The organism is Micromonospora sp. NPDC049101 (assembly GCF_040648675.1).
Classification (GTDB): Bacteria; Actinomycetota; Actinomycetes; order Mycobacteriales; family Micromonosporaceae; genus Micromonospora.
The window spans coordinates 346,029-403,699 of sequence record NZ_JBEZED010000002.1 but is presented as its reverse complement, the minus strand read 5'-3'; the positions used below and the strand labels follow the sequence as shown (position 1 = coordinate 403,699).

The 57,671-nt window shown below is 73.3% G+C and carries 26 protein-coding genes and 1 pseudogene (2 of these 27 cut by a window edge); 9 read left to right on the top strand and 18 right to left on the bottom strand.

The window, feature by feature from the left end; all coding sequences use genetic code 11:
• A protein-coding gene (locus AB0B57_RS04105) for an MMPL family transporter (RefSeq protein ID WP_357064942.1) crosses the window boundary here: on the bottom strand, positions 1-1,265 show its 5' portion. Its footprint begins 952 nt before the window's first position; only the first 1,265 of its 2,217 coding nucleotides appear in the window; the start codon lies at positions 1,263-1,265; the stop codon falls past the left edge of the window.
• 368 nt (positions 1,266-1,633) lie between these two features.
• On the opposite strand from AB0B57_RS04105, the gene AB0B57_RS04100 reads away from it, so the two are divergent.
• The 3 genes from AB0B57_RS04100 to AB0B57_RS04090 all read left to right on the top strand — a co-directional run bounded on the left by AB0B57_RS04100 (position 1,634) and on the right by AB0B57_RS04090 (position 5,402).
• Entirely contained in the window at positions 1,634-2,266 is a 633-nt protein-coding gene (locus AB0B57_RS04100; RefSeq protein WP_357064939.1) for a TetR family transcriptional regulator, read from the top strand.
• Positions 2,267-2,349: 83 nt separating this feature from the next.
• The gene (locus AB0B57_RS04095; RefSeq protein WP_357064938.1) at positions 2,350-2,538 is read left to right on the top strand and encodes a hypothetical protein; all 189 of its coding nucleotides are present in this window, start codon (positions 2,350-2,352) and stop codon (positions 2,536-2,538) included.
• A gap of 32 nt (positions 2,539-2,570) precedes the next feature.
• A complete protein-coding gene (locus AB0B57_RS04090) occupies positions 2,571-5,402 on the top strand; it encodes a M48 family metalloprotease (protein WP_357064936.1) in 2,832 nt (943 codons plus the stop codon).
• Between the two features lie 89 nt (positions 5,403-5,491).
• On the opposite strand, the gene AB0B57_RS04085 is transcribed toward AB0B57_RS04090, so the two are convergent.
• Positions 5,492-6,172, bottom strand: coding sequence for a lytic polysaccharide monooxygenase (locus tag AB0B57_RS04085; RefSeq protein WP_357064934.1), 681 nt, complete (start codon positions 6,170-6,172; stop codon positions 5,492-5,494).
• 248 nt (positions 6,173-6,420) lie between these two features.
• A complete protein-coding gene (locus AB0B57_RS04080; RefSeq protein ID WP_357064932.1) occupies positions 6,421-7,002 on the bottom strand; it encodes a hypothetical protein in 582 nt (193 codons plus the stop codon).
• Positions 7,003-7,570: 568 nt separating this feature from the next.
• Between AB0B57_RS04080 and AB0B57_RS04075 the strand changes: the two genes are divergently transcribed.
• Both AB0B57_RS04075 and AB0B57_RS04070 read left to right on the top strand, forming a co-directional pair.
• Complete coding sequence (locus tag AB0B57_RS04075) at positions 7,571-8,815, top strand: PQQ-dependent sugar dehydrogenase (protein WP_357064930.1); 1,245 nt, start codon at positions 7,571-7,573, stop codon at positions 8,813-8,815.
• A 226-nt stretch (positions 8,816-9,041) separates the two neighbouring features.
• Positions 9,042-9,278 (top strand): hypothetical protein, encoded by a 237-nt coding sequence (locus AB0B57_RS04070; protein WP_357064929.1) that lies wholly within the window; start codon positions 9,042-9,044, stop codon positions 9,276-9,278.
• 75 nt (positions 9,279-9,353) lie between these two features.
• On the opposite strand, the gene AB0B57_RS04065 is transcribed toward AB0B57_RS04070, so the two are convergent.
• The gene (locus AB0B57_RS04065; RefSeq protein WP_357064927.1) at positions 9,354-10,769 is read right to left on the bottom strand and encodes an FGGY-family carbohydrate kinase; all 1,416 of its coding nucleotides are present in this window, start codon (positions 10,767-10,769) and stop codon (positions 9,354-9,356) included.
• 208 nt (positions 10,770-10,977) lie between these two features.
• The gene (gene fxsT / locus AB0B57_RS04060; RefSeq protein WP_357064925.1) at positions 10,978-16,899 is read right to left on the bottom strand and encodes an FxSxx-COOH system tetratricopeptide repeat protein; all 5,922 of its coding nucleotides are present in this window, start codon (positions 16,897-16,899) and stop codon (positions 10,978-10,980) included.
• A 217-nt stretch (positions 16,900-17,116) separates the two neighbouring features.
• On the opposite strand from fxsT, the gene AB0B57_RS04055 reads away from it, so the two are divergent.
• Together AB0B57_RS04055 and AB0B57_RS04050 are read left to right on the top strand one after the other, a co-directional pair.
• Positions 17,117-17,410 (top strand): DUF1330 domain-containing protein, encoded by a 294-nt coding sequence (locus AB0B57_RS04055; protein WP_357064924.1) that lies wholly within the window; start codon positions 17,117-17,119, stop codon positions 17,408-17,410.
• 146 nt (positions 17,411-17,556) lie between these two features.
• Complete coding sequence (locus tag AB0B57_RS04050) at positions 17,557-18,759, top strand: DUF418 domain-containing protein (protein ID WP_357064922.1); 1,203 nt, start codon at positions 17,557-17,559, stop codon at positions 18,757-18,759.
• 105 nt (positions 18,760-18,864) lie between these two features.
• On the opposite strand, the gene AB0B57_RS04045 is transcribed toward AB0B57_RS04050, so the two are convergent.
• Positions 18,865-20,250: a hypothetical protein gene (locus AB0B57_RS04045; RefSeq protein WP_357064920.1), complete on the bottom strand. Its 1,386-nt coding sequence runs from the start codon at positions 20,248-20,250 to the stop codon at positions 18,865-18,867.
• A complete protein-coding gene (locus AB0B57_RS04040; protein WP_357064919.1) occupies positions 20,247-20,753 on the bottom strand; it encodes a SigE family RNA polymerase sigma factor in 507 nt (168 codons plus the stop codon). The genes AB0B57_RS04045 and AB0B57_RS04040 overlap by 4 nt, the downstream gene beginning before the upstream one ends.
• Before the next feature lie 176 nt (positions 20,754-20,929).
• Here AB0B57_RS04040 and AB0B57_RS04035 point away from each other — a divergent pair, with 176 nt between their 5' ends.
• Positions 20,930-21,769, top strand: a complete 840-nt coding sequence (locus tag AB0B57_RS04035) for a metallophosphoesterase (RefSeq protein ID WP_357064917.1) — start codon at positions 20,930-20,932, stop codon at positions 21,767-21,769.
• Between the two features lie 4 nt (positions 21,770-21,773).
• Here the strand turns inward: AB0B57_RS04035 and AB0B57_RS04030 are convergent, their stop codons facing one another.
• The 8 genes and pseudogenes from AB0B57_RS04030 to AB0B57_RS03995 form a co-directional block, all read right to left on the bottom strand.
• The gene (locus AB0B57_RS04030; protein ID WP_357064916.1) at positions 21,774-24,536 is read right to left on the bottom strand and encodes an AAA family ATPase; all 2,763 of its coding nucleotides are present in this window, start codon (positions 24,534-24,536) and stop codon (positions 21,774-21,776) included.
• A 261-nt stretch (positions 24,537-24,797) separates the two neighbouring features.
• Positions 24,798-25,244: a methylmalonyl-CoA epimerase gene (gene mce, locus AB0B57_RS04025; RefSeq protein ID WP_357064979.1), complete on the bottom strand. Its 447-nt coding sequence runs from the start codon at positions 25,242-25,244 to the stop codon at positions 24,798-24,800.
• Positions 25,245-25,304: 60 nt separating this feature from the next.
• Positions 25,305-26,252, bottom strand: a pseudogene (gene meaB, locus AB0B57_RS04020) (methylmalonyl Co-A mutase-associated GTPase MeaB); the annotation flags it as partial.
• A gap of 11 nt (positions 26,253-26,263) precedes the next feature.
• Positions 26,264-28,402 carry a methylmalonyl-CoA mutase gene (scpA, locus tag AB0B57_RS04015; protein WP_357064977.1) on the bottom strand — a complete coding sequence of 713 codons (2,139 nt, stop codon included), beginning with the start codon at positions 28,400-28,402 and terminating at the stop codon, positions 26,264-26,266.
• Between the two features lie 50 nt (positions 28,403-28,452).
• Positions 28,453-30,258 carry a methylmalonyl-CoA mutase family protein gene (locus tag AB0B57_RS04010; protein WP_357064914.1) on the bottom strand — a complete coding sequence of 602 codons (1,806 nt, stop codon included), beginning with the start codon at positions 30,256-30,258 and terminating at the stop codon, positions 28,453-28,455.
• Complete coding sequence (locus tag AB0B57_RS04005; RefSeq protein ID WP_357064912.1) at positions 30,255-30,524, bottom strand: DUF5988 family protein; 270 nt, start codon at positions 30,522-30,524, stop codon at positions 30,255-30,257. The genes AB0B57_RS04010 and AB0B57_RS04005 overlap by 4 nt, the downstream gene beginning before the upstream one ends.
• A gap of 26 nt (positions 30,525-30,550) precedes the next feature.
• On the bottom strand, positions 30,551-39,820 hold the full coding sequence (locus AB0B57_RS04000) for an SDR family NAD(P)-dependent oxidoreductase (RefSeq protein ID WP_357064911.1): 9,270 nt from the start codon (positions 39,818-39,820) through the stop codon (positions 30,551-30,553).
• A gap of 307 nt (positions 39,821-40,127) precedes the next feature.
• Positions 40,128-40,769, bottom strand: a complete 642-nt coding sequence (locus AB0B57_RS03995; protein ID WP_357064909.1) for a TetR family transcriptional regulator — start codon at positions 40,767-40,769, stop codon at positions 40,128-40,130.
• A gap of 82 nt (positions 40,770-40,851) precedes the next feature.
• On the opposite strand from AB0B57_RS03995, the gene AB0B57_RS03990 reads away from it, so the two are divergent.
• Positions 40,852-43,047: an MMPL family transporter gene (locus AB0B57_RS03990; protein ID WP_357064907.1), complete on the top strand. Its 2,196-nt coding sequence runs from the start codon at positions 40,852-40,854 to the stop codon at positions 43,045-43,047.
• Positions 43,048-43,257: 210 nt separating this feature from the next.
• Here AB0B57_RS03990 and AB0B57_RS03985 read toward each other — a convergent pair whose 3' ends face one another.
• The 3 genes in view from AB0B57_RS03985 to AB0B57_RS03975 are tightly spaced (at most 29 nt apart) and all read right to left on the bottom strand, a layout consistent with a single transcriptional unit that may run on beyond the window.
• Positions 43,258-44,025 (bottom strand): alpha/beta fold hydrolase, encoded by a 768-nt coding sequence (locus AB0B57_RS03985; protein ID WP_357064906.1) that lies wholly within the window; start codon positions 44,023-44,025, stop codon positions 43,258-43,260.
• A gap of 29 nt (positions 44,026-44,054) precedes the next feature.
• Positions 44,055-50,996 (bottom strand): type I polyketide synthase, encoded by a 6,942-nt coding sequence (locus AB0B57_RS03980; protein ID WP_357064905.1) that lies wholly within the window; start codon positions 50,994-50,996, stop codon positions 44,055-44,057.
• A gap of 27 nt (positions 50,997-51,023) precedes the next feature.
• A protein-coding gene (locus AB0B57_RS03975; RefSeq protein ID WP_357064903.1) for a type I polyketide synthase crosses the window boundary here: on the bottom strand, positions 51,024-57,671 show its 3' portion. Its footprint extends 4,236 nt past the window's final position; 6,648 of the gene's 10,884 nt are visible here — the last part of the coding sequence; its start codon lies beyond the right edge, outside the window; its stop codon occupies positions 51,024-51,026.

Genomic DNA, 57,671 nt, shown 5'->3' with positions numbered 1-57,671 from the left:
CCGGCGCCGAAGTTGTCGGCGATCAGGTCGTACGCCTTGCGCTGGGTGCTGTGCTCGGCGGCCGTGCTGTCGTCGGGGATGCCCAGCCGGAGATCCGTGGCGGGCACCGCGATCACCACGAGCGCGGCCACGGCGACCAGCACCATCGCCACCGGTCGACGGGTCACCAACTCGGCCCGCCGCTGGCCGAGCGTCCGGGTGGATCCACTGCCGGCACCGGGTCCGCGGAAGATCCCGAGGAACCGGCCGCCACGTCCCTGAACTCGCCGGCCGGCGAAGCCGAGGAGCGCGGGCATCAGCGTCAGCGCCACGAGCACCACGACCGCGATGGCGCCCGCCGCGGCGAGACCGTCCTCCGTCAGCAGCGGAATGCCGAGCACCGCCAGCCCGCCCAGGGCGATGATCACCGTCAGGCCGGCGAAGACCACCGCCGATCCGGCCGTGCTCGTCGCGCGCCCTGCCGCGTCCGCCGGCACACGGCCGGCGACCAGCTCGTTGCGGTAACGCATGACGATGAAGAGCGCGTAGTCGATGGAGACCGCCAGGCCGAGCATCAGGGCCAGGACGGCCGCGTCGCGGTTCAGGTTGATGACGCCACCCACGGCGGTGATGGTCAGCAGGCTGATCCCGACCCCCACGAAGGCCGTCAGCAGCGGCAGCGTCGCCGCGACCAGCGAGCCCAGCGCGACGATCAGCACGAGGCCGGCGAAGGCGACACCGACGATCTCCAGGAGGCCCGTCTCGGGCTGCGGCTCCAGGGCGTCGCCGCCGACCTCGACCCGCAGCCCGCCCTCGCGGCCCAGGTCGGCCGCCTCGGTCAGCGCGGTCCGCGCCTCGTCGGTCACCTTGTCACCGGACACGCGGTAGGTGACTTCGGAGTAGGCCACTCGACGATCCTCCGACAGGACGCCGGCCTCGACCGGCTCGACGACGTGCGCCACCTGCGGCGCGGCCCGTAGCGCCTCGATCACCTTCTGGAGCGTGGCGCCAGGCCCCGGGTCCCGCAGCGTCCCGCCTTCGGGAGCGACGAAGACGACCCGAGCGCTGGCGCCGTCGACGGGCTGCTCGGGGAAGCGCTCCTTGAGCAGGTCGAGCGCCTGCTGCGACTCGGTGCCCGGAAGGATGGCGGAACCCACCGCGGTGGACTCCTGCGACAGTGCGGCGGCGGCCGCGCCGGACGCGACCAGCACGGCGAGCCACAGTGACAGCACGAGCCCTCGCCGTCGGAACGACAGGCGGCCCACCCGGTAGAGCAGTGCTCCCATGACGACCCTCCGATCAGACAGACGTGGCTCACCCAGGCGAGAGTCTACTAACTTTAGTTAGCCCATATCAATTGGTAGTCGATAACGTTTCTAGTCGCCGGAGGGGCGACCACGGCAGCGGAGCAGCCCCGACAGCCGCCCGGGGTGCGGCGCCTGCCGCGGCGATGGGCACCGGGCCACGCCCGCCTCGGTTGCCGCACACCCTCGCCGGACGAGGCAACCGGCTCGAATTGACACAGCGCCAGCGGGGTAACGTGATCTGACCAGATCAGCCCTGTCGGACCAGCACCACGACGGCCCACGTGGCGTGCCCGAACCCCACCCCAGCGGACGTCCCCGATACGGTGCCGAGGAAGGGATCGTCCGTCATGACCTCACCGGGGACCCCGTCCAAACCGGGTTTGCGCGAGCGGAAGAAGTTGAAGACCCGCGCCACGATCCGGGAGCACGCGATTCGCCTGTTCCTAAAGCAGGGCTACCACGCGACGACCGTCGGTCAGATCTCCGAGGCCGCGGAGATCTCACACACCACCTTCTTCAGATACTTCCCCACCAAGGAAGACGTCGTCCTGCACGACGATCTGGCGCCGCTGTTCATTGACGCTCTGCGCAGTCAGCCGGAGACGGTCAACTCGATCAGCGCGCTTCGCGCGGCGATCCGGACCCTGTACGAGAACGACCAGAACGAGGCGTACCAGCAGGACCAGTCAGGAATGATGGTGCTGGCACGAGAGCGGCACGCGTTGATCCTCTCCGTTCCCGAGCTTCGGGCACGGATCCTCGACGACTTCGCGGAGGCGTTCGGCGCGATCACCGAGGTCCTCGCGGAGCGCGTCGGACGCGACAGGGACGACATCACCGTGCGGACCCTGGTGGGCGCGGTCATGGGTCTGGTCACCAGTTCCTATCTGACCGTGACCGACGATCCAGGCAGGGACCTCCCCACCATGCTGGACTCCACCCTGGCCGAGTTGGAGGCCCGCAGCAGCTTCGGTCTGTAGGCAGCCGAACCGACAGTCCACTGTCGTCACCGACGGGTTGGCGGACGTTGCGTATCCTGATGCCTACTCTCTGGAGGGGTGGCATGGTCGACACGTACACGCGGATGCCCGACCTCGTCGAGGCCGCCGCCCGTGCTGGGGTGCCCCGGCTCGCTCCGCAGGCCGTCAGGTCGGGTCTGGGCGACGTTCTCCCGGCCGAGGCGAGCGCGGCCGGTGCCGGTTGGTGGCGCGGCGGGCGCCGCCCGCACGACCGCGTTTCCACAGCGGAGTGACCCGCGCCGACGGGCAGCCGCCCGCTGATCCGGTGACCCGGGGGCCTGCCGGGCCGCCAACCCCCCTGCTCTGGCTCTATCTGCAGGTCGTCGGGTTGGTGGGTGCCGTCGGTGTCGTGGTGGGCAGCATGTTCTTCCACGGCAACCGTCCCCTGGCGCAGCCCTACCGGGAGGCGGCGCTTCGCTGCATCAGGGCCTACGACGTCGACCTGAGCAAACCCGCCGAGTTCGATGCCACCCGGACGATGCAGTTCCTGACCTGCATGTCCGACCCGGCCCGGGTGCAGGGGTTGGTGATGCTCACCGGTGGCGTCCTGGTGCTGGTCGGGCTGGCCCTGATCGTCGCACTGACCCCGGTGGTGGATCGGTGGCGGCTGCGCCGCCACCGACTCGCGAGCCCCGTCGCCGGTGCCGAGCAGCGGTTTGCCGAGCTCTGCGATCGGCAGGGCCTGCACGGCCGGCACCGGCCCGCACTGTTCGTGGCAGGGCCGTCGGTGCGGCAGGCGTTCACCACCGTCCGGCCCGGCGGCCGACCACTCGTGGTGCTGCCGGCCGCGGTGGCGGTGGCCTACCGGGATCCGGCGCGCTTCGACCCGGTCGTGCAGCACGAGTTGGCGCACGTGCAAGGTCGGGACGTCCGGTGGGTCTCCGCCGTGCGTGGTCTGCTGTGGCTGGTCGTGCCGGCGGTGGCGGTGGCCAGTGTCTCCGAGATCCGCGCGGTGGGGCTGCCCGATATCACGGTCGTCACGGCCATCCGGGCGCTGGTGCTGGTGCTGGTGAGCGCCCTCCTGCGGGCACTGGTGCTGCGACTGCGCGAACACGAGGCGGATCAGCAGGTCAGCCGGAGCGGTGACGCCACCGCGCTGGTCCGGCTGCTGGAGGCCGCCGCCGCGACCCGACCGCAGCACCCCGGGTGGCTGCGCCGACTGTTCGCCCGGCACCCGACGCCGCAGCGGCGGGCCGCCGCGCTGCGTGCCGGGCAGCGGGTGTCGGTGGATGGCCCGCTGCAGGCCGCGGTGACCGGGGCGGTGTCGGCGATCGTCGCGGGGGCGGCTGCCCCGGCGGCACTCACGTTGGCCTTCGACCGGGACCTCTCCGTGCTGTCGGCCGCTCTGGTCGGTGTGCTGCTCGGGTTCGGGCTGACCCCCGCGCTGCACCGCCGGGCGCTCACCGGTGCGCCGTCGCGGCGTTGGCTCCCGATCGTCGCGGCCGCCGCCGGCCTCGCCGTGGGCGGATTCGTCTTCCCCACCGGAACGGCCAGCGCCGGCACGTCGTTCCCCACCGGCACCAACAGCCTGGGCGTCAGCCTGTGGGGCGCGATCCTGTCCGCACTCGCCGGCATGGTCGCCGGCACCGCCTGCACCGTGCTGGCCGGGTTGGCGGCCCGCCGGGGCCCGGACCGGTTCACCCGCCTCCGGCGAGGGCTCACCTACCTGGCGGCCGCCGCGACCGTCACGGCGATCTGCTGGCCGTTGCCGAGGCTCGCCCCCGGCCTGGAATGGCCGGTTTCGATACACACCTGGCTGGTCTACGCGCTGCCCGACGCGCCGTGGCCGTGGTTGGGCCTGGCCCTGCCGACGGCGGTCGTGGCCCTGATCGGCTGGCGTCGCCTCGCCACCCGCGCCGTCCTGTCCGTCGTGGCGGTGACCGGGCTGATCGGTGCGAGCCTCGCGTCGGCACAGGCGCTCACGCATCCACCGGCCACGCTGGACGCCGCGGTCGCCCTCCTCCAGCAACGAGGATGGATCTGCACCCTGGCCGGGTGGGCGGCACTCGTGGTGCTCGCCGTCGGACGCGGTGACCCCGGTGTGGGGAGGGCCCTCGTCGCCGGGGCGGGCGTCGCGGCACTGACCGGCACCGCGCAGTTCGTGCACCAGGTCGTCTCCGGTCGTACCGTGGACGCGACACTGCTCCGGCTCTATGTCGGTGTGCCGGTGATCTGGTGGTTCTACCTCGCGGTGCTCACGACGCCCATCCTGATCGGGCTCTCCGCTCTCGCCGGACGGTTCGGCCAACGACCCGGCCCGATCGGACAGCCGGCCCGCCGGGATGGCACGCGAGCACGGGTGTGGCAGGTGCTCGCTCCGGTCACGGCGGCGCTCCTGGTCGGGGCCGCGGCGCTCGTCGGCCTGCCCGGTGGGCCGGTGCTGCTGCCCACCGCGGCGCCGGCGACCACCGCCCCGGCGGTCGTGGGGGTGCCGTCACCGACCACCGTCGCTCCGAGCGCCAACGCCTCGCCGGGTACGCCGGCCGGTGCGGATCCGGGCCGGGTGCTCACCGTCGCGGAGGCGGGCGCCGCCGCCAGCGCGGTCCGGGCGAAACTGCCGGCGTTCTGGAAGCCGGAGCCGCAGCAGCAGGACACCGGTGAATCCCGAAGCGTCGTCAAGCCGGCGGCCTGCCGGCAGTTGGCCACTGACGACTTTCTGCGCCGGATCAAGCCGGACAAACGGGTCGACGAGATTCGCGGCTTCGCCACCAGGAAGTCGCCGAGCAGCATCAGCGGGTCGACAGTCATCGTGATCGTCACCTCGTACGCCCACCCCGTGCCCGACACTCTTATCGACGAGGCCGAGGCCGCCCGCGCCGCCTGCACCCGGTTCACCGCCACCACCCCCGGTGGCTCACCTGTGCGGTTCACCGTGAGCGCCCAGCCGACGCCCCAGGTGGGAGAGGAGTCCTGGCGGGTACGGTACGACCTCGCGAGCGGCAGCGGCTCGAGCAAGATCACCGGTACGACCCTGTACAGCCTGGTCCGGCTCGGTCACAACCTCGTGGTGGTGCAACTGACCGCCATCGCGGAGCCGCCGGACGAGGCGGTGTTCGAAGCGGCGGTCTCTTCGACGGTGGCCGCCCTCAGCCGGTAGCGCCCCAATGGTGCGGGAGACGGCCGCAGTCCGGCCCAGGGCGCCAACGCCCTGGGCCGGATTGGTGTCACAGCTCGCGGTCTTGCCGATCAGGTGACGTTGATGTCGCTGCACCACATGTAGGTCTGGTCCAGGTGCGACGCCCTCCAGATCACGAAGAGGATGTGGTTCCCACTGCGTGACGGGAGCGAGACGTTGAACGAGATGTTCTGCGCCGGCGCGTAGCGCCCGGTCGTCGTGAGCAGGTCGAGGTTGCCCCACCCGAGTTGCTGGGTGGCGGGGTTGAACCCCTGCTTGGTGACGTAGACCTGGAAGTAGTCAGCGCCGTGGCTGGCCTGGTCGTACAGCTGAACCGTGAGGTTGCGGCTGACGTTCGTCCGCTTCCACGCACCGGGCTGGTTCACGCTGTTGTTCCTGGTCAGGCCGTTGCTGCACAGTTGCCCGTCCGGGGTGCGAGCCTGGAACTGACCGGCGAGGCCGTCCCGCAGCTGACTCATCCAGTTCCACATGGTGTCGGGGTTGGCCTGGAACGCCTGCCAGCACATGGGGTCCTGCTGCTGCATGGCCGGGTTCATGTGCTGACTGCCCCAGGTCTTCCAACACTGATAGGCACGACTCGCCGGGTTGATGATGGTGCCGTGGGCCTGGGCCGCCCCGGTGAAGGGCAGCGTGCCGATCACCATGGCGACCAGCAGGACGACCACCTGGAGGGGTCGGCGGACGGTTGACCGGGTTCGCCCGCCGGATAGATCGGACGTGTGTGAACGCACTGTTCATCCTCCGCTCTTCGGTACTAGAGATCACAATGGGAACGCTCCCAAACCAACTGTTACATCTATGAGCTTAGATATCAATACTGATCTATTTACGGTCTGATGTGGATCGAGGTGACCGGATCGCCGCAACGGCGTCCACCGCGGCACGCGGACGGTCCACACCTACCGCAGGGTCCGGTGCGCGAGCTGTCCAGCCTCTGGCTTCACCGGACACGACGGCGACGCCCGGCGGCCCGGCGTGGTCACATCCCGGCTGCGGCGTCGTACCGACGGCGCTGGTCGGCCATCTCCGACTCGGTCAGCGCCTCCCTGAGCGCCAACTCCTCGTACTTGTCCGGGAACATCTCCCGCAGCCGGTCGACGAACCTGACGTCGGCGGTCGCCTCGACCACCTGGATGCCTGGGGGGTCGGTGGACATGTCCATGATCACCGGGCCGGCCAGCTTGACCGCCACGTCCCAGGGGCGCTTCTGCTCGGCGACCCCGCAGAGGTGGAAGCCGTACACCGTCCGCACATCGGCGAGCGCGGTCACCTCGGCCGGCTCGTAGCCGTAGACGCGGACCCCACAGATCACCTGCGGCTTCACCTCCGCGGCGGCCGCCTGCTGGGCACCGTGTCCGGCATGGTTGTGCTGCCCGGGGTCCGCCTGTTCGAGCGTGGTACGCATCCGGGCCGTGATCTGCCCCTGCAGATCCGCCGGCTCCGACGCCGGGTCGGCCCGGTTGAGCAGTACGACCGCTCCGACCGACACCACCAGCAGAATCACCGCCACCCACACGAAGCGGTTTCGGTACCAACCCGCGAAACTCTCTCGGGAAATCATGACTGCTTCTCACCTCGTCGCCGGTACTGGTGGTTGGCAGACCGGATCGGACGTCCCCGGCAGGTCAGACGTCGAGCGCGTGGCCGCCGGCCGAGGGGTGCGTACGGCGGCCAGGGCTGCCTACCCGGGACATGCCCGCGGCCATGGAGATGGCCCGGCGATGCGGCAGGCGAGCGCCTGCCAAGGCGGCGCGCTGCCGACACTGCGATGCTCCCGTGCTGGCCGTTCTCAGCGCGGTTGCCCCCGCGCTGCGGCGATGTGAGCCATTCCAACACGTTTGGATCCGTTCTGGCAACATCGACGAGCATCAGCGCGGGCCGCTCTCGACGCCAGCAGGGGTAACTCCACCAATTGATCATCGACCGAGCGTGGCCGGCCGCGAGACGGTCAGGGACAGACCGCCGGGAGCCGTGCTGTCGGTGCCGCAAGCAGCACGACCACCCAGACGAGCAGCTCCCCCGCCGACCGGAGGCAGCGACGCGGCAGGTTTGCCATTCGTGGGAGTCGATGTATCTTGGGAACGCTCCCAGATTGCCACCACCATTCCACCTGCTTGAGGAGCCCACACATGTCGCGACGGCGTTATCGCCCGGCCTCCGTTCTGGCCGGGCTGCTCGCTCTGGCCCTGTCTGTGTCTCTCCTGCCACCGTCGCCGGTGGCCGGTGCCGCCGCGGCCGGGCCATCCCATACCCGCGCCGCTCCACTCACCGAACTGACCGTGACATCCGAACAGGTGGCCTACGGTCTGCAGCGTCCCATCGCGCTCACCGGGCTGCCCGACGGCCGGATGCTGATCGCGGAGAAGAACGGCACCGTCCGCGCCTACCACCCCGACACCGGCCTGGCGGCCGAGCCGGTGCTCGACCTGAGCGCCCGGATCGACACCTCGGACAACGAGCGTGGGCTTCTCGGCATCACGCCCTCGCCGAGTTTCGCGCGGAACGGGATCCTCTACGTGGCCTACACGAGCCTGCCGGCCGGCGCGTTGACCCTGGCGCGGGTGCCCATCAGCGCTCCCGAGCGGTTGCAGGTCCTGCTCACCCAGGAGCACGCGGAGTACGGCAACCACAACGGCGGACAGGTAGCGTTCGGCCGCGACGGCTACCTCTACTGGTCCCTCGGCGACGGCGGCCACGCGAACGACCCGTTCAAGAGCGGTCAGAACCTCGGCACCCTGCTCGGCAAGATCCTGCGGATCGACGTCAACCGCAACTGCGGGGGGAAGCGCTACTGCGTACCCTCCGACAACCCGTTCGTGCGCACGCCGGGCGCGCGGCCGGAGATCTGGGTCTACGGGCTGCGCAACCCGTGGCGGTTCTCCGTCGACCCGGTCGACGGCTCACTGTGGATCGGTGATGTCGGCCAGGGCCTGGTCGAGGAGATCAACCACATCCGCCCGTCGCAGCGTGGGGCGAACCTCGGCTGGTCCTGCCGGGAGGGCACCCCCGTCTTCGACCAGACGCAGTGCCGCCCGGGCGTGCGGCTGACCGACCCGGTCTTCGAGTACGAGCACTACCTCACGGAGAACTGCTCGGTGACCGGCGGCGTGGTGTACCGAGGGTCCGAAACCCCGGAGGCGTGGGGGACCTACGTCGCGAGCGACTACTGCTCGACGCTCGCCTTCGCCGTGCGCCCCAAGTCCACCGGCGGCTACGAGTCCGCCACGATCGGCAACTTCCCCATCCAGCCGACCGCGATCGCCCCCGACGTGCACGGCGAGTTGTACGTGCTCAGTGACCTCCCGGGGTGGCTGAGCCGGGTGCGGTTCGAGCGGGTCCAGCCGGCCGCTGGCGGCGCGACGGTAAACGGCTGAGCCGCGGGCAACCCCTGCGCAGCCGCGATACCGCCGGGGACGGCCGCACGGATGCGGCCGTCCCCGATGGCGTTGTCACCACCGTGCGATGATCGGCGTGCTCGGGGCCGAGGAGCCGCCGCGGCCGGCAGAGGAGATCAGTCGTGGGATTCTTCGGCACCTACCTCCTCAGTGCGGGCCGGTGGACGACGCCGGAGCCCGGCGAACAGCCGCCCCCTGCGGAGCCGTGGCTGCCGGTCTGAGCTTCTGGTGGGCGCAGCAGCGTGGCGGGGCCAGCGCCACCGAGCGCGGCGCGAAGGAAGACGAAGTGGCCGCCCACCTCGCCGAGGATCTCGACCCGGCAGACATCGATCTCGACGACGATGACGACGACCTGGACGACGCCGACGTCTTCGTCGAGGTCAGGACGGCACGGTTTCTCGGGGCGCTGGACCTGCCGGTGCCGGACGACCTACCCCGCTGACCACCCCGCCTCCCACACCGGATCATTGAGCCGACGAACTCCCACCCACCAGCCTCGACCGCGGCGAACGCGCCGTCAGTCAGCGCGGTCGGAGACGTTCGCGCGGGCGGCGGCGTACCGTTCGCGGACTGCCGGCACGGCGTCCGCGTCGTACACCTCGACCTGCCCGATCGTCCACGCCGGCGGCCGCTGGTCGCCGGACAGCGCCCAAGCCGCCTGGCGCGCGGCACCGTCCGCGACGTACTCCCCCAGTGGGGGGACGAGCACGGGGCAGCCGAAGACCGTGGGCGCGATCCGGCGGACCGCCTCCGAGCGGGCGCCGCCGCCGACCAGGATGATCCGGTTGACCGTCGTGCCCTGCGCGATCATCGCGTCCAGCCCGTCGGCGAGTGCGCACAGAATGCCCTCCACCGCCGCACGTGCCAGGTGCGCGGGGGTCGAGGTCCGCAGGGTCAGGCCGTGTACGGCTCCGGTGGCGTGCGGGCGGTTGGGTGTGCGCTCGCCCTCCAGGTAGGGCACCAGGACCAGCCCGTCGGCGCCCGGCGGGGCGGACAGCGCCAGCGTGGACAGCGCCGCGTGGTCCACCCGCAGCATGGTCGCGGCCGCGTCCAGCACCCGGGCGGCGTTGAGCGTGCACACCACCGGAAGGAAACGGCCGGTGGTGTCGGCGAACCCGGCCACGATCCCGCTCGCGTCGGCGGCCGGCACATCAGAAACGGTGGACACGATGCCGGAGGTGCCGATCGACACGATGACGTCGCCCGACTCGGCGCCGACGCCCAGCGCCGCCGCGGCGCAGTCGCCTGCGCCGGGACCCAGCGGCGCGCCGGTGCGCAGGTGACCGGCCCGGCCGGTCGGCCCGAGCACCCGCGGCAGCAGCAGGCCATCGCGACCGAACGCCAACCGGATCAGGTCCGACCGGTACGCACCGGCCGCGGCCGACCAGTACCCGGTCCCGCTGGCGTCGCTGCGGTCGGTGCACAGCGCATCCAGCCCCGGCGCGCCGGCCAGACGCCAGGTCAGCCAGTCGTGCGGCAGACACACCGCAGCCGTACGGGCGGCGTTCTCGGGCTCGACCGAGGCCAGCCAGCGCAGTTTGCTGACGGTGAAGCTGGCCACCGGTACCAGGCCGACCGCCTCCGCCCAGGCTCGCCGCCCGGCCTCGCCCCCGCCGAGATCCGAGATCAGGTCGGTGGCGGCGCCGGCCGAGCGGGTGTCGTTCCACAGCAACGCGTCCCGAACCACGGCGCCTTCGGCGTCCAGGCACACCATGCCCTGCTGCTGCCCGGCTACCGAAAGGGCCGCCACGTCGTCCAGACCGCCAGCCTGTGCGAGCGCGTCGGACAGCGCGGCCTCCCAGGCGGCCGGCGGCACAGCGGTGCCGTGCGGGTGCGGTGCGCGGCCCTCGCGCACCAACTCCCCGGTCTCGGCGTCGCGGATGACGACCTTGCACGACTGGGTCGACGAGTCGACCCCGGCGACGAGCGGCACCGTTCCTCCCGGGGTTGTCGATCACCGGCCAAATTTGTTCAACGGCTGAATTATTTGGCGGTACCACGGCGCTGTCAAGACTGTGGCGCGGCCGGCCGGCGGGGTCATCCAGACCCGGTACCGGCATCGCGGCGACGCCGGAGCCGTCATCGGCCCGGTCGCCACCCGGGGCGTTCCGCACGGGTATCCAACCGGCACGGAAGGTAGATCATCCGCGACGACGACCGTCCAGATCGGTCCAGGGAGCCGTTGCTCTGCCGATGACAAGTGGTTCGAGGTCGACAGTGAGTCTCGCCCGGTCATCCGCTGCACGCGCGGCATTGGTCGCGGCCGCTGTGGTCAGCGGGTGGTGCGGGCCGTAGCGGGCGGCCAGCAGGGCATGGGCCTGTTCATCGAGGCGTCTCGCCTGGTCGCTGTCATCCAGGGTGGCGGCGTAGTTCAGGCCGGCGGCCAACACGTACGGATGGCGCTCGTCGAGCCGTTCGCGGAGGCGCCCCACGCACTCCTCCAACACCCCGCGGGCACCCGTGCGGTCCCCGGCACCGATCAGGACGACACCCAGCGTGTTCGCGACCACCTGCGTGAGCGGATGGTCCTTCCCGTACGTGTTGCGGTACGCCGCGACCGCGGCGGTGGCCTGCCACTCCGCCTGGTGGCTGTCGCCCAGGGCAGAGCAGATGCAGGCCAGTTCCGCCGCGCAGGCGGCAGTCTCGGGGTGTTGCCGACCCAGTGTCGCCGCCCAGCGGTCGTGCGCGTGTGTGACCAGGAGGTGGGCCTGTTCGAGGTCTCCCAGACGCCGCAGGCTCAGCGCGAGGTTCCTGGCGACGCGCAGGCTCAGCGGATGGTCGGTGCCGAACTCGCTGCTGGCGATCTCCAGGGTCCGGGCCAACTGGCTGCGCGAGCCGTCGTAGTCGCCGAGCTCGCGCAGGTCGCGACCGTAGCTGTCCTCGCTCAGCAGTGTCGCCGCGTGCCGCGGACCGAGGCTACGCAGTCTGCGGCCGTAAGTGTCCCAGTCCCTCTCGGTCGCCTCGGTGTGCTCGCCGAGGAGCAGCAGAGCGACGGCCAGGTCGTGGCTGGCCGCAAGGGTCTGCGGATCGTTGACGCCGCCGGTCGACAGGCGCTTCTCCCACGTGTCGCGCGCCACCTCCACGGCGCGCTGGAAGTCGCCGGACAGGTCGGGGCGGTCCTCCCGCGCGCCTTCGGCGGACAGCCGTCCGACGATGGCTCGGGTGGCGGCAAGCTGCTCGTCGGGCATCATCTCCTGGATGACGCGCCGCACGAGATCATGCGTGCTGACCGTGGCGGCGTCGGTGTCGATCCGCACCAGGCCGAGCCGGGCGATGTCGCGAATCAACGCCGCGGTGGAGCCTTCGAGGTCGGGTTCGTACCTGTCGAGTTCGTCCAGGAACACCGGCGACGACAGCGCGCGAATGGGAATCGTCTCCTGCTCGAAGCAGGCGATGAGTTCCAACAGTCGGTAGGCGGCCGGCCGCTGCGCACGAAGACGCTGAGCCGTCAGCCCCAACGTGGACGAGACCCCGTGGCGGGTCGGCATGCTGTCGAGGCGCTCCAGAAACTCCGGCACCGGCGTGGCCGTGGTGGCGAGCAACGACCCGGCAAGGCTCACCGCAAGCGGATGGTCGCCGAGGCGTTCGGCGATCGTCGCGGCGTCGCTCGGCGCGAGGCCAGGCACTTGGCGCGTGATCAGTGTGACGGACTCGGCCCGGTCGAATCCGGCGAGGTCCAGGACGTCGGTTTCGTCCCGCCAGGCCGCGCTGCGCGAGGTGATCAGCACGCTGCCAGGGCCACGGGGCAGGAACTGTCGCAGGGTCTCCGGGTCGTCCACGTTGTCGAATACGACGAGCCAGTGGTCAGTCCGCCCGAGGTGATCCAGAAGGTTGCCCGTGAGGCCGAGCGCCGCTTCGAGCTGCGCGAGCTGAGCCGGGATGGATCGGGAATCGTCGGTCGACACCCACCAGACGAGCCGGTACGCGGAGGCGAAGCGGTGGGCGTACTCCTTCGCCAGCTCGGTCTTGCCGGTGCCGGCCATGCCCTGGACCACCGCGGTGCCGTGCTCGGCCAATCGTTCGTACAGCGCCTCCAGAATCGTGCCTCGGCCGACGAATTCGAGGTTGCGCGGCGGTACCTGCCATACCTCCGGCGCAACGGTGGGCATTCGGGGCAGGGCTCCCGGGACGCGACGAACCGGGTTCGGCGGTTGCAGTGCGGCGAACAGCGCCTCACGTGCCGGGCCCTCGGACATGCCGACCAGGTCGATGGAGGGAATGGCGGCGAAGGCGCGCGGTGGTCGGACCGCGCCGACCCGGATCGGCAGCAGATACGGGGCGGGCCCGTGCGGCGGTCGCTCGCCTCCGACGCGCCCGACATCGGCAGCTTCCGGGGCGTCCAGGTAGTCGCGTGTCAACACCACCACCATCCGGTCGGCGTCATTCATCGCCGCCCTCCAGTCGCGGACCTCGAACAGGGTGCTGGGCTGACCTGCCGACTCCAACTCGGCGCGTATCCACTCGGCCCACATCCGGTCTGACGCCGCGTAGCTGATCGTCAATGCCATCGATGCGGATCGCGTCGGGTAGCGGGTGAAGTCGGCCAGCCAGCGGAGGCGATCCCGGTCATCCATGGGCGGAAGCTTCAGACGGGTGCCGGTTATCTCGCTGGTGAGCCGCTCGTACGCCGCGAGCAGCGAGCTTCTCACCCCGGGCACGTCGCCGAAGGCCGCCAGGATCTCCTCGTAGGCGTAGAACGGCTTGTAGGGAATTTCCATCTCGGCCCAGTATCGGTCGAGGTCGGCGCGGCCCGACGACGTGAGCATCGGGTCGAATCGCGCTCGGGCGTAGACACGGCCGGCCTCGGCCTTCGCCCGCTCGCCGTCCTCGACGCGCATCGGCACCGGGAACATCCGCACCGGATCACCTGGCCGTTGCTGGCTGATCGACCGGGCGACGGCGACAGCGCCCTCGACGCTCGTCTCGCTGATCGTGAAGCAGTTGACCACCGCGTCGGGGAGCTGGACGGTGGCGATACCGGCAAAGTCACCCAGGCCCGTTCGGCTGTCGATCAGCACGAAGTCGTAGCTGCGGCGCAGGTGCGCCCTGAGGGCCTCGAAGAGGGCGTACCCGTTGAGCCGTTCGTAGAAGGAGCTCCAGTCGAACGTGGCCACGGATCTCGAGTACGCGGCGTCCTGCCGCCCGGGTGGGATGAGGTCGATCAGGCCGTTGTCCGGAAAGGCCCAGCCGAGCCTGAGGGCGTAGGAACTGACGTCGGCCGACGCCTCCGCCACCGCGGCGAGGTCGTCAGCTGTCTCCATCCTTGTCGCGGCGAACGTGCGAAGCATGTCGATCAGGCCAGGCGACGTCCTCAGCGCCTGATCGGGTAGGAACGGTCGGTAGTACCGGTGCAGGCTTGGCGACTCCAGATCCCAGTCGAGCACGGCGACGCGGTAGCCGTTGCTCGCGAGGATCCAGGCGACGTTCGCCAGTGCCATCGTCCGGCCGGTGCCGCCCTTGTACGAGTAGAAGGTAATGATCTGCCCGGATCCCGTCGCCTCCCCGGACCGGGAGGCGCCGCCGTCCACCAGGCTTCTGCCGCCGACGCGGAACAGTCCCTCTTCGATACGGTCGCGACCGCTCCGGCCGGGCCTGGCTGCCGGGTCGAGCGCGATGCGCATGGCCGGCAACCGGCTGGCGAGCGTGTCGTCCATCGCGAGCAGCTGACGGACCAGGGGCTCGGCGTCGTTGTCGTCGAGTTCGAGCAGCGCCGTCACCGCCGCCGCCCGCGAATCGAGTTCACGGTTTTCGTCGGCGGACAGCCCGCGCAACCAATCGAGCTGATCGGCGGCGGCGACCCGAAGCAGCGCACGGGCCGCCTGTAACCGCAGGTCGACCCGCAGGGCACTGTCGACGCAGCAGCCGCGCAGCGCCGTGGTTCCCGACGGGTCGCCCGCATCGGCGAGTTCGAGCGCGACCGCCAGCCGGTATCCCGGCTCGCTGTGGCCTTCGGTGAGGGCTCGGCGGTACGCGAACGCCTGGAGATGGCTCGGCGCCGAGGCCGCCTCGGCGTCGGTGGAACGAGCACCGGCCCGCTCCGGCGCGGCCCGCTGCACCCAGTGGCGGACACTGCCGGGCAACGACGGGTCCGCGACGAGCGACTGGACGCTGCCCGAGGTCACGGCTGCCTCGTCGAGTGCGTCCGCGACCAGCAACCGCACCCAGGGCCGCGCCGCGACGTCCGCGACGATCGCACGCAGCGCGGCGACGACATCCTCGTCACGGCAGAGCGCGATCAGCACCCGCAGCGCCTCGGGTGCGGTCGGATCCTCGGCCGCGAGCTGGGCGAGCAGGGCATCGATGACCCGGCGACGCAGTGGCCCGGCGACGTCGATGCCCTCGGCGAGGATCTCGCCGGCGATGGCGACGTCGGTGTCCTGACTGTTCAGGAGCGTCTCGACGAGTGGGTCCGCCGGTACGTACTGTCGACGACCGAGCACGAACAACGCCAGGTTGCGCCGGTTGGGGGCCCGCACGTCAGCCAGCCACGCGGCTTCGTCGAAGTGCCTCGCCCGCTCACCGGCAGCGAGGAACTCCGCCAGACTGCGGTGGGTGAAGGCGAGGCCCGAGCCTCGTTCGACGAGCACGGACGTGCTGGTCAGCATCGCGCGGACGTGCCGGTCCCAGTCGGGGACCGCGTCGAGCGTGTCCGGCGACGCGTGGTCACGCACCCAGGTACGGGCCTGTTCGACAAGCGACAGCGTGTCGTTGGTCAACTGCGCGTCAGCGAGGTGCTCGACCAGGTTCTTCAGCTGCCTGTCGAGCCAGGTCCAGAACTGCCGGCCGGGATCGCCGTAGCGCTCGAATTCGAAGCGGATCCGGTCGCGCTGTTCGACGGCCGCCGGCCTGCCAGCGAGCAGATGACGGACGAACTCCGCGTACAGTTCGGTGCGACTACTCGGTAGCGGTCGTTGCTGATCATGCTCGAAGACCAGCGCCGCGATGGTGGCCAGGAGCGGCACCTCGACGACGGCGCCAAGCCGGGCCGCCGCGATCGCACGGAGATACCGCTGCGCGGCGGCAGCGCCGTCACCGCTCTCGGTCCGCGCCGCGAACCACCTCTCGGCAAACGTCTCCAGGTCGGTGGAATCGAATCGGCGCAGCGCGAACTCCGCCACGGAACGGCCCTTGACCTCGGCCAACTCGCCGAAGAGCAGCGGACGGGTGGCCACCAGGAACCGTTGCGCCGGATCTGACTGGTGCAACCAGCCCGCGATTCGAATGACCACGTCCGAGCGGTCGTTGCCGCTCAGCACCTCGTCGACCCCGTCGATGAGGATCAACCACCGGGTGCCGGGCAGCGGGGGCACCGTGAAGTTCACGGCGTCGACGTCGAGCCGGCTCCCCTGCCGGTGGGCCCTCGCCAAGGCGTCGGGAAGGCGGCTGTCGACCAGAGCGGTGGCCGGCACCGCGACCGGCACGACCGGCCCGAACGGCGCACGGCTGAGCCGGGTGCCGCGCTTGGCGTCGAGCCACCACCGCGACTGCAGGTGCTGGATGAGAGCCACCATCGTGGACTTACCCATGCCCGGCTCGGCCACGACCAGGGCGTTGTCGGGGCGGTCCAGCAGCTGCGGAACGGTCAGCACCGCGGGCTGCGCCTCGCCGGTGAGGTCGGCCGGCGTCATGGCCCGCTGCTCGACGTAGATCTTCGGCAGGGCCGGTGCGTGGCCGGAGAAGAACTGGTACCTGTGCGTCGCCGCGTCCTCCCACTGCGCGGTCAGCAGCGCACGCAGCGGATGCTGATCGGCGAGCAGTGGCCGGCGGCGGTCGACGAGATGCATCGCCGTGGAGGCAGCCCCGAGGGCCAGCGCTGCCACGGACATCGGCACCACGAGCCCGAACGTCCTACCCCCGAGGAAGTGGAGCGCGGCGACGAGGAGCGCGAGCAGCCCGCAGACAACGCTGACCCACAGCCAGCGTGACGGTGCGGCGACCGCGCTGCGCCTGGGTGACGCCGTCCGGGCGTGCAGAAGGACGAGGACCACGCTGAGTACGCCTGCTGCCGCCCCGACGATGGAGCCAAGGTGATCGGCGAACTCCAGCCACGCCGGCCCACTCATGCCCAGAGGTTAGCGTGGATGACCTCCCCCGGGATCGACCTGACGGATGGCGCACCACGGCCAACGGATACGTGTCACCGACAATCCCTCGCGAACAGACACCGAGCTGCGTCGCGTTACGCACACCTAACCGAACGACCATCCTCTCGCCGCGCGAATACAATCCGGAGCCGGAGAACCGTAAGTCAGATGCACTCATCCCCACACTGGAGGTTCCATGCCCAAGGGCTACTGGGTCAGCGTCTACCGCACCATTTCCGACCCGGAGAAGCTGGTTGCCTACAACAAGCTGGCCGGTCCGGCAGCCAGGGCCGGGGGCGGGCAGACCCTCGTCCGTGGCGGCCGAGTCGCCGCCTACGACGCCGGGATCGCCGAACGTACCGTCCTGGTCGAGTTCGACAGCTTCGAAAAGGCCGTCGCGACATACGAGAGTGCGGCCTACCAGGAGGCGCTGGTCGCCCTCTCCGACGGCGTCGAACGTGACTTCCGCATCGTCGAAGGCGTCGACTGACCGACGCCCAATGCTGGCCGGGAGCCGGGGTAGGGCCTACCCCACCGGCGACCTTCCCGCTCACTGGATGTCATCCGGACAGGCCACTTCCTAGGGTCACAGGAGAGTTGTCTCACACTGCTCCTGTCCGTTCCGGAGGTAGTCACGTGAATCCTTCCATCGAAGACCCGACCGTCGAGTATCGAGCGCCCGGGACGCTCTCCCGGATTGTCGACGTCGACGCCCTGCGCGCCGTGGCGCTGCTATTCATCCTGATCGTCAACATCGCCTACTTCGCCTCCGGCTATTCCTTCCAGCTCATTCCGGATCCCACGCACGACTCGTGGAGCGACCACTCGGTCCGGTTTCTGGTCGAGATGTTCCTCGCGATGAAGGCGTACCTGCTCTTCTCCTTTCTGTTCGGCTACAGCTTCACGCTCCAGCTCGACTCCGCCGCGCGGCGCGGCGTCGACTTCGCCCCACGGTTCCGGCGCCGGCTGGCCGGGCTCTTCGTGCTCGGCATCCTGCACGCGGTGCTGCTGTTCCAGGGCGACATCCTGACCACGTACGCGTTGCTCGGCCTGGTCCTGCTCGCCATGCGGCGAGTCAGCGTCGGGACCGCGCTGCGCACCGCCGTGCTGGTGACCTGTGGGATCGGCTTCGTCCTCGCGCTCGCCGCCACGGCCGGGACCCAGTTGGTGACCGATCCGGCGACCGCACTCGCGGCGGGGCAGCGGTCCACCGAGGCACTACAGGGCGGGCTGGGCTCCGTGATCGCCGAGCACGTACGTCAGCTGCCGGCGATGTTCGGCGCCCTCCTCGTGCAGGGGCCGCTCGCCCTCTCGGCCTTCCTCTTCGGTTACGCGGCCGGACGGCGGCGGCTCCTCACCAACGTCGCCGGGAACCGGCAGCTCCTGCGTCGGGTACAGCAGGTGGGCTACCCGGTCGGCCTGGCCGGTGGGGTGATCTTCGCATCGGGCGGCGGCACCGCCAACCTGACCGGCCTGACGGCGGGTGTGCTCACCGCGCCGCTGCTCGCGGCCGCGTACGCCGCCAGCCTGCTCCAGTTCTTCCAGACCGACCGGGGGCGCCGGGTCGTCGCCGTGCTCGCCCCGGCGGGTCGGATGTCCCTGTCGAACTACCTGGGTCAGTCGCTGCTCTGCGTGCTGGTCTTCACCGGTGTCGGGCTGGGACTCGCCGGTACCGTCGCGCCCCTGGGCGTCGTCCTCATCGCGGTGGCGATCTACGGTGTGCAGGTCGCCCTCAGCGCGGTGTGGATGGCCCGGTTCCGGTACGGCCCGATGGAGTGGCTGTTGCGGGCCTGGACCGAGCAGCGGTGGCCACGCCTGCGGGCCGGGGACCCGGCATGACGGGTCCCGGTGGGGCGGCCTGCCGCCCCGGTGCCGGCTCGGCCGGGTCTCCGCCGGTCGTCGTCTGGGCCCGCCGCAGGCCGGCCAGGGGCTTTGACACAGATCCTAGGCCCGAGGCGAGTCCCCTCCCGGCCGTTGGGAACGCGTCCGCGCACGTCTCCGGCGCCACAGCAGGAGGGCGACCCCGAGGACGACGACGCCGAGGACGGCGTTCACGGGCGTCGGCCATTGGCCCCGCCGCGGGCGGCCGGCGGTCCGGACGGTCAGGTCGGGCAGCAGACCGGTGGCGAGGTGCAGGTCGAACAGCTGGCAGGGCTGGGTGCCCAGTTCGCAGCTGTGGCCAGTGTCGAAGCGGGACATCGTCCGGCGGTTGCCGGAGTCGAGTCGCACCTCCGCCAATGACGCGTGACCGGCGTCGTTGGTGGCCGCGACGACCACACTGCCCGCAGAGCGCCAGCCGAGCAGTTGCACGACATCCGTGACCGGTGCCGGTGGTGTGTCGGCGCCCGTGAGAGGCAGGAACTCGACGTTGCCGACCTTCCACAGGAAGGTGCCATGGCCGGTGTCGCCGCCGGTGGTGCCGTTGAACGGCCCGTCGTAGAGCCATGGCACGGTGGCGAGGAACCTGCCGTCCGGCGACCAGGCGACGTTGGCGGCCAGCTCGCGTCCGGCCGTGATCTGGACGCTGCCGTACTCGTGGCCGTCGATGTCGATCAGGTGGGCCGCCTGGCCGACCTGTACGGCGAGCCGGCGGCTGTCCGGGGCGAACGACGCCGTCCAGGCCGGTTTGATCGCCGGCACCTCGGTGCTGCGTCCGGTCGACAGGTCGAGCAGCCGCAGCGTGCCGATGCGGGCCACCTCGGCCTCGACGACGTTGACGGTGCCGAACTCGCCGGAGCCGGTGAGGGGCGCGGCGCTGTATGCGACGTGGCGACCGTCGGGGGACCAGGCGAGCAGCCGTACCCCGACCGGGTCGCCGAGCGGGATCGACCGGCGCCTGCCGGTGGTCAGGTCGACGAGGACCAGGTCGCCGGTCGCGCCACGTTCGTCGCCGGTCAGTACGCGGGTGCCGTCCGGGGCGAGCAGCGCCGACGGTCGGTCCCGCTGCTCCATGGCGTCGACGCGCCGGTACGTGTCCCGGTGGGCCCCGACGACAAGTGACTGGAACATGTTGAACGCCTCGCCGTTGCCGTAGCCGTACAGAGCGATCGCCCGGCCGGGTGGACCCGACGTGACGGTGCTGGTGAGCATCGAGTACCCGGCGAAGCGGTCCGGCAGGCTTGGCTTCGTCGACGGGGCTGCTGTCTGGAGGGGAAGCTGAACGCCGGGCACGACCAGGACGGCCAGGAGGAGCACCACGACCATCCCTACCGCCGCGATGCCGATCCGCTGGCGCCGAACCGAGCGGCGGCCCCGGGTGAGCACGGCGTCCAGGTAGCCGGGTGGCAACGGCGGAGGATCATCCGGCAGGGTGGCGAAGAGTTCTCTCATGGGATGTCCGAGCCTCCCGGCACGTAGTTCGGCAGCAGGCGGCGCAGCGCCGCGATGGCATACGAGGTCTGGCTCTTGACGGTCCCGGTCGAGCAGCCCAGCACCGCCGCCGTCTGACCGACGTCCAGGTCCTCCCAGTACCGCAGGACCAGCACCGCGCGCTGCCCGCGGGACAGCTTCGTGAGCGCGGCCAGCAGGTCGACGTGGTGTTCGGCGCCGGACAGCGGCACTGTCGAGGGCCCGACCACGTCGGCCACGAGCCGGACCCGCCGGCTCCAGGACCGCTCCCGCTCGGCCAGGTAGGCATGGACCAGCATCGCCCGGACGTAGGCGTCGAGCGAGTCCGCTGCCGACGCCTTTCGCCAATGCCGGTACAGCGCGACGAGGCACTCCTGCACCAGGTCGTCAGCGGCCCACCACTGTCCGCACAGTCGGTACGCCAGCCGCCGCAGCCACGGCATGCGTGCCTGCACGTACTCGACGTACTCTCGTTCACTCCGCAACCCGGCCTCCCCGCAATACTAGGAGTGGCCCGAGCCCCCTATCGGTTGTGGCCGTTTGTGAACGACGCCGCGCGGCCAGCCGCATCCAGGCTCATCCGAGCCTCGCCGCACTCAGCTCGGCCGGGACGGCTACACGGCGATGAGAGTGCACCGCCGCGACGGGCTAGGGTGGCCGGGTGGAAGCGCCCGGAAAGTTGCTGGCGATCAGCGACCTGCACGTGTCCTATGCGGACAATCGCCGGTTCGTCGCGGACGAACTGCGGCCCGAATCCAGCGCGGACTGGCTGCTGGTGGCCGGTGACATCGGTGAGATGGCGGCCGACGTCGAGTGGGCGCTCGAACTCCTCAGCAAGCGCTTCGCGACAGTGGTGTGGGCGCCCGGCAACCACGAGCTGTGGACGACGAAGGACGATCCCGTGCAGCTGCGCGGCGAGGAGCGTTACCGGCACCTGGTGTCGGTGTGCCGGCGGCTGGGCGTGCACACACCCGAGGACCCCTACCCGGTGTGGCGTGGGGCGGGCGGGCCGGTCACTGTCGCACCGCTGTTCGTGCTCTACGACTACAGCTTCCGGCCGGCCGGCGCGCGGACCAAGGAGGAGGGCCTGAAGCTGGCGTACGACGCCGGCGTGGTCTGCACCGACGAGTTCATGCTGCATCCGGACCCGTACCCGAGCCGGGACGCGTGGTGCCACCGGCGGGTCGTGGAGACCGAGGCCCGCCTCGCCGCCTGCGACCCCGGCCTGCCGACCGTACTTGTCAATCACTTCCCGCTGGTCCGGGAGCCGACCCGGGTGCTGCACTACCCGGAGTTCGCGCAGTGGTGCGGCACCGACCGGACAGCGGAGTGGCACCTGCGCTACCGGGCCGCCGCGGTGGTGTACGGCCACCTGCACATTCCGCGTGTCACCTGGCACGGCGGGGTGCCGCACACCGAGGTCTCGGTCGGTTATCCGCGCGAGTGGGGCCGGCGGGGCTCGCGCCCGCCGGGGCCGCGGCAGATCCTGCCCCGGAGCTGACCGCTCACTTCTCCTTCCGTACTCGCCGTGGATGGGCGTGGACGTGCAGCCCCGGCGGCAGGTCGGTGCGGCGGCTCACCCGCAGCTTGCGGTAGACCCGGGTCAGGTGCTGCTCGACCGTGCTGACGGTGAGGTGCAGCTGACCGGCGATCTCCCGGTTGCTGTGGCCGAGGGCGGCCAGCGCCGCGACCCGTCGTTCGGCCCGGCTGAGCATCGTGCCCGGATGGGCCTCCGGGGCCCGGCTGGACGCCGGCGACCGCTGCGGCAGCATCGGCACCCCGCACTCGATGCCGAGTTGCTGGGCGAGCTGGCGCACCAGCTCGGCCCGCCGGGTCTCCCCGGTGCGGTCCAGGGCCACGCTCAGATCGGCGTACGCGTAGGCCAGCTCCAGCCGGTCGCCGGCGGCCTTGAGCAGACTTGTCGCCTCGCTCAGGAGCGCCGGTCGCATCGCCTCGTCGCTGACCGAGGCGAGGATCCGCAGCGACATGCCGCGGGTACGCAGGTGCCCGGGGCGCAGCCGGGCCAGCTGATCCTGCACCAGGGCCCGCGCCTGGCCGGTGCGGCCCTGGGCGGCGTAGGCCCGGGCGACAGCGGTCCGCCAGGGGATCAGCGCCGGCAGGTCGAGCTGCCACCTGATCAGCAGCGTGCCGCAGGTCTCGATGTCCGAAAGTGCCGCCTCCGGATCCCCGCCGGCCAGCTGGTACAGGCCCCGCGCGTAGAGATAGTGCGGCCCGAGCGGCGTCTCGAACATCGCCGCCGGCACCGGGATGTTGAGCTGACCCGCCGCGAGCCGGAAGTCGGCGGCCTCGGTCGCCGCCCGCAGCAGCGTGCTCAGCGGCACCCCGACCAGGATGCCCCAGCTCCTCGGCGGCAGCAGCGTCAGCGCGGCCCGGGCCTGTGACTCGGCGCCGCGCAGGTCGCCCCGGCGCAGCGAGACCTCGGCCCGGATCGCGGTCAGGATCGCCCGCCAGGTCTGCGCCCGCGCCGGGGTGGCCGCGGCCAGCAGGCGGTCACACCAGACCGCGGCCATGTCGAGCCGGTCGCTGAGCAGCAGCGAGGTGAGCGTCATCGTGGATCCGGCGATCATCGCGCCGTCCCAGTGGCTGCGCTGGAGCAGTTGCAGGGCGAGCTGCACCGTCGAGCCGTCCGGGCCGTCCTCCAGCACCGTCCACAGTGACTTGAGGACCTGCCGCATCGAGGCCGCGGCCGGATGCATCGCCGATCCGCTCGCGCAACCGCGCAGCGCGTCGGTGTGCCCGGGGAACGCGAACGCCGGGAGTTGGCGGGTGTCCTGCCGGGTCGGGTCGGCTCCGGTCGGGTCGGCGTGCCGGCCGTCGAGGTCGGCCATCAGGCGCAGCGCCTCGTCGAGACGGCCGTACCAGAGCAGGTAGCGGGCAACGGCGACGGTGTCGGATTCGTCGAGCAGACCCTGGTGGGCGTACGAGAGCGCGTCGTCGAGGTATCGGATCGCGCCGTTGGGGTCGATCCGCCACGCCGCGCGCAACAGCATCGACGCGATGGTCGCGCGGTGTCGTTCGTCCCCGGCGCCGGCCGCCAGCCGCAGGTAGGCGAACGCGTCCTCGGTGTCGCCGCCGGCGGTGAGGATGTGCTCGGCCGCCTCGCGCAGCACCGGCGCCATCCAGGGCGCGCCGATCCGCTCGGTGGCGGCGATGTGCCGGGCGACGTGCCCGGCCCGGGCTCCCTCGCGGCGCAGTACGGCCGCCGCCTGCTCGTGGACGTCGGCGCGTTCGGCCGGGTCCATGTCGTCGAGCACCGCCGCGGCGACCCGCGGGTGCCGGAACCAGCACGCGTCCAGCAGCGCCGCGCGCTCGAGTTCGGCGAGCGCGCGCCGGGCGACGTCGGCCGGCATGTCGAGCATGTGACCGATCCGCTCCGCGGGCGCGGGCTCGCCGAGCACCGCCAGGCACTGCGCGGTACGCCGCATCAGGGTGTCGCCGCGGTGCAGGCAGGACACCACGGCCCGTTCGAAGGCCCGGCCGGGAACCGGCTCGGCCGGATCGCCGGGCGCGCCGAAGCGGACGTCGTGGGCGAGGGCCCGGACCAGCAGCGGATTGCCGCCGGTCAGCGCGTACGAGGCCGGCGCGAGCACGGTGGCGCGCTCGTCGTCCAGCAGTTCACCGAGCAGACCGGCCACGCCCTCGGCGGACAGCGGCCCGACGCTTATCGACACGCATCCCGGACGGCGGCTCAACTCGGCCGCGAGCAGCGGATGGCCCGGCCGGACCAGCAGCCCCTCGGTGACGACGACCAGCACCCGGGCGGTCTCGGCACGTCGCGCGAGCTGCGCCAGGAAGAGCAGCGAGGGTACGTCGGCGTACTGGACGTCGTCGATGCCGATCACCAGCGGTTCGTGCTCGGCGAGCGCCAGCAGGCGTTGGGTGAGTCCACGCAGGACCGGGGCGAGCGCCTCCTCGAGCGCCTCCGGCTCACCGTCGTGCAGGACCGCGGCCAGTACGCCGTCGTCGAGCATGCGGCCGGACTCCGCCGCCTCGACGCCGGCTTGGCGGGTGGCACGGAACAACTGGGCGACCGTGCCCAGCGGCAGCCGCCGCTCGGTGCGCGAGGCGTTCGCCTCGATGTAGCGGGCGCCCGACTCGACCGCCGTCTTCCCGAAAGCGTGGAGCAGCGCGGTCTTGCCGCCGGCCAGCGGGCCGCTGACGACGACGACCCGGCCGTGTCCGCGGACGCAACTCCGGTAGGCATCCTCCAACGTCAGCAGTTGCTCTCGACGTTCGCTCAGTGACATGTTCCGGGCCCCCCGCAGCACATGGTTCGAATGTCGAATCCAATTTGACGCGAATCACTCCGCTTTCTGCGGCACGTTCCCCGCATCGGGTACTCCGGAGATCCTATCCGCGAGATCGGAAAACCCTTGGGTAACTTCTGATTCGGTCCACGCGGAGGACCTCAGGAATTGTTGCCCAATACAACGAATGCATATCTGCGGCTTTTGCCGTCGACCTCGCATTTGGGTGGTTATCCGGTAGGGCGGGGAATCCACCGGTCGCTACTCGGGACGGTGTGGCTGCACCAGCTCGACCAGGACGCCGCCCGCCGAGCGCGGGTGCACGAAGTTGACCAGGGAGCCGGCCGTGCCCGTCCGCGGGGCCTCGTACAGCAGTTGTGCTCCCCGTTCCCGCAACAACTCGCTCGCCGCCTCGATGTCGGCGACCTCGTAGGCCACCTGCTGCACGCCGGGGCCGCGCCGGTCGAGGAACCGCGCGATCGGTGACTGCTCGGAGAGCGGCGCCAGCAACTGCACGCGCGCGCCACCCGGCCCGCCGACCTCCAGCATTGCCTCCTGAACCCCCTGTTCCTGGTTTTCCTCGCGGTGTACGCAGCGCATGCCGAAGACGTCGGCGTAATAGGCGATCGCCTGGTCCAGGTCCGCCACCGCGACACCGACATGGTCGATGCCGCGCAGGCCCAGGGCGTTGTCGTTCTGGTACGGCATCAGGTGTGGCCTTTCGTGGGTTGAGGGAAAGCGATCCGGGGGTACGAGCAGGGCGGCGAGCCGTTCCGCGGCGTCGGCCGGGCCGAGCTGACCGGCCCGGACCGCCCGTTCCAGCGACGTGCTGGCCGCGGCCAGGACCGGATGGGTGCTGACCAGATCCTGGACGGTGGCGTGCAGCACCGTTCGCATGCGCGCCACCGCCTGCTCCCGGCGGCGCCCGGCGAGCGCACCGGAGGCGGCCAGGCCGTCGTGGTGGCCGCGGACCCGCTCCCAGACCTCGGCGATGCCGGATCCGTCGCGGGCGCTGCAGGTCAACACCGGCGGAGTGGTCCGGCCGGCCGAATGCGGCAACAGCCGGCGAGCCCCGGCGATCTCCCGCGCGGCGCGCCGGGCGGCGTCGGCGCCCGGCCCGTCGGCCTTGTTGACGGCGATCACGTCGGCGCGTTCCAGGACGCCCATCTTGATGCCCTGGATGTCGTCGCCGGTGCCGGCCACGGCCAGCAGCAGGAAGGTGTCCACCAGGTCGGCGACGAGCGTCTCGGCCTGGCCGACGCCGACGGTCTCCACGATCACCACGTCGTACCCGGCCGCCTCCACCACGGCGATCGCGTGCTGGGTGCTGCGGGCGACCCCGCCCAGGGCGCCGGCGCTCGGGGTGGGCCGCACGTAGGCCGCCGGGTCGGCGGCCAGCCGCGCCATCCGGGTCCGGTCACCGAGGATGCTGCCGCCGGTGCGTTCCGACGACGGGTCCACAGCGAGCACCGCGACCCGGTGCCCGGCGCCGGTCAGGTGGGCGCCGAGCGCGTCGATGAACGTGGACTTGCCCGCGCCGGGCACACCTGTCACGCCGACCCGGTGCGCGCGGCCGGGGCGTGCGGACAACAGCTCGAGCAACCGCCGGGCGGCGTCGCGGTCGGCCGCTCGCGCCGACTCGACGAGGGTGATCGCGCGCGCCACCGCGACCCGCTGCCCGGCCAGCACCCCGGCGGCGTACGCGTCGGCGTCCACCGCGCGGCGGGTCACCGGAGATCGCCACCCGCGACGTCGCCGGTCCGGTGGCCGAGCCGAGCCGCCAGGTCCGCCACCAGCGTCATCGCCGCCTCGGCCAGCACGGTGCCGGGCACGAAGATCGCCGCGGCGCCGGCCGCGCGCAGCGGCTCGTGGTCGTCCGCCGGGATCACCCCGCCCACCACGATCATGATGTCCGGTCCGCCCAGTTCGACAAGCTCACGGCGCAGCTCGGGCACCAGCGCGAGATGCCCGGCGGCGAGCGAGCTGACCCCGACGATGTGCACGTCGGCGTCGACGGCCTGGCGGGCCACCTCGGCCGGGGTCTGGAACAGCGGTCCGATGTCGACGTCGAAGCCGAGGTCGGCGAACGCGGTGGCCACCACCTTCTGGCCCCGGTCGTGGCCGTCCTGACCGACCTTGGCGATCAGGATGCGGGGGCGGCGACCCTCGGCGCGCGCGAACGCGTCGGTCGCGGCCCTTGCGGCGTCGACCGCGCCGGTGTCGCCGGCCTCCGACCGGTACACCCCGGACACGGTACGGATCCGCGCGACGTGCCGGCCGTACACCCGCTCGAGCGCGTCGGACATCTCGCCGACCGTGGCGCCGGCGCGGGCGGCGTCGACCGCCCGGGCGAGCAGGTTGTCCGAGAGCCCCGGGCCACGCGCGCCGGACTCGGCCCGGCCGGCGGCGCCGGTGAGAGCGGCCAGGGCGGCGGTGCAGGAGGCGTTGTCACGCTGCTCGCGCAGGGTGGCGAGGTGTGCGATCTGCTGGCGGCGGACCGCGGAGTTGTCGACCTTGCGGACCTCGATCTGCTCTTCGGTCTCCGGCCGGTACCTGTTCACTCCGATGATCGGCTGCCGGCCCGAGTCGATGCGGGCCTGGGCGCGGGCGGCCGCCTCCTCGATGCGCAGCTTGGGCAGTCCCTCGTCGATGGCCGCGGCCATGCCGCCGGCGGCCTCCACCTCGGCCAGGTGCTCCGCCGCCCGGGCGGCCAGGTCGTGGGTGAGCCGCTCCACGTACGCGCTGCCTCCCCACGGGTCGATGACGCGGGCGGTGCCGGACTCCTGTTGCAGCAGCAACTGCGTGTTGCGGGCGATCCGGGCGGAGAACTCGGTGGGCAGCGCCAGCGCCTCGTCCAGCGCGTTGGTGTGCAGCGACTGGGTGTGCCCCTGGGTCGCGGCCATCGCCTCCACGCACGTCCGTACCACGTTGTTGAACACGTCCTGCGCGGTCAGCGACCAACCGGACGTCTGGCAGTGCGCGCGCAGGCTCAGCGACCGGGGATCGGTGGCGCCGAACCCGCCCACCAGCCGGGCCCACAGCAGCCGGGCGGCGCGCAGCTTCGCCACCTCCATGAAGAAGGGCATGCCGACGCCCCAGAAGAACGACAGGCGGGGTGCGAACGCGTCCACCTCCAGCCCGGCACGGCGACCGGCGCGCAGGTATTCCACCCCGTCAGCCAGCGTGTAGGCCAGTTCAAGGTCGGCAGTGGCACCGGCCTCCTGCATGTGGTAGCCGGAGATGGAGATCGAGTTGAACTTCGGCATGCGCGCCGCGGTGTAGGCGAACACGTCCGAGATGATCTGCATGGACGGGCCGGGCGGGTGGATGTAGGTGTTGCGGACCATGAACTCCTTGAGGATGTCGTTCTGGATGGTCCCGGCCAGCTTCTCCGGCGGTACGCCCTGCTCCTCCCCCGCCACGATGTAGAGGGCCAGGATCGGCAGCACCGCGCCGTTCATCGTCATCGACACACTGGTCCGGTCCAGTGGGATGCCGTCGAACAGCTGCCGCATGTCCAGGATGGAGTCGATGGCGACTCCGGCCATGCCGACGTCACCGGCCACCCGCGGGTGGTCCGAGTCGTAGCCGCGGTGGGTGGCCAGGTCGAAGGCGACGGACAGGCCCTTCTGCCCGGCGGCGAGATTGCGGCGGTAGAACGCGTTCGACTCCTCCGCGGTGGAGAAGCCGGCGTACTGCCGGATCGTCCACGGCTGGGTGGTGTACATCGTCGGGTACGGCCCGCGCAGGTACGGTGGCAGGCCCGGCATGGTGGCCAGGTCCAGGCCGTCGAGGTCGGCGGCGGCGTACGCGCCGCGCACCGTGATCCCCTCCGGGGTCAGCCACCCGCCACCGTCCGCGGCCACCGTCACCGGCGCCGGCCGGTCGCCGAGCACCAGGCCGGTGAAGTCCGGGATCACTGTGCCACCCCCAGGTCGGTCAAGGTGACCGTGAGCGCCGCCACGACGTCACAGCCGGTGTACAGATATCCGTGTACGCCGGGATGGTCGCCGGGTGGGCCGGCGCACCACACCCGGGTCGCGCCGGCGGACGCCAGCGCGGCGGCGATCGGGCCGACCGCGTCCCGGTCCGCGTCCGGGCCGCACAGGCACGCCACCGGCAGGCCACTGTCCACGAACACCTTGGCGATCGTCTCCGGATCGGCGGAACCGTCGGCCTCGGTGACCGCGATGCCACCGGCCGCGAACAGGTTCGTCACGAACGCGACCCGGGCCGCCCGGGCGGCGGGCGAGCCGTTCGGCACGAGGAACACCGTCGGGCGGGCACCGGTCTGCCGGACGTGTGCGTCGGAGCGGTCCCGCAGCTCCTCGAACACCGTGGCGTGCCGCCGGACCGGCAACCCGCCACCGGCCCGGGTGACCGCCGCAGCGGCCGGTCGGACCGGCAACCGCTCGCCGAGGTCCGGGAACTCGCTCACTCCGGTGATCGGGTCGGCCCGCCGGGCGATGTTCGCCGACCGGGCCGCCCAGGTCTCGTCGTACCAGCCGGCGAGCAGGCCGGAGTCCACGGCCGCGGCCATCCCGCCGGCCCGCTCGATCTCGACGAAACGCTCCCAGGCCCGCAGTGCGAGGGCCTCGGTGCGCGACTCGACGTACCAGGAGCCGGCGCCCGGATCGGCGACGCGCGCCAGGTGGGCCTCCTCGCGCAACAGCGCGTGGGTGTTGCGGGCGAGGCGGCGGGCGGTCTCGTCCGGCCGCCCGAGGCACGAGTCGTACGGTCGCACGGTGATCACGTCGGCGCCCGCGGTGGCGGCCGCGAACGTGGCGACCGTGGTACGCAGGATGTTCGTCCACGGATCCCGCACGGTCATCATCGCCGCCGAGGTGACCGCGTGCTGCCGCTGCCGGCCGTGCCCGGCGGCGCCGCAGGCCTCGGCGACCCGGGCCCACAGCCGGCGGGCGGCCCGCAGCTTCGCGATGGTGGCGAACTGGTCCGCGGTGGCCGCGTAGCGGAACTCGATCCGGTCCAGCGCCGCCGCGGCGCCGAGCCCGGCGTCCGTCATCATCCGCAGGTACGCCACGCCGGTCGCCAGGGACGCCGCGAGCTCGTCGGCGTCCGACGCGCCGGCGTCGTGGTGCACTGTCGTGTCGACCATCGCCGCCCGCATGCCGAGCAGTTCCACCTCGCACCGGCGGGCCAGCGCGGCGAGCGCGCCGGAGTCGCCCGGTTCACCGGTGCGGGCGTGCTCGGCCAGTGGATCCGCGCCGAACCCGCCCCGCAGGGCGGTGCCCGGCACCCCGCGGCGCCGGGCCAGGTCCAGCCAGATGGCCGCGGCGACCATCGGCTGGTCGCCCGCGTCGAAGGTGACCGCGACCCGGTCGAGCGGAATCGGGTCGGCCGCCTCGCCGAGCCGGTCCAGGCCCAGCGCGCCGCCGCCGACGGTCAGCCAGAGCGCGGTGACGTCGTCGCCGAGGTCGGCCGCGATCGCCGCGGCGACGACCGCCGGGTCCGGATCGGCGTGCCACTGGCACACCTCCCAGGCACCGGGCCGTACGCCGGACGGGCGCACGGCGGCCGGACCGGCGTACAGGGGTGCGATGGTCAGGCCGTCGTAGGTGGTGTGCGACAGCCGGGTCTCGACGTCGTCGGGCGTGTCGTCCGGGCCCGCCCGGCCGCCCTTGCGCAGCGCGCCCAGAGCCGCCCGCCGCCACTGGCTGACAAGCGGCGAGTCCACGGGCGGGCCGACCGGCGCGGCAGTCACTCGGCCACCCGGGTACGGGTCGTCCACCGGAACACCACCGGACCGCCGCGCACCAGCGGGTCGCCGGTGTCCGGGCCACGCTCGAAGTGCTCGTAGCCGCCGTAGTGCGCGATCTTGACCTTCTGCTCCGTCCGGGGCACCCGGTGGCTGCGCAGATGGGCCGGGAACGAGGTGGGTCCGCCTTCCAGGACGGCGTCGATCAGGTCGGGGGCGATGCCGAGCGCGGTCGCGTCGCCGTCGACGGTGGGATCTACTTGGTACGTCACAGCACAACCTCCGCAGGGGTCGGGACTCAGTCGAGGCCGAGCTCCTTCTCGATGAGCGCGAACATCTCGTCGTCGGTGGCTGCCGCCAGCTCGTCCTCGAGCGTGGCGGCGTCGGCGCTGGCCCCGTCGAACTCGCGGAGCAGCAGCCGGAGCCGGTCGGCTATCTCGTCGCGGCCGGCCGCGTCGGCGACGATGCCGGCGAGGCGGGACCGCAACCGGTCGAGGTCGGACAGCACCGCGGCCGCGCTCCCGTCCGACGCCGCGGCGAGGTCGTCCGACGCCGCGGGGAACAGGTCCAGTTGGAGCCGGTCGGCCAGTAGCGCCGGCGTGGGGTGCCGGAAGATCACCGTGCTGGGCAGCCGCAGCCCGGTGGCCGTATTGATCCGGTTGCGCAGCTCGACGGCGGTCAGCGAGTCGAACCCGACCTCCCGGAACGGCCGGTCCGGTCCGATGTCCCGGACCGTGCCGTGGCGCAGCACCGTGGCGGCGTGCGTGCGCACCAGATCGAGCAACGCGTGCCGCCGGTCCTCGGGTGCGGCGGCGGCCAGCCGGGCGGCGAGAGCCGTCCCGGTGTCCGCCTCCGCGGCACCGACGGGCGGGGCGGCGCGGCGCCGGGCCGGCCCGGCCAGCCCGCGCAGGACGGCCGGGAGCTCGCCGACGCCCGTGTCCGCCGCGATCGCGCCGAGATCGAGGCGGGCGGTGACCAGGTGCGGCGCCCCGTCGGCGAGGGCGGCGTCGAAGAGCGCCAGGCCGGTCGTGGAGTCCAGCGGCGCCACCCCGGCGCCGGCCAGCCGGCCGACGTCGCGCCCGGCCAGGTGCCCGGTCATGCCGCTCGCCTCCCGCCACAGCCCCCAGGCCAGCGACACGGCCGGACGGCCGGCGGCCCGGCGGCGGCGCGCGACGGCGTCCAGTGCGGCGTTCGCGGCCGCGTAGTTGCCCTGACCGGCGGTGCCGAGCGTGCCGGCGACCGACGAGAACAGCACGAACGCGTCCAGGTCCAGGCCCTCGGTGAGCGCGTCGAGGTGCGCCGCGGCGTCGGACTTCGCCCGGACCACCCGGTGCACCTGCTCGGTGGTCAGTGACTCGACGAGCCCGTCGTCGAGGACACCGGCCGCGTGCACGACGCCGCCGAGCGGGCGGTCCGCCGGGATGTCGGCGAGCGTACGGCGCAACGCGTCCCGGTCGGCCGCGTCGCAGGCGGCGATCCGGACGTCGGCGCCGAGCGCGGTCAGCTCCGCGGTCAGCTCCGCGGCGCCCTCGGCGGCCGGGCCACGCCGGCTGGTGAGCAGCAGGTGGCGGACGCCGTGCCGGGTGACCAGGTGCCGGGCCAGCAGGCCGCCGAGCGTGCCGGTGCCGCCGGTGATCAGGACCGTCCGGCCGGGATCCCACGGCCGGGGCAGGGTGAGAACGATCTTGCCGGGCTGGGTGGCGCCGCGCAGCGTCTCCAGCGCCTCGGGCGCGGACCGGACGTCCCAGGTGGTGATGCCGGGCGGGCGCAACCGGCCCGCGGCGAACAGCTCGGCCAGGGTACGCAGCGCCGCGCCCACCCGGTCGGCGGGCTCGGTGAGCAGGTCGAAGTGCCGGTAGTCGACGCCGGGATGGGCGGCCGCGACGTCGGCCGGGTCGCGGACGTCGGTCCGGCCCATCTCGACGAAGCGTCCGCCGCGGGGCAGCAACGCCAGCGACGCGTCGGTGAACTCGCCGCTGAGGGCGTTCATCACCACGTCCACCCCGGCGCCGCCGGTGGCGCTCAGGAACCGGTCACGGAAGTCCAGGTCGCGGGTCGAGGCGATGTGGTCCGCGGGCAGCCCGAGCGCGCGCAACAGGTGCTGTTTGGCGGGGGCGGCGGTGGCGAACACCTCCGCGCCGACGTGCTGGGCCACCTGCACGGCGGCCTGGCCGAGGCCGCCGGTGGCGGCGTGCACCAGGATCCGGTCACCGGGCCGCAGCGCGGCGAGCTCGACGAGGCCGAGCCAGGCGGTGACGAACACCACCGGCACGGCCGCGGCCTGCGCCAGGGTCCAGCCCGGCGGCACCGGCACGACCGTGCGGGCGTCGGCCACGGCCACGTCCGCGATCGCGTCCGGGAACAGGCCCATGACGCGGTCACCGACCGCGATGCCGGTGACGCCGGGACCCGTCTCCAGCACGGTGCCGGACCCCTCCAGCCCGATGCCGTCGTGTCCCGGGATCATGCCGAGCGCCACCAGGACGTTGCGGAAGTTGAGGCCGGCGGCGGCCACCCGGATCCGGATCCGGCCGGCGTCGAGGGGTGCGGCCGCGGCGGGCGCGGGCAGCGGCGCCACGTGGTCGAGGGTGCCGCGCCCGGTGAGCCCGAGCCGCCAGGGTCCCGCGGCCGGCAGGTCAAGCGGCGGCCGGTGGCCGGTGCGTACCAGCCGGGGCACCGCGTGCCGGCCGGCCGTGACCCGCAGTTCCGGCTCGCCGGTGGCGAGCGCGGCGCGCACGGTGGGGTGGTCGGCGAGGAACCGGTCCGGTTCGGGGGTGTGCAGGATCAGGAACCGGCCGGGGTGCTCCCGCTCGGCGGTGCGGATCAGGCCGGCGACGGCGGCCTCGGCGGGGCTGTCCCCGCCGATCAGCCACACCAGCCGGGTGCCGGCCAGCCGCTCGTCGGCCAGCCAGCCGCGCAGCAGCGCGAGGGCGGTGTCCACGGCGCCGGTGACCGTGTCCGGTGTGCCCACCGGGGCGATGACCGAGGCGGGCGGCGGACCGGTGAGCGTGCCGGTGTCGGTCGCCCCGGCGGGCAGCACGACCCACTCGCCGGCGCCGGCGGCCGCATCGACCGGGATCCAGTCGAGGCGGTACAGGTCGGTGGTCGTGGCGGCGAGGTCCGGGGCGTCGCGCAGGACGAGGGACTCCACGGTGGCCAGCGGCCGGCCGGTGCCGTCCCAGATGGACAGCGCGACCGCGTCGGGACCGGCCGGGCGCAGGCGTACCCGTGCGGTGGCGGCGCCGGTGGCGTGCACCTGGACGCCGGTGAACGCGAACGGCAGCGCCGGCCGGTGGTGCGGTCCCCCGATCCGGCCGAGCAGCGCGGTGTGCAGGCAGGCGTCGAGCAGGGCGGGGTGCACGGCGTACCCGGCGGTCGTGAGCTCCTCGCCGGCCGGCAGGGCGACCTCGGCGTAGACGTCCTCGCCGTCGCGCCAGGCGGCCCGGAGGCCGCGGAACGACGGGCCGTACTGGTACCCCAGTCCGGCGAGGTCGGTGTAGAGCGTGTCGACCGGGACGGACCTGGCCGGTGGCGGCCACGCGACGTCGAGGTTCGGACCGGGCCCGGTGTCCGGGGCGAGCACGCCGGTGGCGTGGCAGGTCCAGGACGCGTCCGCGGTCGGCCGGGAGTGCACGGTGACCGGCCGGCGACCGGTGCCGTCCTCGGCGGCGCCGGCCACGACCTGCAGCGACACCCCACCCCGCTCGGGCAGCACGAGCGGCGCCTGCAGGGTCAGCTCGGCGAGCGTGCGGCAGCCGCTCTCCTCGCCGGCACGCAGGGCGAGATCGACGAGGGCGGCGCCGGGCAGGAGGACGGCGTCGGCCACCGCGTGGTCGACGAGCCAGGCCACGGTGTCCCGGGACACCTCGCCGGTGAGCACCGCGCCGCCGTCGCCGGCCAGCGGGGTGGCGCTGGCGGTGAGCGGGTGCGCGGGCGCGGTCCGGGACGCGGGGGCCGCCGTCATCCAGTAGCGGGTCCGTCGGAACGCGTACGTGGGCAGGTCGGCGGGGTGCGCGCCGGGGTAGCACGGTGTCCAGTCGACTGAGGCGCCGTGTACGTGGGCCTCGGCGAGCGAGCGCACGAACCGGGCGGCGCCGCCGTCGTCGCGGCGGAGCGTCCCGACCGCCGTCACGTCCCGTCCGGCGTCGGCGGCGATGTCCGCGATGCCGCCGCCGAGCAGGGGGTGCGTGCTCGCCTCGACGAACAGCCCGTAGCCGTCCGCGACGAGCGCGCGCACCGCGCCGGTGAACTCCACGGTCTGCCGCAGGTTCCGGTACCAGTAGTCGGCGTCCAGAGTGGACGCGTCCACGACCGTGGCCGTGACGGTGGAGTAGAACGGCACCCGCGACGGTTGCGGGGTGATGCCCGCGAGCGTCCGGAGCAGCTCGTCCCGCAACACCTCCACCTGGGGCGAGTGGGAGGCGTAGTCGACGGCGACGCGGCGTGCCCGCACCCCGTCCCGCTCCCAACCGGCCAGGAGGTCGTCGACGGCCACCGGATCGCCGGAGATCACCACCGAGTCGGGTGCGTTGACCGCGGCGATCGCGACCCGGTCGTCCAGCCGGGCCCGGACGTCCGCGGCCGGCAGGTTGACCGACGCCATCGCGCCACTGCTGGCCAGCTTCGCCGCGATCACCTGGCTGCGCAGGCCGACCACCCGGGCACCATCGGCGAGCGACAACGCACCCGCGACCACCGCCGCGGCGATCTCACCCTGCGAGTGGCCGATCACCGCCGCCGGGGTCACACCGAACGACTCCCACAACCGGGCAAGCGACACCATCACCGCCCACGACGCCGGCTGCACCACCTCCACCCGCGACAGATCACCCGACAACTCGGCCAGCAGATCCCAACCCACCACCGGCCGCAACGCCTCCGCACACTCCGCCAACGCATCCGCGAACACCGGAAACGCCTCCGCCAACTCCAGGCCCATGCCCGGCCACTGCGCGCCCTGACCGGGAAACACGAACACCGGCCGGCCGGCTCCCGCGACACCCGACACGACCGTGTCCGTGGTCTCCCCGGCGGCGAGGGCGGCGAGCCCGTCGAGCAGCGTCCCGGCGTCGGTCCCGACCACCACGGCGCGATGCCGGTGGTGGTCGCGGGCGGTGGCGAGGGCGAGGCCGACGTCGGCCGCCGGCAGGTCGGCACGCGCCCGGAGGTACGCGTGGAGCCGGGCGGCCTGCCCGGCCAGCGCCTCCGGGTCCGGTGCGGAGACCGGCCACGCCGTCGGCGCCCCGGACAGCCCGGTGCGGGCGGGCACCGGATCGGCCGGCGGGGCCTCCTCGATGATCAGGTGGGCGTTCGTGCCGCTGATCCCGAACGAGGACACCCCGGCCCGGCGCGGGCGCCCGCGATCGTGCCACGGACGCGCCTCGGTCAGCAGCGCGACCGGCCCGGCGGACCAGTCGACGTGCGGGGTCGGTTCGGCGGCGTGCAGCGTGCGCGGCAGCCGGCGGTGCCGCATCGCCATCACCATCTTGATCACGCCGCCGACACCGGCCGCCGCCTGGGCGTGACCGATGTTCGACTTCAGCGAGCCGAGGAGGAGCGGGTCGGCGGCGGTACGGTCGCGCCCGTACGTGGCGAGCAACGCCTGCGCCTCGATCGGGTCGCCGAGGGTGGTGCCCGTGCCGTGCGCCTCCACGGCGTCCACACCCCGCGCCTCGATCCCGGCGCCGGCCAGCGCCTGCGTGATGACCCGCTGCTGGGCGGTGCCGTTCGGCGCGGTGAGCCCGTTCGAGGCGCCGTCCTGGTTGACGGCGGAGCCGCGGATGACCGCGAGCACCCGGCGGCCGTTGCGGCGTGCGGCGGACAACGGTTCCAGGACCAGCATGCCGGCGCCCTCGGCCCAGCCGGTGCCGTCCGCGCCGGCCCCGAAGGCCTTGCACCGGCCGTCCGGCGCCAGCCCCCGCTGGCGGCTGAATTCGAGGAACATGCCCGGGCTGGACATCACTGTGACACCCCCGGCCAGCGCGATCGCGCAGTCGCCCTGGCGCAGTGCCTGGGCGGCCAGGTGCAGCGCGACAAGCGACGAGGAGCAGGCGGTGTCCACGGTGACGGCCGGGCCGTGCAGACCGAGGGTGTACGCGATCCGGCCGGACAGCACGCTGCCGGCGGTGCCGGTGAGCAGCTGACCCTCGAAGCCGTCGGGTGCCTGGTCGAGGCGGGCGCCGTACTCCGGTGCCATGGCGCCGGCGAACACCCCGGTGGCGGTGCCGGCCAGGGTCGCCGGTGCGATCCCGGCGCGCTCGACGGCCTCCCACGAGGTCTCCAGCAGGACGCGTTGCTGAGGGTCCATCGCGTACGCCTCACGCGGCGAGATGCCGAAGAACCCGGCGTCGAACTCGGTGGCGCCGTCGAGGAAGCCGCCGTGCCGCACGTACGACGTGCCCGGGTGCTCCGGGTCGGGATCGAACAGCGCGTCCAGGTCCCAGCCCCGGTCGTCCGGGAAGCCGGAGATCGCGTCCACGCCGTCGTCGACCAACCGCCACAGGTCCTCCGGCGACCGGACGCCGCCCGGGAAACGGCAGGCCATGCCGATGACGGCGATCGGCTCGCCCGGTTCGAGCACCGGCCGTTCGGGGCCGGACGGCGCGGTCGGGGCGCCGGACAGTTCGGCGCCAAGCCGCTCGGTCAGCGCCGCTGGCGTCGGGTGCGAGAAGAGCGTGTCGGACGGCAGCGTGAGGCCGGTCGCCCGGCTGAGCCGGTCGCGCAGTTCGACGGTCATGTGCGAGTCGAACCCGGCGTCCCGGAACGACACGGCGTCGTCGACCCGGTCCGGGCCGGGCAGGCCGAGCACCGCCGCGGCGTGCGCCCGGACGAGCGTGCGCAGGTCCGCGGGTACGGGCACCGACGTGGTCCGGGCAACCGGCGCGGCGGGCGCCTCGGTGTGGGCGGGCGCCTCGGCGTTGGCGGCCGGCGCGGCGTTGGCGGCCGGCGCGGCGTTGGCGGCCGGCGCGGCGTTGGCGGCCGGGGGCAGCCAGTGACGCTCCCGTTGGAATGCGTAGGTGGGCAGGGGGACGCGCCGGGCCCCGGGATACCGGTCGCGCCAGTCCACGGTGAGTCCACCGGCCCAGCCGGCCGCGAGGGCGGTACGGAACCGGGCGGGGCCGCCGTCGTCGCGGCGCAACGTCGCGGCCGCGAGGCCGGCCCCGGCCTCCCGGACGGCGCTGGTCAGCACCGGGTGCGAGCTGCACTCCACGAACGCCTGGAAGCCGTCGGCGAGCAGGGCGCGGACCGTACCGGCGAACTCCACGGTCTGCCGGAGGTTGCGGTACCAGTAGGCGGCGTCCAGTGTGCCGGTGTCGACCACGCCACCGGTGACGGTGGACCAGAACGGCACTCGCGACGGCCCGGGCGTGATGCCGGCGAGCGCGTCGAGCAGTTCCTCGCGCAGCGGCTCGACCTGCGGTGAATGGGACGCGTAGTCGACCGCGACGCGCCGGACCCGGACACCCTCGGCGGTCCAGCCGGTGACCAGTCGGTCCACCGCGGCCGGCTCACCGGAGACCACCACCGAGCCGGGGGCGTTGACGACCGCGATCGCGACCTCGGGCGGGAGGTCGCCGCGGACCCGCTCGGCGGGCAGGTCGACCGACGCCATCGCACCGCTGCCGGCCAGCCGTGCCGCGATCAGCCGGCTGCGCAGACCGACGACCCGGGCACCGTCCTGCAGCGACAGCGCGCCCGCGACGACCGCGGCGGCGATCTCACCCTGCGAGTGCCCGATCACCGCGGCCGGGCGTACGCCGGAGGACTCCCAGAGCCGCGCCAGGGACACCATCACCGCCCACGAGGCGGGCTGCACCACGTCGACCCGGGACAGGTCCCCGGCCAGCTCCGCGAGCAGGTCCCAGCCGACCACCGGACGCAACGCCTCGGCGCACTCGGCGAGGGACTCGGCGAACACCGGGTACGCCTCGGCGAGTTCCAGGCCCATGCCCGCCCACTGCGCGCCCTGCCCCGGGAACACGAACACCGGACGGTCCGCGCCCGGCGACACGACGTCCTCCACCACGCCGGGCGCGGGAAGTCCGGCGGCCAGCGCGTCCAGGGCCATGGTGAGCTCCGCCCGGTCGGCGCCGAGCAGGGCGGCCCGGTGGCGGAAGGCGGTGCGGGTGGCGGCCAGCGAATATCCGATGTCGGCCACCGCCGCGGCGGGATGCGCGACCAGGTGACGTCGCAACCGGTCGGCCTGGCCCCGCAGCGCACGGGCGCTGGTGGCGGACAGGACCCAGGGCTCGGTCCGGCCGGAGTCCGGCTCGGCGGTCGCGGCCTCTCCCGGCCACCCGTCGGCGTGCCCCGCGACGACCACGTGGCAGTTGGTGCCACCGAGGCCGAACGAGGACACGCCGGCGAGCGGTGCCGGGCCGGGAGTCGGCCAGGCGCCGCCGCGAGTGTGGACGCGCAGGTTGAGCGCCTCCAGCGGGACGTCCGCACGGGGTCGTTCGAAGTGCAGGCTCGGCGGCAGTTCCCGGTGGTGCACGCTGAGGATCACCTTGAGCAGGCCGGCGATGCCGGCCGCGCCCTCCAGGTGGCCGAGGTTGGTCTTGACCGAGCCGACCGGGAGCGGGTCACCGGCCGGCCGGGCCGACCCGAGAACCGCGCCCAGGGCGGCGGCCTCGACCGGGTCCCCGGCCGGTGTTCCGGTGCCGTGCAGCTCGACGTAGTGCACGTCGGCCGGATCCGTCCCGGCCCGCTGGTGGGCCAGGCGCAGAACCTCCTCCTGGGTGGCCCGCTGCGGTTCGCCCAGGGCACCGCCGCCACCGTCGTTGTTGACGGCCGACCCGCGCAGCACGGCGTACACCCGGTCGCCGTCGGCGAGCGCCCGGTCGAGGAGCTTCAGCACCAGCACCGCGCCGCCCTCGCCGCGCACGTAGCCGTCGGCCCGCGCGTCGAAGGTGTGGCACCGGCCGGTGGGCGACAGTGCGCCCATCCGCGCGGAGGTGGCCGTGGAGCCCGGCCCGGCGATGAGGTTGACGCCACCCACGATCGCGGTCGTGGCCTCGCCCCGGCGCAGCGCCTCACCGGCCAGGTGCACGGCCACCAGGGACGACGACTGTCCGGTGTCGACGGTGAGGCTGGGGCCGGTGAGGCCGAGCACGTGCGACAGCCGGTTGGCGAGCATGGCGCGGCGGGTGCCGGTGAACGAGTGGTGGTTGAGCCCGTCCGCGCCGCGCCCCTGCGTCAGGTCGTGGTAGTCGTCCCAGATCGCGGCGGTCAGCACGGCGGTCCGGCTGCCCCGCAGGCTGCCCGGCACGGCGCCGGCGTCCTCCAGCGCCTCCCAGGCGAGCTCCAGCAGGAGCCGCTGCTGCGGGTCGATGTTCGCGGCCTCCCGCGGGGAGATGCCGAAGAACTCCGGGTCGAACGTGTCGATCCGGTCGAGGAACCCTGCCCGCGGCGGCAGACCCGGCTGGTCCCGGCGGCCCGCGCCGGGCGCCGTCACCGCGTCCGTCCCGGCGCGCAGCAGCTGCCAGAACCGGTCCGGGTCCGGCGCGCCGGGCAGCCGGCAGGCGATGCCGGTCACCGCGATGTGCGCGTCGGCGAAGTCGCTCGTCATTCCGTCAGCTCCCCGCTGGTCTCCCTCAGCTTCCCGTCCGGCCGAAGCCGGCCGCCGCCGCAGACGCCGGTGGACCGGCGGGCTACGGCGACCGTGGGATAGCGAGTCGATTCTGCGGGTGGGGCGGGACGCGGAGCCCTAGTGCGGTCCCCCGGCCAGACCCCAGACATCGACCCTGGCCGCACTGAGGATCACCTGCTCAGGCACCACCGAGCCACCGGCCACAAACCCGAGGCCACCTGGCCAGGGGTCATCGGGCCGGACTCGCCGGGCCAGGGTCACCGGGCCAGGGTCACCGGGCCGACGGTCACTCCGCCGCGGGTCGCTCCGCCGCGGGGCCGAGGGAGCGGATGCCGTCGAGGGCTACGCGGGTGGCGCTCAGCAGCACCCGCAGCAGCTCCTCCGGTGACGGGTTGCGGGCGAAGGTGGTGAACGCGACGGTGACCATCGAGCCGACCAGGGCGCCGACCGCGGCTGCCGCGTCGCCCTCCGCCAGCTCACCGGGGAAGGCGGTCAGCAGCGCCGCGGTCAACTGCTGCTGCGCGGAGACCATCCGGCGCAGCACCCCGGCCTGCAACGCCGGCGTGGACAGCACCACGTGCACCCGGCGGACGGCCAGGTCACCGGTCAGGTCGCGGGTCGCCGCGCCGGAGGTCACCGCCGTCCGCAGCGCGCGCAGCAGCACGTCGGCCACGGTCTCCCCGGCGCGCCGCTCGGCGACCAGCGCGGCGATCTCGTCGACCCGCGACTGCGAGTCGGCGAACAGGATGTCCTCTTTGCCGGGGAAGTAGGCGAAGAACGTGCGTGGCGCGATGTCCGCCGCGGCGGCGATCTCGGCGATGGTCGTCTCGTCGTACCCCTTGCTGGAGACGAGCTCGATCGCCGCGGTGATCAGCGCCGCACGGGTGCGCTGCTTCTTCCGTTCGCGCAGGCCGGATGGTTGTGTCACGCAACCAACCCTACTCTTCCGGCACTCGCTAAATAAACGCACTCGTTGCATATTTGCACCGAATGCTGTATCCCTGAAAGGCATGGAACGCCCACTGGACCGGCTCGGTCGCCTCTGCGCGCTACACCCCTGGCGGACCCTCGTCCTCTGGCTGTTCGCGGCCGGCGTGCTGCTCGGTGTCGGCCAGACGGCCGGGAGCACGTTCGTCAACGACTTCCGGGTGCCCGGCACCGAATCCCAGCAGGCCACCGACGTGGCCCGGGAACACTTCCCGACGTACGGCGTGGTGAGCGCGACGATCGTCTGGAGCGCCGAGGGCGGCAACCTGCAGGATCCGGCGCGGCAGGCCGCGATCGGGCAGATGATCACCGCGATCCGCGGCCAGCAGGACGTGGCGGCGGTGGACGACCCGTTCCCGAGCCCGGACGGGCGGGCCGCGCTGGTCAACGTCGACTACGGCAAGGAGCTGGGCGAGCTCGACGGCACCCACTACGACCGGCTGCGCGAGGCCGCCAAGCCGGCCGAGGCCGCCGGCCTGCAGGTCGAGTACCGCGGCGCGGTCGTCGACCTGGGCACCGAACCCACCACGTCCGCCGCCGAACTCGTCGGTGTCGGGGCCGCGCTGCTCGTGCTGATCATCGCGTTCGGGTCGCTTGTCGCCGCCGGGCTGCCGCTCCTCGTCGCCGGCGTCGGCATCGTGGTCGGCGCCGCGATCGTCCTGCTCATCGGCCTCTTCGTCGACATCCCCTCGTCCGCGCCGATCATCGCGGTGATGCTGGGTCTCGGCGCCGGCATCGACTACGCCCTGTTCGTGCTCAGCCGGTTCCGGGCGAATCTCGCCCACCACGAGGAACCGGTGCACGCCGCCGGGCACGCCACCGCGGCCGCCGGGCACGCGGTGGTGTTCGCGGGCGGCACGGTCGTGGTGGCCATCCTCGGCCTCAGCTTCGCGGGCATTCCCTTCATCGGCGCGATGGGTGTCGCCGGCGCGGTGACGGTGGCAGTGATGGTCGTTGCCGCGATCACGCTGCTGCCGGCACTGCTCGGCCTGCTGGGGCACCGGGTCAACTCGCTGGCCATCCCGAAGCTGTCGCGCCGGGCCCGGGCGGCGGGCCCCGCCGATCCGGACGACGAGAGCGGTCCGACGTACCGCTGGGGCCGGCACGTGCAACGCTTCCGCGTGCTCTACGCGGTGCTGGCGACCGCCTTCCTGCTGGTGCTGTCCTCGCCGGTGCTGTCCCTGCGGCTGGGCACGCCGGACGACGGCATCCAGCCCACCAAGAACACCCAGCGGCAGGCGTACGACCTGATCGCCGAGCACTACGGGCCGGGCTGGAACGCGCCGCTGGTGCTCACCGTGACCGGCGCGGACGAGACGGGCCTGGCCACGCTGGCCCGCACGCTCGCCGCCGACCCCGACGTCGAGCTGGTGACGCCGCCGGCGCTCAGCCAGGACGGCGGCGGGGTCGCGCTGGTCACGGCCATCCCCCGGTACGCCCCGCAGGACCAGGAGGTGTCCGACCTGGTCCACCGCATCCGGGACACGATCGGGCCCGAGGCGCTGGCCGCGTCCGGTGGTACGGCGCTTGTCGGCGGCGCGACGGCGGTGGTCATCGACATGGCCGACGTGGTCGGTGAGCGGCTGCCCTGGGTGATCCTGGCTGTGGTCGGCGCGGGCATGCTGCTGTTGCTGCTGATGTTCCGGGCACCGGTGGTCGCGCTGAAGGCCGCGGTGATGACGCTGCTGTCGATCGGTGTCTCGTTCGGCGTCATCATCGCGATGTTCCAGTGGGGCTGGGGCCTGGACCTGCTCGGCATCGACAAGACGGTGCCCATCATGTCCGCGGTGCCGATGATCCTGTTCGCCGTCCTGTTCGGACTGTCGATGGACTACGAGGTGTTCCTGCTCTCCGCGGTCCGCGAGTCGTACGACCGGGATGGTGATCCACACCGCGCCGTGGTGGTCGGCATCGGCACCACCGCACGGGTCATCTCCGCGGCCGCGATCATCATGGCCTGCGTCTTCCTGAGCTTCGTCTCGGTTCCGGAGACGTTGATCCAGATGATCGGTATCGGACTGGCCACCGCCGTCATCATGGACGCCACGGTGATTCGGATGGTGCTGGTGCCGGCCGTGATGAGCCTGCTCGGTCACGCGGCCTGGTGGCGCCCCGGGCGCGGCCGGCCGCGCCCCGCCCCGGTGGACGGTGCCGGCGGCGAGCCGGAACCGGCGCCGGAGTCCTCGCCCGGCACGACGGACGAAAGCCAGCGGGTCTGACCAGCCCGCACCGCCGGTCAGGCTCCCCCCACCCCCTCCGGTGGCCGGACCGGCGACCTGTGGCCCGGGTCGCCTCATCGGCGCCCGGGCCACACCTCTTGCCACGCCAGCACGGCAGCAACGGACCGCCGGACGCGATCGCGTCCGGCGGTCCGGTCTCTTGTCGGATTCAGTCTGGGCGCGTGCCGCGGCGGCGAGCGGGGTGCCCGGTCACGGAAGGACCGGTGCGGTGAACGACGTGACGGCGCCGCGGATCGCGGCCGCGACGTCGGGCCAGCGGTTGTTCAGATAGAAGTGGCCCCCGGGGAACGGGCGCAGGTCGAACGCGCCGGTGGTGTGCCCCTGCCAGGCCCGGACGTGGTCGACCGAGGCCCGGTGGTCGTCCTCGCCGACCAGCGCGGTGACCGGGCAGTCGAGTTCGCGGCCCGGCCGGTGCCGGTAGGTCTCGATGGCCCGGTAGTCGGCGCGCAGCGCCGGCAGGATCATCTCCAGCAGCTCCGCGTCGTCGAGCAGGGCGGCGGCGGTACCGCTGAGCTGCCGCACCTCCGCGATGAGCGCCTGGTCGCCGCGGCGGTGCAGACTCTCCTCGACGTGCACCGAGGGAGCCCGCCGGCCGGACACGATGAGGCCGGCCGGCGGGATGCCGTCGCGCTGCAACAGGCGGCCGACCTCATACCCGATCACCGCTCCCATGCTGTGCCCGAACAGCACAAGCGGCCGGTCCGTCCAGGTGGTGAGTTCGGCGTGGATCCGTTCGGCCAACTCGTCGATCGTGACCAGCGGCGGTTCGATGCGCCGCTCCTGGCGGCCGGGGTACTGCACGGCGAACACGTCGACGGTGGCACCGAGGTGGACGCTGAGCGGGTGGTAGAACGAGCCGGACCCGCCCGCGTGCGGCAGGCACAGCAGACGCGGCCGGTCGCCGTGCTGCGTGCCCAGCTTCTGAATCCATCGGCTGGTACGGAGACTGTGCGACATGACGTCCTTCCCGAAGGTGACGGAGCGGTTCACTCGGCAGCGGCGCCGCTGAGGAGCCCGTCCAGTGGGGTACGCAGCCAGTAGCGTTCCCGCTGGAAGGGGTATGTGGGCAGGTCGACCAGCCGGCCGGCGGCGGTGCCGAGCACCCGGGCCCAGTCGACCGGCGCCCCGGCGACGTGCAGAGCGGCGAGCGTGCGCAGTACGCCGTCGTCCGGTACGCCGGCCCGGACGGTGACGCCGTCCTCTGCGACGGTCACGGTGTCCGCGTCCCACGCGTCGGCCAGGTCGTCGGGCCCGGTGGGCGACAGCACCTGCAACACCGGCGTCCGCCAGCCGTCGGCCGGGGCCGGCCGTCCCTCGGCGAGCGCGGTCAGGAGTCGCGCCGCGTCCTGGGGTCCGATGGCCTCGGCGGCGAGGGCCGCGGCGACCGCGCCGGGCCCACGCCCGGTGACCGCGGTGACCGGCACACCCACGTACCGCAGCAGCGTGAACTGCGCGTACTCGACGGCCAGGGAAGCCGCGTGGGCCAGCATCGAACCGGGGGCGGGTGGCTGCTCGCCGGCGTCGAGGAGCACGTCGAGCAACGGCCGGTCGAGGACCGGATCGAGGTGCGCGGCGACGACGTCGACCGCGTCCGCGAAGGGACGGTACGTGGCATGCAGCCGCCGGACCGCTGCCGCGTCGACCGGTTCCCCGGGGAACACGCAGGTCACCGCCGGCTCGTTAGGGGGTGCCTCACCGGACACCGCTGTCGTGTCCGGGTGGCCGGCCGCGACGGCGGCGAGGCCGTCGAGCAGCCCGGCACGCCCGGTGGCGAGCAGCACGGTCCGGTGCGGGTGCACCGAGCGGCCCACGGCCTGGGTCCAGGCGACGTCCGCCACGGCCAGAGCCGGCCGTGCGGCGAGATGGCCGTGCAGCCGGGCGGCCTGGGCGCGCAGCGCGACACCGTCGCGCGCGGACAGCACGACCGGGACCACCTGGGGCGGGTTCGTGACCGTCCGCTCCGGACGGTCGACCTGCTCCGTGCTGTCACCCTGTTCCAGGATGACGTGGACCTTCGTGCCGCTGGCGCCGAACGACGAGACGCCGGCCCGACGTGGGCGGCCGGTCACCGGCCAGGGCACCGTCTTGGTCAGCAGCCGGACGCCGCCGGCGGTCCAGTCGACGTAACCGCTCGGCTCGTCGGAGTGCAGCGATCGCGGCAGGATGCCGTACCGCATGGACTGCACGGTTTTGATCACCCCGACCACGCCGGACGCGGCCTGCGGGTGTCCGAGGTTCGACTTGACGGTGCCGAGCCAGAGCGGCCGGCTGGGGTCACGGCCGGCGCCGTAGACCGCCATCAGGGCCTCGGCCTCGATCGGGTCGCCGAGCGGGGTGCCGGTGCCGTGTCCCTCGACGACGTCGACGTCGGCGGGCGTGAGACCGGCGTTCGTCAGGGCCTGGCGGATGACGCGGCGTTGCGACGGGCCGTTGGGCGCGCCCAGGCCATTGCCGCCGCCGTTGTGGTTGACGGCGGTGCCGCGGATCACCGCGAGGACCGGGTGGCCGGCGCGGCGGGCCACGGAGAGTCGTTCGACGACAAGCACGCCGGCGCCTTCGCCCCATCCGGTGCCGTCGGCGGCCTCGGAGTAGGACTTGCAGCGCCCGTCGCCGGCGGCGCCGACCCCCATGTCGGGTGAGACGGCGGGGTTCGCCAGCACGGACGCGCCACCGGCGAGCGCCAGGTCGCACTCGCCGGCCCGGACCGCCTGCACGGCCAGGTGCAGCGCGACGGCGGAGGACGAGCAGCCGGTGTCGAGGGTCAGCACCGGGCCCTCCAGGCCGAGCGCGTAGGCGATCCGTCCGGCGGCGAGCGCCGGGGAGATGCCGCCGCTGAGGTGCGGCCGGGTCTCCTCGGGCACCTCCTGCATGCCGGTCCAGTAGCCCTGGGAGAAGGTGCCGACGAACACACCGACGGACTCACCGCTCAGGGTGCGGGGTGCGATGCCCGCGCGTTCGATCGCCTCCCAGGACATCTCCAGCAGCAGCCGGTGCTGCGGGTCCATGGCGAGCGCCTCGTGGTCGGGGATGCCGAAGAACCCGGCGTCGAACGACGCGGCGTCGCGCAGGAAGCCGCCCTGCCGGACGAAACGCATGCCTGGCACGTCGACGCCGGCGGCGACGAGCGTCTCGACGTCCCAGCCGCGGTCGGTCGGTAGGCCGCCGACCGCGTCGCGTTCGTCGGCGATGAGCTGCCACAGGTCGTCGGGGGTGTCGGCGCCGCCGGGCAGCCGGCAGCTCATGCCGACGATGACGACCGGGTCGTCGCCGTTCGCGGCCGCCGGGGTCGGTGGTTCCGCGACGCCGGCCGGCTCGTTTCCGCCGGTCGCGATCGCCCGGAGATGGCGGGCCAGCGCGTCGGGCGTCGGGTGGTCGAAGACGACGGTGGCCGGCAGTTTCAGGCCGGTGACGGTGCTCAGCCGGTTCCGCAGCTCGACCGAGGTGAGCGAGTCGAAGCCGAGCTCCCGGAACGGGCGGCCGCCGTGCACCGCGTCCGGCGAGCCGTGACCGAGCACGGCGGCGACCTGGCCGCGTACCAGGTCCAGCACGGCCCGGTCGCGTTCGGCCTCGGGCAGCGCGGCGAGCCGGTCGGCCAGCGGGGTGCCGCCGGCGGCCGGGGTCGGCCCGGTCGCGGCGCCCTCGCCGGCGAGCAGCCGCCGGACGTCGGTCAGCTCGCGCAGGAACGGGCGCGGCCGGCTGGCGAGCTCACGGGCGCCGGCGGCGATCCGCTCCCACTCGATCAGGGCCAGTGCCACCACCGTCTCGTCGTGGTCGAGCACCTCGCCGAGGGCCCGCAGCGCGGTGGGCGGGTCGATCTCGGAACCGCCGCGGCGGCGTAGCTGGGCCTCGGCGGCGCCGGACGCGATGCCGCCGCCGGACCAGTGCCCCCAGGCGATGGAGGTGGCGGGCCGTCCGCCGGCGCGGCGGGCGCGGGCCAGCGCGTCGAGGAAGGCGTTGCCGGGCGCGTAGTTGCCCTGCCCGGCGACGCCGAAGGTGCCGGCGAACGACGAGAACAGCACGAAGGCGGTGAGGTCGAGGTCACGGGTCAGTTCGTCCAGGTGCACGGCGCCGAGAGCCTTGACCCGCAGCACCCGGTCGAGCTGGCCGGGGGTGAGCGCGTCGAGGACGCCGTCGTCCAGCACGGCCGCGGTGTGCACGACGGCGCGCAGCGGGTACTCGGCCGGCACGTCGGCCAGGACGGCGGCGAGCGCGGCGCGGTCGGCGACGTCGCAGGCGCTGATGGTGACCCGTGCGCCCAGCTCGGTGAGTTCGCGGCGCAGGTCGTCGGCGCCCGGCGCGTCCGGGCCGCGGCTGCTGAGCAGCAGCAGGTGCGGGGCGCCGCAGGCGGCCAGCCACCGGGCGACGTGCCCGCCGAGCGCGCCGGTGCCGCCGGTGACCAGCACGGTGCCGTCCGGCCGCCAGTCCCGGCGGGGCCGGCCATCGCCCCAGTCGGCACGGATCAGGCGGTTGGCGTAGACGCCGGACCGGCGGATCGCCACCTGGTCCTCGTCGTCGAGCCCGGCGAGGACGGCGGCCAGCCGGGCACCCGCCCGGCTGTCGGCGACGGCGGGCAGGTCGATGAGGCCGCCCCAGCGGTGCGGGCTCTCCTCGGCGACCACCCGGCCGAGGCCCCAGACCGTGGCCTGCGCGGCGGCGGTGAGCGGGTCGGAGGCGCCGACCGACACGGCGCCACGGGTGGCGCACCAGAACGGCGCGTCGATGTCCACGTCCCCGAGTGCCTGCGCCATGGCGAGCGTGCCGGTGAGCCCGCGCACCGTGGCCGGGTGCTCGGGGTGCGGCCGGTCGTCGAGGGGCAGGAGGGACAGCACGCCTGTCACGTCGGGCGTGGCGGCGAGCGTGGCGCGCAGCACGGCGGTGTAGTAGTCGCGACCGGCGCCGGCGTCGAGGGGCAGGCGAACGACGCGGGCGCCGTGCGCGCGGAGTGCGGTCTCGGCGGCGTCGTGCCAGGGCGCGTCGGTGAGCGACTCCGCCACGGCGAGCAGCCAGGTGCCGGACAGCACCGGCGTGCCGGACTCGGCGACCGGCCGCCAGGCGGTCTTGTAGCGCCAGGAGTCGATCGTGCTGTGCTCGCGGTGGCGGCGGCGCCAGCCGGACAGGGCCGGCAGCACCCGTTCGAGGTCGTCCTGGTCGGTGCGCAGCGAGCCGGCCAGCGACTCCAGGTCCTCCCGTTCCACGGCCTCCCAGAACCGTGCCTCCACCTCGTCGGCGTCGGTGCGGGTCGGGGTCTGCGCCGGGTCGGCGTGCAGCCAGTACCGGCTGCGCTGGAAGGGGTAGGTGGGCAGGTCGACGGCCGGGCCGTCACCGACCAGGCCGGTGAGGACGACGGGCACCCCGGCGACGTACGCCTCAGCCAGGCTGGTCACGAAGCGGCGGGCCCCACCGTCGTCGCGGCGCAACGAGCCGACCGCCTCCGGAATGCCGAGGGTCAACACCGGATGCGAACTGCACTCGATGAACGTGTCGAACCCGTCGGCCCGCAACACCTCCACGGTGGACGCGAACTCGACAGTCTGGCGCAGGTTCCGGTACCAGTACCCGGCATCCATCGTCGCCGTGTCGAGCACACCCCCGGTCACCGTCGAATAGAACGGCACCACCGACGCACGCGCCGTCACCGACTCCAACACCCGCAGAAGCTCCGCACGCAGCACCTCCACCTGCGCAGAATGCGACGCGTAATCCACCGCCACCCGACGCACCCGCACCCCAGCGGCATCCCACGCCGCGACCAGCGCATCGACTTCCCCCGGGTCCCCCGAGATCACCACCGACGACTCCGCGTTCACCGCCGCCACCGCCACCCCACCGGTCAACGCGGCCCGCACCTCACCCACCGGCAGAGCCACCGCCGCCATCGCACCCTTACCGGCCAACCGTGACGCGATCACCTTGCTCCGCAGGCCGACCACCCGGGCACCGTCTTCGAGCGACAACGCACCGGCGACCACGGCCGCGGCGATCTCCCCCTGCGAGTGGCCGACCACCGCCGCCGGTGTGACACCGAACGACTCCCACAACCGGGCCAGGGACACCATCACCGCCCACGACGCCGGCTGCACCACCTCCACCCGCGACAGATCACCCGACAACTCGGCCAGCAGATCCCAACCCACCACCGGCCGCAACGCCTCCGCACACTCCGCCAACGCATCCGCGAACACCGGAAACGCCTCCGCCAACTCCACACCCATCCCCGCCCACTGCGCACCCTGACCCGGGAACACGAACACCGGACGCGACGCCGACGCCGACTCGGCCACGCCGGACACCGCAGGTGTGCCGGCCACCACCGCGTCCAGGCCGGCGAGCAGTTCGGCGCGGTCCGCCCCGACCACCACCGCGCGGTGCTCCAGGGCGGCCCGGCTGCCGGCGAGGGCACCGCCGATCTCACGGATGCCCAGGTGAGGCCGGTTCTCCAGGAACGCGCGGGTCTGCTGGGCGACGCGGATCAGGCTGTCGCCGTCGCGCGCGGTGAGGACCCACGGGACCGGGGCGCCGGTTGGCGGCGGTTCGGTGGGCACCGCCGGGGCTGGCTCCGCCTGCTCGATGATGACGTGCGCGTTGGTGCCGCTGACGCCGAACGACGACACCGCGCCACGGCGGGGCTCGCCGGTCTCCGGCCAGGGCCGGGCCTCGGTGAGCAGGGACACCGCGCCGGACTCCCAGTCGACGTGCGGGGTCGGTTCGTCGACGTGCAGGGTCTTCGGCAGCACACCGTGTTGCAGCGCCATCACGAGCTTGACGACGCCGCCGACACCGGACGCCGCCTGCGCGTGGCCGATGTTCGACTTCAGCGAGCCCAGCCAGAGCGGACGGCCGGTCGCGCGGCCCTGACCGTACGTGGCCAGCAGCGCCTGCGCCTCGATCGGGTCACCCAGCGTCGTGCCGGTGCCGTGCGCCTCCAGCAGGTCGATCTGGTCGGTGGTGAGGCGGGCGTTGTCCAAGGCCTGCCGGATGACGCGTTGCTGCGACGGCCCGTTGGGGGCGGTCAGGCCGTTGGACGCGCCGTCCTGGTTGACCGCGGAGCCGCGTACCACCGCGAGAACCCGGTGCCCGTTGCGGCGGGCGTCCGAGAGACGCTCGATCAGCAGCACACCCACGCCCTCGGCCCAGCCCGTCCCGTCGGCCGCAGCGGCGAACGCCTTGCACCGCCCGTCCGGTGCGAGCCCGCGCTGCCGGCTGAACTCCTGGAACACGCCGGGGCTGGACATGATGGTGACACCGCCGGCCAGTGCCAGGCCGCACTCACCCTGCCGCAGAGACTGCACGGCGAGGTGCAGGGCGACGAGTGAGGAGGAGCAGGCGGTGTCGACGGTGACCGCCGGTCCCTCCAGGCCCAGGGTGTACGCGATGCGGCCGGACACCACGCTGGTGGCCAGGCCGGTCAGGGTGTATCCCTGCACCTCCTGCGGTATCTCCTTCAGATCGGTGGCGTAGCCGGGGCTGCCGGCGCCGATGAACACCCCCGTACGGGTGCCCTTGAGTGAGGCGGCGTCGATGCCGGCGCGTTCGATCGCCTCCCAGGCGGCCTGCAGGACCACCCGCTGCTGCGGGTCCATGGCGAGCGCCTCGCGCGGCGAGATGCGGAAGAACTCGGCGTCGAACTCGGCGGCGCTGTGGACGAAGCCGCCCTCCTGCACGTAACTGCCGGACTCCGGGTCGGACAACGCGTCCAGGTCCCATCCGCGGTCACCCGGGAACGACGACATCGCGTCGACCTCGTCGGTCACCAGGTGCCACAAGTCCTCGGGGGTACGGACGCCGCCGGGGTAGCGGCACGCCATCCCGACGATCGCGACGGGTTCGCTGAGCGCGGCGACCAGTTCCTTGTTCTGCCGCCGCAGGTTCTCCGTCTCCGTCAGCGATGCCCGGAGGGCGTCGACGAGCCGGTCGGCCGATGTGGTCATGTTGCGTGCTCCGCTCTCGGAAACGGTTCAGGAGTCCTTGGTGTTCAGCGCCATGTCGACGAGTGCGGCGACGTCCATCGTGGCGATGGCGGCGACGTCGGCCTCCGCCTCGGCGGTGGAGTCGTCGAACCCGGTCAGCCTGCGCAGGGCGCCGAGCACACCCGCGTCCCGCAACGCGGAGAGGGGAATGTCGGCGAGTGCCCGCCGGAACTCGATCTCGGACTGCTCGATGCCGGCGGGCGCCGCGTCGGCGGGGTCGAGGTGGGTGATCAGGTGATCGGTGAGTTCGGTGGGCGTGGGGTGGTCGAAGACCGCGGTGGCGGGCAGGCGTAGGCCGGTGGCGGTGTTGAGCCGGTTGCGGAGTTCGACGCCGGTCAGCGAGTCGAAACCGACGTCGCGGAACGGCCGGCCGGCCGGGATGGCGGCGGTGTCGGTGAAACCGAGCACCGCGGCGGCCTGTTCGCGGACCAGTTCGAGCACGAGGCGGCGTCGTTCGTCGCCGGAGGCCGCCGCGAGCCGCCGCTGCAACTCCTGCGCGTCCGTCGCGCCCGCGGCCCCGGCGGTCCGCCGGGCGGAGACCCGGATCAGGGACCGGAACAGGCCGGGGACGCTTGTGACGTCCCGGGCGCGGGCCTGCAGCGACGCCAGGTCGAGGTCGACGGGTACGGCGAGCGGTTCACCGAGACGCAGGGCCGCGTCGAACAGCGCCAGGCCCTGGGCGGTGGGCATCGGACGGACACCGGACCGGTCGGCGCGTACCCGGTCACTGCTGCCCAGCCGGGCGGTCATGCCGCTCTCCTCGGCCCAGAGTCCCCAGGCCAGCGACGTGGCCGGCAATCCCTGCTCGTGCCGGTGGGCGGCGAGCGCGTCCAGGTAGGAGTTCGCCGCGGCGTAGTTGCCCTGCCCCGCCCCGCCGAACACTCCGCCGATCGAGGAGTACATGACGAAGTCGGCGAGGTCGTGCCCGGCGGTCAGCTCGTGCAGGTGCCACGCCGCGTCCACCTTGGCCCGCAGCACCCGGTCCACCTGCTCCGGCGTCAACGATCCGAGCACCGCGTCGTCGGTCACTCCCGCCGCGTGCACCACGGCCGTCACCCGGCGACCGGCCAGCAACTGCTTGACCTGGTCGCGGTCGCTCACGTCGCAGGCGGCCACCGTCACCTCGGCGCCGGCGGCCTCCAGCTCGGCCCTGAGGTCCGCGGCACCCGGCGCCCGCAGGCCCCGCCGGCCGGCCAGGAGCAGGTTGCGCATCCCCCGCGTGGTCACCAGGTGCCGGGCCAGCGCGGCGCCCAGGGTCCCGGTGCCGCCGGTGATCAACACCGTGCCGGCCGGGTCCCAGGCCGACGGCACGGTCAGCACCACCTTGCCCACGTGCCGGGCCTGGGAGATGAACCGGAACGCCTCCGGCGCCCGCCGTACGTCCCACGAGGTCACCGGCAGCGGCCGCAACGTGTCCGCGGTCAACTGCTCGACGACCTGCCGCAGAATCTCGCCGATCCGCCGCGGGCCGGCCTCGATGAGGTCGAACGCCCGGTATCGCACCCCCGGGCGGGCCGCCGCGACCGTCTCCGCGTCCCGGATGTCGGACTTGCCCATCTCCACGAACCGGCCCCCACGCGGCAACAGGTCCAGCGACGCGTCCACGAACTCACCCGCCAGCGAGTTCAGCACCACGTCCATCCCACGGCCGCCGGTCGCCACCAGGAACCGGTCCCGGAACTCCACCGACCGCGACGACCCGATGTGCTCCTCGTCCAGGCCCAGACCCCGCAACACCTCCCACTTACCGGGGCTCGCGGTCGCGTACACCTCGGCACCCAGCGAGCGGGCCACCTGCACCGCCGCCATGCCCACACCACCGGCGCCCGCGTGCACCAGCACCCGATCGCCGGGGCCGACGCCGGCGATGTCCACCAGACCCATCCACGCCGTCGCGAACACCACACCCACCGACGCGCCAGTCTCGAACGACCAGCCGGCGGGCAGCGGAGTGACGAAGCTGCGTTCGGTACGGGCGATCGGGCCGATGGAGTCCGGCATGAGGCCGAGAACGCGGTCCCCGGGTACCAGGTCGGTGACGCCGGGGCCGACGGCGGTGACCACACCTGCGGCCTCGTTGCCGAGCGCGGGCGGGGCGTCGCCGGGGTACATGCCGAGCGCGATGAGCACGTCTCGGAAGTTCACCCCGGCCGCGCGGACCGCGACCCGGACCTCGTCGTCCCGCAGGCCGGCGTCCGGAGCCTCCTCGCGGGGTGCGAGCGTCAGGTCGGTGAGGGCTCCGGTGCCGCCGCGGACGGCGAGCCGCCAGTCGGCGGCGTCCGGCACGGGCAGGGTGTCCGGCCCGGCGGCGGGGGTGAGCCGGGGACCGTGGAACTCGTCGCCGCGCAGGCGGATCTCGGATTCACCTGTCGCGGACGCCGCGGCGATCCGGTCCGGGGCGGGCCGGTCCTCGTCGGCGTCGACGAGCAGGAACCGTCCGGGGTTCTCGGTCTGCGCGCTGCGGACCAGGCCGGCGGCGGCGGCGTGGGAGAGCAGCCCGGCACGGGTCACCACGGCGAGGGTGGCGTCGGCGGCACGTTCGTCGGCCAGCCACCGCTGGAGCAGGGCGAGCGTGCGGTGCACCGCGTCCCGGGCCGCGCCGTCCGGGTCCACGTAGCTGACGACCAACTGCGGGATCGGCGTACCCAGTGCGGCCGGATCGTCGCCGTCCAGGACCGCGACGCCGGCCGGCGCCTCGCCAGTGCGGCCGACGGGCGTCCACCGGATCCGGTAGAGGTTGGCGACGGGCGCGGTGGCCGGGTCGGCGATCGGGCGGAGGGTCAGCGTGGCGATGGTCGCCACCGGAGCGCCGGCCGGGTCGGTGGCGGTCACGGTGAGCGTGTCGCCGGCGCCCGCGGTGAGGTGTACCCGCAGGGTCCGGGCGCCGGTGGCGTGCAGGTGCACACCCTCGAAGGAGAACGGGACCATCGGCCTCGCGCCAGCGCCCGTGGCGCCGGCCAGGGCGACCGGGTGCAGGGCGGCGTCGAGGACCGCGGGGTGGATGCCGTAGCCGGTGACGTCGAGGTCGGCCGGTGCGGTGACCTCGGCCCACACGTCGTCGCCGGATCGCCAGGCGGCGCGCATGCCCCGGAACGCCGGGCCGTAGGCCGAGCCCGCGGCGTGCAGCCGCTCGTAGAAGCCGGTGAGGTCGACGGGTTCCGCGCCGGCCGGCGGCCAGGCTGCCGCCGCCGTGGGCGCCCCGCCGGCGGCGGTGAGTGCGCCGGCCTCGGTGAGCGTGCCGGTGGCGTGCAGGGTCCACGGCCGGTCGCCGGTGGCGTCCGGGCGCGAGTGGACCCGAACCTGACCGGCCCCGTCCACCACCACCTGCACCTGCAACGCCCCGCCGTCGGGCACCAGCATCGGCTCCCGCAGGGTCAGCTCGTCCAGCTGGTCGTACCCGGCCTCGTCGCCGGCCCGGATCGCCATCTCCACCAACGCGGTGCCCGGCACCAGCACGCGCCCGCCGATCTCGTGCTCGGCCAGCCACGACTGCGCGGACCGGCTCACCCGGCCGGTCAGCACGACACCACCACCGTCGGCCATCGACACCGCCGCGCCCAGCAGCGGGTGCCCGGCCGCGCCCAGGCCGAGCGCGGCCGGATCGGCGGCTGTCGCCTTCGGCAGCCAGTAGCGCTCCCGCTGGAACGCGTAGGTGGGCAGCTCGACCAGCCGGCCGCCCTGGTTCATCGCCGCCCAGTCGACCACGATCCCCACGGTCCAGGCCCGGCCGACGCCCTCCACGACCGACACGTCCTCCGCCCGGTCCTTGCGGCACAACGCGATGGCGTCCACGTCGGACTGCCCGGCCAGGCCGGTCAGGGTCGCGTCCGGGCCGATCTCCAGCACCGTACGCAGCGGCGGCAGCGCCCGGACGGCATCCGCGAACCGGACCGTCTGCCGCACGTGCGACACCCAGTACTCCGGATCCGACCACTCACCGTCCACCACCGCACCGGTCACCGTGGACACGGCCGGAATGCTGGGCGTGCCGAAGCTCAGCCCCGACACGACCTCGCGGAAGTCGTCGAGCATCGGCTCCATCAGCGCCGAGTGGAAGGCGTGCGACACCCGGAGGCGGCGGACGCGTACCCCCTCGCTTGTGAGGGTTTCCTCGACGTCCGCGAGCACGCCCGCGTCGCCGGAGAGCACCACCGACGACGGGCCGTTGACCGCCGCCACCGACACGCCCGCGAAACGGGCGACCTCGGTCTCCGGCACCGCCACCGCCAGCATCACCCCACCCGGCGGCAGGGCCTGCATCAACCGGCCACGTTCCACGATCAGCCGGGCCGCGTCGGCAGTCGACAGCACACCCGAGACACAGGCGGCGGCGACCTCGCCCACCGAGTGGCCGGCCAGCACCGAGGGGCGCACCCGCCACGACTCCAGCAGCCGGAACAACGCCACCTCGAACACGAACAGCGCGGGCTGCGCGAAGCGGGTCTCGGCCAGCAGATCCGCGTCCTCGCCCCACACCACCTCGGTCAACGACCGGCCCAGCACGGTGTCCACCGCGGCGCAGACCTCGTCCCACGCCTGCCGGAACACCGGGAACGACGACGCCAGGTCGCGTCCCATCCCGAGCCGCTGCGCACCCTGGCCCGCGAACAGGAAACCCACCCCGTCCGGGCCGGTCTCCGGCACCACACCGGACACCTCACCGCGATCCGGCGCGATCAGCACCGTGCGATGGGTGAACGCCTGCCGCGTCGCCGCCAGCGACCGGCCCACGTCCACACTCGGCAGCCCGGCCGTCGCCACGAACTCCCGCAACCGGCTCAGCTGGCCGGCGAGCGCCCCGGCGGAGCGCGCCGACACCGGCCACGCCACCACCGGCGGCTCCGGGGACGGCGGGACCGGCTGCTCGGCCGGCGCCGCCTCCAGGACGATGTGGCTGTTGGTGCCGCTGACGCCGAACGACGAGACCGCGCACCGGCGCGGCCGGTCGGTGTCCGGCCACGGCGTCGAGTCGGTGAGCACGGTGACCGCGCCGGCCTCCCAGTCGACCTCGGGAGTGGGGCTGTCCACGTGCAGGGTCTTCGGCAGGACACCGGCGCGCATCGCCATGACCATCTTGATCACCGAGGCCACGCCGGCCGCCGCCTGGGTGTGCCCGATGTTCGACTTCAGCGAGCCCAGCAGCAGCGGGCGGGCCGGGTCGCGATCCTGCCCGTACGTGGCCAGCAGCGCCTGGGCCTCGATCGGGTCGCCGAGCCGGGTGCCGGTCCCGTGCGCCTCGACGGCGTCGACATCCGCCGGGGACAGCCGGGCGCCGGCGAGCGCCTGGCGGATCACCCGCTGCTGCGACGGGCCGTTGGGCGCGGTCAGCCCGTTGGACGCGCCGTCCTGGTTGACCGCGGTGCCGCGGACCAGCCCGAGCACCCGGTGCCCGTGGCGGCGCGCGTCGGACAGCCGCTCGACCACCAGAACGCCGGCACCCTCGGCCCAGCCGGTGCCGTCCGCGGCGGCCGCGAACGCCTTGCACCGGCCGTCCGCGGACAGCCCGCGCTGGCGGCTGAACTCGACGAACACCTCGGCGTTCGGCATCACCGCGACCCCGCCGACAAGCGCGAGCGTGCACTCGCCCTGGCGCAGGGCCTGGCCGGCCAGGTGCAGCGCGACGAGCGACGACGAGCAGGCCGTGTCGACGGTGACGGCCGGGCCCTCGAAGCCGAACGTGTAGGAGATGCGGCCGGAGACGACGCTCGACGCGTTGCCGGTCATCACGTAGCCCTCGGCGCCCTCGGGCAGCTGTTCCAGGCTGTTGACGTAACCGCGGTGCCCGGCGCCGATGAACACGCCGGTGGGCGTGCCGGCAAGCGTTTCCGGGTCGAGGCCGGCCCGCTCGACGGCCTCCCACGACGTCTCCAGCAGCAGCCGTTGCTGCGGGTCCATCGCCAGGGCCTCACGCGGCGAGATGCCGAAGAACGCGGCGTCGAAGTCGGCGGCGTCGTGCAGGAAACCGCCCTCCCGCACGTACGTGGTGCCGGGCACGTCGGGGTCGGGGTGGTAGAGCCGGTCGATGTCCCAGCCGCGGTTGTCCGGGAACGGCGTGATCGCGTCCCGCCCGTTCGCCACCAGGTCCCACAGCTCCTCCGGCGACGTGATGCCGCCGGGCAGCCGGCAGGCCATGCCGACGATGGCGATCGGCTCGGTGTCCGCGGCGGCGGTGGCCAGCGCCGCCGGTACGGGCTCCGCCCTCTCGCCGTTGAACAGTCGCTCGGCGAGGTGCCGGGCCAGCGCCTGCGGGGTCGGGTGGTCGAAGACGAGTGTCGCGGGCAGTTTGAGCCCGGTGGCGACGTTGACGCCGTTGCGCAGGTTGACCGCGATGAGCGAGTCGACGCCCAGGTCCTTGAACGGGCGGCCGGCCGGGATCGTGTCGGCGTTGCGGTGGCCGAGCGCCGCCGCGGACTGTTCCCGGACCAGCGTCAGCAGCTCACGGTCGCGGTCCGCCGGGCTGAGCGCGGCCAGCCGGCGGGTCAGCGCGGAGCCGTCGCCGTCGGTCTCCGGCTGCCCCGCGGTGGCGGCCGAGATGGCGCGCGCGGCCTCCGGGATGCCGGTGAGCAACGGGTAGGGCCGCACCGACGCGGCGTCCGGCGCGACCTTTGCCCAGTCGATGTCGACGACGGCGAGCAC

Bases quoted from the DNA above. Each gene is read 5' to 3' on its own strand.
- AB0B57_RS04075 (WP_357064930.1), top strand. From the start codon at position 7,571: ATGTCGCGACGGCGTTATCGCCCGGCCTCCGTTCTGGCCGGGCTGCTC.
- AB0B57_RS04095 (WP_357064938.1), top strand. From the start codon at position 2,350: ATGGTCGACACGTACACGCGGATGCCCGACCTCGTCGAGGCCGCCGCC.
- AB0B57_RS03985 (WP_357064906.1), bottom strand. From the start codon at position 44,025: ATGTCGCACAGTCTCCGTACCAGCCGATGGATTCAGAAGCTGGGCACG.
- AB0B57_RS04045 (WP_357064920.1), bottom strand. From the start codon at position 20,250: ATGAGAGAACTCTTCGCCACCCTGCCGGATGATCCTCCGCCGTTGCCA.
- AB0B57_RS04055 (WP_357064924.1), top strand. From the start codon at position 17,117: ATGCCCAAGGGCTACTGGGTCAGCGTCTACCGCACCATTTCCGACCCG.
- mce (WP_357064979.1), bottom strand. From the start codon at position 25,244: ATGCCGTACCAGAACGACAACGCCCTGGGCCTGCGCGGCATCGACCAT.
- AB0B57_RS04080 (WP_357064932.1), bottom strand. From the start codon at position 7,002: ATGATTTCCCGAGAGAGTTTCGCGGGTTGGTACCGAAACCGCTTCGTG.
- AB0B57_RS04030 (WP_357064916.1), bottom strand. From the start codon at position 24,536: ATGTCACTGAGCGAACGTCGAGAGCAACTGCTGACGTTGGAGGATGCC.
- AB0B57_RS04100 (WP_357064939.1), top strand. From the start codon at position 1,634: ATGACCTCACCGGGGACCCCGTCCAAACCGGGTTTGCGCGAGCGGAAG.
- AB0B57_RS04000 (WP_357064911.1), bottom strand. From the start codon at position 39,820: ATGACGAGCGACTTCGCCGACGCGCACATCGCGGTGACCGGCATCGCC.
- fxsT (WP_357064925.1), bottom strand. From the start codon at position 16,899: ATGAGTGGGCCGGCGTGGCTGGAGTTCGCCGATCACCTTGGCTCCATC.
- AB0B57_RS03980 (WP_357064905.1), bottom strand. From the start codon at position 50,996: ATGACCACATCGGCCGACCGGCTCGTCGACGCCCTCCGGGCATCGCTG.
- AB0B57_RS03990 (WP_357064907.1), top strand. From the start codon at position 40,852: ATGGAACGCCCACTGGACCGGCTCGGTCGCCTCTGCGCGCTACACCCC.